The organism is Chryseobacterium lineare (assembly GCF_977014045.1).
In genome coordinates, this window is record NZ_CDRNIQ010000001.1 from 1,960,831 (window position 1) to 2,018,501 (window position 57,671).

51 protein-coding genes and 1 tRNA gene (2 of these 52 only partly in view) are annotated in these 57,671 nt (G+C 36.7%); 22 read left to right on the forward strand and 30 right to left on the reverse strand.

The window, feature by feature from the left end; genetic code table 11:
* On the reverse strand, positions 1-3,169 hold the 5' portion of the coding sequence (gene dnaE / locus ACWNCI_RS08525; RefSeq protein WP_449387985.1) for a DNA polymerase III subunit alpha. Its footprint begins 1,505 nt before the window's first position; only the first 3,169 of its 4,674 coding nucleotides appear in the window; it begins with the start codon at positions 3,167-3,169; its stop codon lies beyond the left edge, outside the window.
* A 247-nt stretch (positions 3,170-3,416) separates the two neighbouring features.
* Between dnaE and ACWNCI_RS08530 the strand changes: the two genes are divergently transcribed.
* The 3 genes from ACWNCI_RS08530 (at position 3,417) to ACWNCI_RS08540 (ending at position 8,808) form a co-directional block, all read left to right on the forward strand.
* Positions 3,417-5,522, forward strand: coding sequence for a S8 family peptidase (locus ACWNCI_RS08530; protein WP_449387986.1), 2,106 nt, complete (start codon positions 3,417-3,419; stop codon positions 5,520-5,522).
* Positions 5,523-5,603: 81 nt separating this feature from the next.
* On the forward strand, positions 5,604-7,676 hold the full coding sequence (locus ACWNCI_RS08535; protein ID WP_449387987.1) for an alpha-ketoacid dehydrogenase subunit alpha/beta: 2,073 nt from the start codon (positions 5,604-5,606) through the stop codon (positions 7,674-7,676).
* Positions 7,677-7,776: 100 nt separating this feature from the next.
* Positions 7,777-8,808, forward strand: a complete 1,032-nt coding sequence (locus ACWNCI_RS08540; RefSeq protein ID WP_449387988.1) for a bestrophin family protein — start codon at positions 7,777-7,779, stop codon at positions 8,806-8,808.
* A gap of 21 nt (positions 8,809-8,829) precedes the next feature.
* On the opposite strand, the gene ACWNCI_RS08545 is transcribed toward ACWNCI_RS08540, so the two are convergent.
* Entirely contained in the window at positions 8,830-9,288 is a 459-nt protein-coding gene (locus ACWNCI_RS08545; RefSeq protein ID WP_449387989.1) for an Lrp/AsnC family transcriptional regulator, read from the reverse strand.
* Positions 9,289-9,441: 153 nt separating this feature from the next.
* Here ACWNCI_RS08545 and ACWNCI_RS08550 point away from each other — a divergent pair, with 153 nt between their 5' ends.
* The gene (locus tag ACWNCI_RS08550; RefSeq protein ID WP_449387990.1) at positions 9,442-10,668 is read left to right on the forward strand and encodes an aminotransferase class I/II-fold pyridoxal phosphate-dependent enzyme; all 1,227 of its coding nucleotides are present in this window, start codon (positions 9,442-9,444) and stop codon (positions 10,666-10,668) included.
* Between the two features lie 58 nt (positions 10,669-10,726).
* Here the strand turns inward: ACWNCI_RS08550 and ACWNCI_RS08555 are convergent, their stop codons facing one another.
* The 4 genes from ACWNCI_RS08555 to rpsO all read right to left on the reverse strand — a co-directional run bounded on the left by ACWNCI_RS08555 (position 10,727) and on the right by rpsO (position 15,591).
* A complete protein-coding gene (locus ACWNCI_RS08555) occupies positions 10,727-11,731 on the reverse strand; it encodes a glycosyltransferase (RefSeq protein ID WP_449387991.1) in 1,005 nt (334 codons plus the stop codon).
* A gap of 203 nt (positions 11,732-11,934) precedes the next feature.
* A complete protein-coding gene (locus ACWNCI_RS08560) occupies positions 11,935-12,369 on the reverse strand; it encodes a cold shock domain-containing protein (RefSeq protein WP_449387992.1) in 435 nt (144 codons plus the stop codon).
* A 501-nt stretch (positions 12,370-12,870) separates the two neighbouring features.
* Positions 12,871-15,087 (reverse strand): polyribonucleotide nucleotidyltransferase, encoded by a 2,217-nt coding sequence (locus ACWNCI_RS08565; RefSeq protein WP_449387993.1) that lies wholly within the window; start codon positions 15,085-15,087, stop codon positions 12,871-12,873.
* A 234-nt stretch (positions 15,088-15,321) separates the two neighbouring features.
* Positions 15,322-15,591 (reverse strand): 30S ribosomal protein S15, encoded by a 270-nt coding sequence (gene rpsO / locus ACWNCI_RS08570; RefSeq protein WP_034704056.1) that lies wholly within the window; start codon positions 15,589-15,591, stop codon positions 15,322-15,324.
* A gap of 169 nt (positions 15,592-15,760) precedes the next feature.
* Here rpsO and ACWNCI_RS08575 point away from each other — a divergent pair, with 169 nt between their 5' ends.
* From ACWNCI_RS08575 to ACWNCI_RS08595, 5 genes are all read left to right on the forward strand, one after another.
* Positions 15,761-16,315 (forward strand): pyruvate decarboxylase, encoded by a 555-nt coding sequence (locus ACWNCI_RS08575; protein WP_346984633.1) that lies wholly within the window; start codon positions 15,761-15,763, stop codon positions 16,313-16,315.
* Positions 16,316-16,643: 328 nt separating this feature from the next.
* Complete coding sequence (locus ACWNCI_RS08580) at positions 16,644-16,787, forward strand: bacteriocin-like protein (RefSeq protein ID WP_346984632.1); 144 nt, start codon at positions 16,644-16,646, stop codon at positions 16,785-16,787.
* 36 nt (positions 16,788-16,823) lie between these two features.
* Positions 16,824-16,967, forward strand: a complete 144-nt coding sequence (locus ACWNCI_RS08585) for a bacteriocin-like protein (RefSeq protein WP_449387994.1) — start codon at positions 16,824-16,826, stop codon at positions 16,965-16,967.
* A 144-nt stretch (positions 16,968-17,111) separates the two neighbouring features.
* Positions 17,112-18,434, forward strand: coding sequence for a magnesium transporter (gene mgtE / locus ACWNCI_RS08590; RefSeq protein WP_346984631.1), 1,323 nt, complete (start codon positions 17,112-17,114; stop codon positions 18,432-18,434).
* A 26-nt stretch (positions 18,435-18,460) separates the two neighbouring features.
* Positions 18,461-19,198: an ABC transporter substrate-binding protein gene (locus ACWNCI_RS08595; protein ID WP_449387995.1), complete on the forward strand. Its 738-nt coding sequence runs from the start codon at positions 18,461-18,463 to the stop codon at positions 19,196-19,198.
* Between the two features lie 115 nt (positions 19,199-19,313).
* Here ACWNCI_RS08595 and ACWNCI_RS08600 read toward each other — a convergent pair whose 3' ends face one another.
* Both ACWNCI_RS08600 and ACWNCI_RS08605 read right to left on the reverse strand, forming a co-directional pair.
* Entirely contained in the window at positions 19,314-19,763 is a 450-nt protein-coding gene (locus ACWNCI_RS08600) for a GAF domain-containing protein (protein ID WP_042719917.1), read from the reverse strand.
* A gap of 12 nt (positions 19,764-19,775) precedes the next feature.
* Complete coding sequence (locus tag ACWNCI_RS08605) at positions 19,776-21,203, reverse strand: TonB-dependent receptor (protein ID WP_346984629.1); 1,428 nt, start codon at positions 21,201-21,203, stop codon at positions 19,776-19,778.
* A gap of 53 nt (positions 21,204-21,256) precedes the next feature.
* Here ACWNCI_RS08605 and ACWNCI_RS08610 point away from each other — a divergent pair, with 53 nt between their 5' ends.
* The gene (locus ACWNCI_RS08610; protein ID WP_346984628.1) at positions 21,257-22,024 is read left to right on the forward strand and encodes an MBL fold metallo-hydrolase; all 768 of its coding nucleotides are present in this window, start codon (positions 21,257-21,259) and stop codon (positions 22,022-22,024) included.
* Between the two features lie 79 nt (positions 22,025-22,103).
* Positions 22,104-22,183: transfer RNA gene (locus ACWNCI_RS08615), tRNA-Leu, on the forward strand.
* On the opposite strand, the gene ACWNCI_RS08620 is transcribed toward ACWNCI_RS08615, so the two are convergent.
* From ACWNCI_RS08620 to ACWNCI_RS08630, 3 genes are all read right to left on the reverse strand, one after another.
* Positions 22,137-23,711 carry a recombinase family protein gene (locus ACWNCI_RS08620; RefSeq protein WP_323673773.1) on the reverse strand — a complete coding sequence of 525 codons (1,575 nt, stop codon included), beginning with the start codon at positions 23,709-23,711 and terminating at the stop codon, positions 22,137-22,139. The genes ACWNCI_RS08615 and ACWNCI_RS08620 overlap by 47 nt on opposite strands.
* 19 nt (positions 23,712-23,730) lie before the next feature.
* The gene (locus ACWNCI_RS08625; protein ID WP_322924938.1) at positions 23,731-23,889 is read right to left on the reverse strand and encodes a hypothetical protein; all 159 of its coding nucleotides are present in this window, start codon (positions 23,887-23,889) and stop codon (positions 23,731-23,733) included.
* A 431-nt stretch (positions 23,890-24,320) separates the two neighbouring features.
* On the reverse strand, positions 24,321-25,364 hold the full coding sequence (locus ACWNCI_RS08630) for a PDDEXK nuclease domain-containing protein (protein WP_322924936.1): 1,044 nt from the start codon (positions 25,362-25,364) through the stop codon (positions 24,321-24,323).
* Positions 25,365-25,890: 526 nt separating this feature from the next.
* On the opposite strand from ACWNCI_RS08630, the gene ACWNCI_RS08635 reads away from it, so the two are divergent.
* Complete coding sequence (locus ACWNCI_RS08635; protein ID WP_449387996.1) at positions 25,891-26,334, forward strand: JAB domain-containing protein; 444 nt, start codon at positions 25,891-25,893, stop codon at positions 26,332-26,334.
* A gap of 256 nt (positions 26,335-26,590) precedes the next feature.
* Here the strand turns inward: ACWNCI_RS08635 and ACWNCI_RS08640 are convergent, their stop codons facing one another.
* From ACWNCI_RS08640 to ACWNCI_RS08705, 14 genes are all read right to left on the reverse strand, one after another.
* Positions 26,591-27,043: a DUF3872 domain-containing protein gene (locus ACWNCI_RS08640; protein WP_449387997.1), complete on the reverse strand. Its 453-nt coding sequence runs from the start codon at positions 27,041-27,043 to the stop codon at positions 26,591-26,593.
* An 11-nt stretch (positions 27,044-27,054) separates the two neighbouring features.
* Positions 27,055-27,615 carry a conjugal transfer protein TraO gene (locus tag ACWNCI_RS08645; protein WP_449387998.1) on the reverse strand — a complete coding sequence of 187 codons (561 nt, stop codon included), beginning with the start codon at positions 27,613-27,615 and terminating at the stop codon, positions 27,055-27,057.
* 1 nt (position 27,616) lies between these two features.
* Positions 27,617-28,519: a conjugative transposon protein TraN gene (gene traN, locus ACWNCI_RS08650; RefSeq protein WP_449387999.1), complete on the reverse strand. Its 903-nt coding sequence runs from the start codon at positions 28,517-28,519 to the stop codon at positions 27,617-27,619.
* Positions 28,520-28,534: 15 nt separating this feature from the next.
* On the reverse strand, positions 28,535-29,833 hold the full coding sequence (gene traM, locus ACWNCI_RS08655; protein ID WP_449388000.1) for a conjugative transposon protein TraM: 1,299 nt from the start codon (positions 29,831-29,833) through the stop codon (positions 28,535-28,537).
* Between the two features lie 18 nt (positions 29,834-29,851).
* A complete protein-coding gene (locus ACWNCI_RS08660; RefSeq protein ID WP_449388001.1) occupies positions 29,852-30,106 on the reverse strand; it encodes a hypothetical protein in 255 nt (84 codons plus the stop codon).
* A gap of 10 nt (positions 30,107-30,116) precedes the next feature.
* The gene (traK, locus tag ACWNCI_RS08665; RefSeq protein ID WP_449388002.1) at positions 30,117-30,740 is read right to left on the reverse strand and encodes a conjugative transposon protein TraK; all 624 of its coding nucleotides are present in this window, start codon (positions 30,738-30,740) and stop codon (positions 30,117-30,119) included.
* A gap of 12 nt (positions 30,741-30,752) precedes the next feature.
* Entirely contained in the window at positions 30,753-31,745 is a 993-nt protein-coding gene (traJ, locus tag ACWNCI_RS08670) for a conjugative transposon protein TraJ (RefSeq protein WP_449388003.1), read from the reverse strand.
* Position 31,746: 1 nt separating this feature from the next.
* On the reverse strand, positions 31,747-32,379 hold the full coding sequence (locus ACWNCI_RS08675) for a DUF4141 domain-containing protein (RefSeq protein ID WP_449388004.1): 633 nt from the start codon (positions 32,377-32,379) through the stop codon (positions 31,747-31,749).
* Between the two features lie 21 nt (positions 32,380-32,400).
* A complete protein-coding gene (locus ACWNCI_RS08680) occupies positions 32,401-34,911 on the reverse strand; it encodes a TraG family conjugative transposon ATPase (protein ID WP_449388005.1) in 2,511 nt (836 codons plus the stop codon).
* Positions 34,908-35,240 (reverse strand): DUF4133 domain-containing protein, encoded by a 333-nt coding sequence (locus ACWNCI_RS08685; RefSeq protein ID WP_449388006.1) that lies wholly within the window; start codon positions 35,238-35,240, stop codon positions 34,908-34,910. Before ACWNCI_RS08685 ends, ACWNCI_RS08680 begins: the two co-directional genes overlap by 4 nt.
* 10 nt (positions 35,241-35,250) lie before the next feature.
* Positions 35,251-35,556, reverse strand: coding sequence for a DUF4134 domain-containing protein (locus tag ACWNCI_RS08690; RefSeq protein ID WP_322924914.1), 306 nt, complete (start codon positions 35,554-35,556; stop codon positions 35,251-35,253).
* A 190-nt stretch (positions 35,557-35,746) separates the two neighbouring features.
* Complete coding sequence (locus ACWNCI_RS08695) at positions 35,747-36,415, reverse strand: hypothetical protein (protein WP_449388007.1); 669 nt, start codon at positions 36,413-36,415, stop codon at positions 35,747-35,749.
* Positions 36,416-36,424: 9 nt separating this feature from the next.
* Positions 36,425-36,820 carry a DUF3408 domain-containing protein gene (locus ACWNCI_RS08700; RefSeq protein WP_449388008.1) on the reverse strand — a complete coding sequence of 132 codons (396 nt, stop codon included), beginning with the start codon at positions 36,818-36,820 and terminating at the stop codon, positions 36,425-36,427.
* Positions 36,821-36,824: 4 nt separating this feature from the next.
* Positions 36,825-37,592: a ParA family protein gene (locus tag ACWNCI_RS08705; protein WP_449388009.1), complete on the reverse strand. Its 768-nt coding sequence runs from the start codon at positions 37,590-37,592 to the stop codon at positions 36,825-36,827.
* 625 nt (positions 37,593-38,217) lie between these two features.
* On the opposite strand from ACWNCI_RS08705, the gene mobA reads away from it, so the two are divergent.
* The 3 genes from mobA to mobC all read left to right on the forward strand — a co-directional run bounded on the left by mobA (position 38,218) and on the right by mobC (position 42,018).
* Complete coding sequence (mobA, locus tag ACWNCI_RS08710) at positions 38,218-38,652, forward strand: conjugal transfer protein MobA (protein ID WP_449389488.1); 435 nt, start codon at positions 38,218-38,220, stop codon at positions 38,650-38,652.
* Between the two features lies 1 nt (position 38,653).
* The gene (gene mobB, locus ACWNCI_RS08715; RefSeq protein ID WP_449388010.1) at positions 38,654-39,925 is read left to right on the forward strand and encodes a conjugal transfer protein MobB; all 1,272 of its coding nucleotides are present in this window, start codon (positions 38,654-38,656) and stop codon (positions 39,923-39,925) included.
* 92 nt (positions 39,926-40,017) lie between these two features.
* Positions 40,018-42,018 carry a conjugal transfer protein MobC gene (gene mobC, locus ACWNCI_RS08720; protein ID WP_449388011.1) on the forward strand — a complete coding sequence of 667 codons (2,001 nt, stop codon included), beginning with the start codon at positions 40,018-40,020 and terminating at the stop codon, positions 42,016-42,018.
* 44 nt (positions 42,019-42,062) lie between these two features.
* On the opposite strand, the gene ACWNCI_RS08725 is transcribed toward mobC, so the two are convergent.
* Both ACWNCI_RS08725 and ACWNCI_RS08730 read right to left on the reverse strand, forming a co-directional pair.
* On the reverse strand, positions 42,063-42,908 hold the full coding sequence (locus tag ACWNCI_RS08725; protein WP_449388012.1) for an RteC domain-containing protein: 846 nt from the start codon (positions 42,906-42,908) through the stop codon (positions 42,063-42,065).
* Between the two features lie 45 nt (positions 42,909-42,953).
* A complete protein-coding gene (locus ACWNCI_RS08730) occupies positions 42,954-44,657 on the reverse strand; it encodes a helix-turn-helix domain-containing protein (RefSeq protein ID WP_449388013.1) in 1,704 nt (567 codons plus the stop codon).
* Between the two features lie 277 nt (positions 44,658-44,934).
* Between ACWNCI_RS08730 and ACWNCI_RS08735 the strand changes: the two genes are divergently transcribed.
* From ACWNCI_RS08735 to ACWNCI_RS08750, 4 genes are read left to right on the forward strand one after another with little or no spacing between them, the layout of a single operon-like run.
* Positions 44,935-45,177 carry a hypothetical protein gene (locus ACWNCI_RS08735; protein ID WP_449388014.1) on the forward strand — a complete coding sequence of 81 codons (243 nt, stop codon included), beginning with the start codon at positions 44,935-44,937 and terminating at the stop codon, positions 45,175-45,177.
* A 10-nt stretch (positions 45,178-45,187) separates the two neighbouring features.
* Positions 45,188-45,355, forward strand: coding sequence for a hypothetical protein (locus ACWNCI_RS08740; protein WP_449388015.1), 168 nt, complete (start codon positions 45,188-45,190; stop codon positions 45,353-45,355).
* Positions 45,356-45,373: 18 nt separating this feature from the next.
* Positions 45,374-46,900 carry a MauE/DoxX family redox-associated membrane protein gene (locus ACWNCI_RS08745; RefSeq protein ID WP_449388016.1) on the forward strand — a complete coding sequence of 509 codons (1,527 nt, stop codon included), beginning with the start codon at positions 45,374-45,376 and terminating at the stop codon, positions 46,898-46,900.
* 26 nt (positions 46,901-46,926) lie between these two features.
* A complete protein-coding gene (locus ACWNCI_RS08750) occupies positions 46,927-47,202 on the forward strand; it encodes a DUF6520 family protein (protein ID WP_449388017.1) in 276 nt (91 codons plus the stop codon).
* 29 nt (positions 47,203-47,231) lie between these two features.
* Here the strand turns inward: ACWNCI_RS08750 and ACWNCI_RS08755 are convergent, their stop codons facing one another.
* The 3 genes from ACWNCI_RS08755 to ACWNCI_RS08765 are packed head-to-tail and all read right to left on the reverse strand — an operon-like array spanning position 47,232 to position 54,082.
* Positions 47,232-49,691 (reverse strand): alpha/beta hydrolase family protein, encoded by a 2,460-nt coding sequence (locus ACWNCI_RS08755; RefSeq protein ID WP_449388018.1) that lies wholly within the window; start codon positions 49,689-49,691, stop codon positions 47,232-47,234.
* Positions 49,681-51,060 (reverse strand): RagB/SusD family nutrient uptake outer membrane protein, encoded by a 1,380-nt coding sequence (locus ACWNCI_RS08760; RefSeq protein ID WP_449388019.1) that lies wholly within the window; start codon positions 51,058-51,060, stop codon positions 49,681-49,683. Before ACWNCI_RS08760 ends, ACWNCI_RS08755 begins: the two co-directional genes overlap by 11 nt.
* A gap of 10 nt (positions 51,061-51,070) precedes the next feature.
* Positions 51,071-54,082 carry a SusC/RagA family TonB-linked outer membrane protein gene (locus ACWNCI_RS08765; protein WP_449388020.1) on the reverse strand — a complete coding sequence of 1,004 codons (3,012 nt, stop codon included), beginning with the start codon at positions 54,080-54,082 and terminating at the stop codon, positions 51,071-51,073.
* A 669-nt stretch (positions 54,083-54,751) separates the two neighbouring features.
* Between ACWNCI_RS08765 and ACWNCI_RS08770 the strand changes: the two genes are divergently transcribed.
* The 3 genes from ACWNCI_RS08770 to ACWNCI_RS08780 form a co-directional block, all read left to right on the forward strand.
* Positions 54,752-55,051: a hypothetical protein gene (locus tag ACWNCI_RS08770; RefSeq protein WP_336688086.1), complete on the forward strand. Its 300-nt coding sequence runs from the start codon at positions 54,752-54,754 to the stop codon at positions 55,049-55,051.
* 318 nt (positions 55,052-55,369) lie between these two features.
* Complete coding sequence (locus ACWNCI_RS08775) at positions 55,370-56,533, forward strand: hypothetical protein (protein WP_336688085.1); 1,164 nt, start codon at positions 55,370-55,372, stop codon at positions 56,531-56,533.
* A 332-nt stretch (positions 56,534-56,865) separates the two neighbouring features.
* Positions 56,866-57,671 carry the 5' portion of a phage exclusion protein Lit family protein gene (locus ACWNCI_RS08780; RefSeq protein ID WP_336688084.1) on the forward strand. It continues 193 nt past the right edge of the window, so 806 of the gene's 999 nt are visible here — the first part of the coding sequence; the start codon lies at positions 56,866-56,868; its stop codon lies beyond the right edge, outside the window.

Here is a 57,671-nt window from a genome sequence, read left to right on the forward strand (position 1 = left end):
AGTGAGATTTATTAAAGGCGTATTCTGCAAAGGCTTTCCAGTCGTTCCAGATTTTTTCCAATCTTTCTTCGTCGAGATTGTTTTTTCTTCCGCCTTCGATAAATTTTGGGTACATTTTATTAAGAACGTCGATCTGCTTTTTACCCATCGCTTTTCTCAGTGTATCAGCTTCACCTTTTGTAAAATTGGCCAGTTTCTGAGATAAAAGCATTACCTGCTCCTGATAAACGGTAATTCCGTAAGTTTCTTTTAAATATTCTTCGGTTTCCGGTAAATCGTAAACAATCTCTTCGATTCCATGTTTTCTGTTGATGAAATTCGGGATATATTTAATCGGCCCCGGACGATACAAAGCATTCATCGCAATAAGGTCAGCAAAAACAGTAGGTTTAAGTTCCCTCATGTACTTTTGCATTCCCGGACTTTCATACTGGAAAATCCCAATCGTTCGTCCTTCTTTAAACAGCTGATACGTTTTAGTATCATCCAACGGGATTTCATCCGGATCAATGTCGACACCGTGCCTTTCTTTAACCAGCTTCAGAGCATCTTTAATAATGGTCAGTGTCCTAAGCCCCAGGAAGTCCATCTTAAGAAGACCTGCACTTTCAGCAACTGAGTTATCAAACTGGGATACCAAAATATCTGCGTCTTTCGCTGCAATCGTTACCGGAACAAGATTACTCACATCTTCCGGCGTAATAATAACCCCACAGGCATGAATCCCGGTATTCCGGATACATCCTTCCATTTTTTTCGCACTCGCCAACACATCATGACGGGGATCTGAAGGACTATCCAGAACAAATCGCATTTCGTCAACGAGCATCTGCTCCTCCGGTTTCAATTTATCATATTTAGCCAAAGCTTTAGCAATATTCATTCCTGGTGTGGAAGGAATTAATTTGGCTATATTATTCGTGTCAGGAATCGGAACATCCAGAACTCTTCCGGCATCTTTAATGGCAGATTTACCTCCCAAAACGGAATATGTAATGATCTGCGCTACCTGGTTCTGTCCATATTTATCAATTACCCATTTGATAATCCGGTCACGACCTTCATCATCAAAATCGATATCAATATCCGGCATGGAAACCCTTTCCGGATTCAGGAACCTCTCAAAAAGGAGGTCATATTTAATAGGATCTACATTGGTAATTCCGATACAGTACGCTACCGCAGAACCTGCCGCAGAACCCCGCCCCGGACCAACCCAAACGCCCATTTTGCGGGCTTCATTACAGAAATCCTGTACAATCAGGAAGTATCCCGGATATCCTGTATTGGCAATTACTTCAAGCTCGAAATCAAGACGTTCTTTAATACTTTCCGTGATTCCATCAACTCCATATCTTTTCTTGGCTCCTTCATAGGTCAAATAGGTCAGATAAGCCATTTCACCTCGTTTTCCACCATCTGTTTCATCTTCTGCATGAACGAATTCCTGAGGAATATCAAATTTAGGGAGAAGAACATCTCTTTTTAAAGTATAAGGCTTAAATTTTGCGGTAAATTCTTCATAAGCATCAAAAGCGTCTGGATATGCTAAAAAAGTTTCTTTAATTTCATCAGAATTTTTGATATAATATTCCCCCGTAGCAAGGCCTCTTCTTTTACCAAAACCTTTACCGACAGGCGTTGAAAGCTTTTCACCGTCTTTGATACAGCTTACAATATCCTGAATATTAGAATCATCTTTATTGGTATAAAAAGTCTCGTTCTGTGCTAAAATTTTAACATTATATTTATCTGCAAAATGAAGGAGGACATCATTCAAATGCTCTTCTTCAGGCAAATTATGATTTTGAATCTGAACATAGAAATCGTCTCCAAAAGTATCTTTCCACCATCTAAAAAGCTCCTCCCCTTTATGTTCACCCGTATTTAAAACAGCATCCGGAATATCACCGTGAATGCCGGAAGTCAAGGCTATGATACCTTCTTTATACTGAGCAATTAATTCGCGGCTTACCCTTGGAACTCCAAAATAAAACCCTTTAAGAAAACCGATACTTGAAAGCTTTGCCAGATTTTTATATCCGTTAAAATCTTTCGCCAGTAAAACAACCTGCGTTCTCCTGTCGGGATCATCTTTGGTAAACTGCTTTTGCTCATAGCGGTCGGAAATATAAAATTCGCAACCGACCACGGGAATCAATGGTTCTGAAACCGGTTCGGCATCACTGAACATTTCACCCTTTTCCTCCGCTTCCTGCTTTTTAGCTAAATATTCCTTATGCTTTTTAGCTCTGTCACCATTAACACCCTCCACGGCAGAAACGAATTTAAAAGCCCCCATCATATTTCCCAAATCCACCATTCCGACCGCCGGAAAGTTATCATCGGTAGCTTTTTTAATCAGATCATTAATGCTGGAAGTCGCCGAAAGAGTGGAGAAGACACTGTGGTTATTAAAATTGAAATATTTCCCGAGATCAATCTCATCAATACTTCCGAAATCCTGCTGTTTCTTTTTATTATGAAAATCTGCGACCTGTCTCCTGATAACAATATTGAAAGGCTTGATCGGATCGGGATAAAGCGTTTTAAAATACGTGAGCTGATCCTCAGAAATTTTTAAAACCTCAGCCGGTACCACTCCTATTCTTATCATCTCGAAAAACACCTGAGCCGTAGCATTTACGTCGGCCGCAGCATTGTGGGCTTCTTCAAACTTATGTCCGTACAGCTTTTCATATAGTTCTTCCAGTTTCGGAGGTTTAAATCTGCCACCACGGCCTCCTCCAAGCTGGCAGAAATCTGTTCCCAGAACCATAGTATCGGCTCTTGGCTTCTCCTGAAGATTGTCTTTGATATTTTTGCGGTAAAATTCAGCTCCAACGATATTGTAGTCGAACTCTACATTATGTCCGGAAACGACTCTTACTTTTTCTAAAACTTTGGAAAATTCATTTAAAATCTCAGTAAGATCACGACCTTCTTCATTGGCAATTTTGGTAGTGATCCCGTGAATTCTTGCAGCGTTGAAAGGAATGTCATATCCTTCCGGTTTTATAATATAATCCTGATTTTCAATTAATGTTCCGTCATCATTATGCAACTGCCACGCAATCTGTACCATTCTTGGCCAGTTGTCTGAGTCTGAAAGCGGAGCGTTGAAATTCTTTGGTAAACCTGTGGTTTCTGTGTCAAAAACTAAATACATGTAACTTTTTTCTAGCTTTTAATTAAAAGAGAATGTAAAGTTACTTCATTTTTTTGATGTAAGTGTCTTAATAGAATTGTTTTTAAAAGGAATACGTACATCTATTTTCTAATTATAGATCAATTTAATGAATTTTTTAAGATTAATTAAAATTATATTAAGATTAGTTAAAATATTCTCAATTATTATTTAACAAATATGAACTTTATATATATTTGCTAGGCAAAATTTATAATTACTAACCGATATGAAGAAAAGTCTAGTCTTTATTGGCACATTGCTATGTATATCAGCGTATGCACAAAAGAATAATGAAATTCTAAAAAGAGAATTTGAGCAGCAAAAGATTCAGAATGAAAAAAAATTTGATGCTTATGCTGAAAAGGTTTACGGAAAAAATCCTGATTCATCAACGAAGAAAAAAATAGATTCATTAAAATCACGTTTAGGAGGATTCAATTTTGACATCCCTTATTTTTTAGAGGAGCATGATACCAGACAATTGTCGAATTCCAATTCTGACCAACTGAATACCGCAGGTAATATTTCAGGGCTTACAGGTGCTTTCAACGGAGAAAACATTAAATATACAATTTTCGACGGCGGAAGAATATATGCAGCTCATACCGCTTTTGATAATGCACCCAACAGAATCACTAATAAAGAAGAAAGCACACAAGACTATTCTGACCATTCTACAGGTGTAGGAAGTTTTATCGGTGGAAAAAGTGCTAATTTATCCAGCGGCGGTGTGTCTGTAGGAAATGCTAAAGGAGTTGCTGTCAATTCCACGATGGACAGTTATATGTTCGCAACAACTACTTTGCCTGGTGACACTTCCACAAGTACTGTTTTTGATAAAATTCTTACTGCTTCACCCAATATTTCCAATCATTCTTATGGTGTTAATTCCGGATGGACAATAAATTACGACACCAGTGGAAATATTACTTCCTTTTTATATAATGGATCTAAAAGCGGAAGCACATTCTATGATTTACAAGGCACTTACAATACGAGCGATTATAACTATGACATGTTAGTGTATAATAATCCTTCTTTCATTATTGTAAAATCTTCAGGAAACTATTTTGACATGGGACCTAACGGTTCTACCTCAACCGCTCCGAAATATTACCGAAATTCCAGCGGTCAGGTAGCCTTTAGCTCTACTGATACAATTCCCCAAAACAATTGCTCACAAGGGTACGATTGTATTGGAACAGGATCACTGGCAAAGAATATAATTGTTGTAGGAGCGACAGACATCATCACAACCAATAATTTCCGCTACACCACATCAAGTGACGTTGTGCATTCAGAATATAGCAGTGCAGGTCCAAGAGACGACGGCGGAATAAAGCCGGACATCTCCACAGTAGGAACAGATGTGCTGTATGCTGCGACATCAGCCACAGGCAGCAGCGTATGGGCAGGTGGAAGCGGAACTTCTTTTTCAGCACCGGTTGTGACAGGGATCATCGGGCTTTGGACTCAGATTTACAAGCAGCTATTCAATAATGCATTGCTTAATGCTGCTTCAGCAAAAGTACTTACCGTTCATTCTGCTGCTGAAGCAGGAAATATTGGTCCGGATCCATGGTTTGGATGGGGATTTATTGATGCTAAAAAAGGAGCGGAATTACTCGTTGGTAAATCAAACAATACCGTAATCTTCAATGATGAAACACTCAACAGCGGAGTAAAAAACACTAAAACCGTTATAGCATCTGGAAGCGAGCCACTAAAAGCAACCATCAGCTGGATAGATCCGGAATATGAACCGAATTACCAGTTTGTATCAGATGTTTACAACAACAGATCATCAAAATTAATTAATGATCTCGATCTTAGAATTATAGATCTTACCACCAACACGGTATATTATCCTTGGAAACTTGATGCCAACAGTCCTTTAACGCCTGCAACAAAAGCTGATAATACGGTTGATAATGTTGAACAGGTGGTTATTGATGCTCCTGTGGCCGGAAGAAGCTACAGAATCGAAATAACAAACAAAGGAACATTGGTTGATGAAGCCGGATCTTCTGCCCCACAAAGCTATTCGATTATGGTGACCGGACAAACCCAGTCTTCATTAGGAACAAGCGATGTAGCAACAGACAACGGAATAATCGTAGCACCTACGCTTACCAAAGATTTTGTTAAAGTATTAAAAGCACCGAAAAAGTCCGTCTTTAATGTGTATGATTTGTCCGGCAAAAAATTACAAAGCGGAACCATTAACAACAATGAGGAAAGCATCGATCTTACTCCATATATTAAAGGAATCTACATCATCGAAGTAAAAACTGCCCGTGAAACAATCTCTAAAAAAGTGATTAAAGAATAATAAAATATTGTTTTAGCTTTATGAATACACAAAACACTAACGATTGTTAGTGTTTTGTTTTTTTGTTTATCTTTGCTTCCTATGGAAAATACACTTCACGAAAAAGTTTCTCGGGAAATTCTGCTTAAAGCTTATAACCATATGATGCTTGCCAAGGCAATGGCAGACATTTACGAAGAAAACCGAAATGTTACCAAATACGTTCATAGTACATCAAGAGGCCACGAAGCCATTCAGCTGGCCACTGCTTACCAGCTTAAAAAAGAAGACTGGATATCTCCTTATTACAGAGACGAAAGTATTCTTTTAGGAATAGGTTTTGAACCTTATCAGCTGATGCTTCAGCTATTGGCAAAAGCAGACGATCCTTTTTCAGGAGGAAGATCTTACTACTCTCACCCGTCAAGCAGAGATGAAGATAAACCTAAAATAATTCACCAGAGCTCTGCCACAGGAATGCAGACCATTCCTACAGCGGGTATTGCACAGGGGATAAAATATATTGAGGATTTTAATCTTCAGCAGTTTGAAAATAATCCGGTTGTAGTCTGCAGCCTCGGAGATAATTCAGTAACGGAAGGTGAAGTGAGTGAAGCTCTTCAGTTTTCAGCATTACATCAGCTGCCGATTATTTTCCTGATTCAGGATAATGAATGGGGAATTTCCGTAACTAAAGAGGAAGCCAGAACCTGCGACGCTTACGATTTTGTAGCCGGATTTACAGGCTTAAGCAGAATGAGAGTCGACGGAACAGATTTCATTGAAAGCTTTGAGGTCATGAAAAAAGCAGTAGACTTTGTACGTACTGAAAGAAAACCTTTAGTCGTTTGTGCGAAAACCGTTCTTATCGGTCACCACACTTCCGGGGTACGAAGAGAATTCTACAGAGATGAAGAAGATTTATCAAAACATAGAGCCAAAGATCCGGGAGAGATTCTTAGAAATCAATTGCTGGAATCCGGAGTTGATGAAGAATTATTAAAACAGATCACTAAAAAAGCCCGTCTTGAAGCTGAAGAAGCTTTTGAAAGAGCTCAAAAAGCAGAAGATCCGAAACCTGAAACCGTAATGCAACATATTTTTGCACCGACTCCTATTACTGAAGAAGTTGGAACGCGTGAGCCTCAGGGTGGTGAAAAAATCGTTATGGTTGACGCTGCCATTCATGCCATTCAGGAGCTGATGTGGAAGCATCCTGAAGCCTTACTGTATGGACAGGATGTGGGCGAAAGAATCGGTGGTGTATTCCGCGAAACGGTAACGTTAGGAAAGAAATTCGGGAGCAAAAGAGTTTTCAACACCGCCATTCAGGAAGCCTATATTATCGGTTCTACAACAGGGATGAGCGCAGTCGGATTAAAACCAATTGTTGAAGTACAATTCGCCGATTACATTTATCCCGGAATCAACCAGCTGATTACGGAAATTTCAAAATCGAATTATTTAAGCCAGGGTAAATTTCCCGTAAGCAATATCATCCGTGTTCCAATTGGAGCTTATGGCGGCGGCGGACCTTACCACAGTGGCAGCGTTGAAAGTATTTTAGCAAATATTAAAGGAATAAAAATTGCTTATCCGAGCAATGCTGCTGATTTTAAAGGATTGTTAAAAGCAGCATATTACGACCCGAATCCGGTGATCATGCTCGAACATAAAGGATTGTACTGGAGTAAAGTTCCCGGAACGGAAGATGCCAAAACTATCGAACCTGCAGAAGACTATATCTTACCTTTCGGAAAAGGAAAAGTAATCATCGAAGCTGATAAAGATGAAACCGAAAAAGGCAGAACCTTGTTAGTTGTAACCTACGGGATGGGCGTTTACTGGGCTAAAGACGCCGTGAAAAACTTTAACGGAAGAGTGGAAGTCATTGATTTAAGAACATTGATTCCGCTTGATGAAGAACTTGTTTTTGAAAGGGTAAAAGCTCACGGAAAATGCATCGTTCTTACAGAAGAACAATTGAACAACTCATTTGCTGAAGCTTTTGCACACAGAATTTCTAAAAATTGCTTCAAATATCTTGATGCCCCTGTTGAAACAATAGGATCTCTGGATACTCCTGCGGTTCCTATCAACTTAGTTTTAGAAAAAGCCATGTTGCCTAATGCTGAAAAATTAAGTCTAAAGATTGAAGAAATGCTGAAAAATTAATTCAGATAAAAATAAAATTTAACCTCTAAAATTTCTTTTAGAGGTTTTTTTGTATGCTTTTTGTTACTTTGAATAAATTTTAAAAAAGCATTACCTCCTTATGATCACAACAAAATACGTCAACTACAAACAAGTTCTTAACTTATCAGGATTTCATCTCATCCTGATTTCTATTTGGTGTACATTGATTGCCGTACTTTTTCATTTCTTCAATTGGCACTGGATGGTCATTCCGTGGGTTCCCGTAGCGTTGATCGGTACCGCAGAAGCTTTTTTGGTTGGTTTTAAAAACAATCAGGCCTACGACAGGTTATGGGAGGCCAGAAAAATATGGGGCGGAATCGTTAATTCCAGCCGAATGCTCGGTTCAATGGTCTATGCTTTTGATGCTGAAAATGAAAAAATTGGAAAATTTGAACTTGAAGACCGCAGAAGAAAAATCGTCTGCAGACATATCGCATGGCTGTATGCATTCCGTGATCAGCTTCTTATTCCTGCAGAATGGGAACATATCAAGGTGGAGGAAGAGCTTTCAAAGAATACCGACCTCAAACGTAACCGTTTGATTAAAGCGGGATTTCCGGATTATACAAGAGCACCGCTATTTCTGAATAAATATTTATCAGAGGAAGAAGCGGAACAACAATCTCATTATAAAAATTTCGCCACTTATCTCATTGCCCAGCAGTCGAAGGATGTCAATGAGCTAAAAAATATGGGAGCCATTTCAGAATTCAACCAGATGCAGTTACAGGACTGTCTCAATGAATTTTATACCCTTCAGGGCCAAGCTGAAAGGATCAAAAAATTTCCTTTGCCGAGACAATTTGCGAGTACGGCTTTTGTATTTAATGTCATTTTTATTATGCTCCTTCCCTTAGGATTGGTAAGTGAATTTGCCCAGCTGGGAGATTGGGGAATCTGGGCTTCCATTCCCTTCTGTATTACAATTGGCTGGATTTATATCATTATGGAGCTTGTTGGAGATTATTCTGAAAACCCTTTTGAAGGATTAATGTTCGATATCCCAATGCTTTCCATATGCAGGACCATAGAAATTGATCTTCTCCAAATGACCGGAGAAACAAATCTGCCTGATCCCATTGCATCTAAGAATGGGGTTTTAGTCTAAAAACTAATTTTCAAAAATATATCAGAGAACAATTACGGTTGTATTTTTCACCTCAGAGATCATAAATGAACTGTGAGTGCTGGCAATGTGCTGTAAAGTAGTAAGCTTGGAAAGCATAAAATTACGGTAGTCTTCCATATCCTTAACCGAAATTTTTAAGATATAATCATAATCGCCACTTACATGAAAACATTCAGTCACTTCGTGCAAATTGATGATTTCTCTCTCAAACTGCAATACATATTCTTTTTTATGCTGGGTTAATTTAACATGACACAGTACAATAAAATCCCTGTCGATTTTATGCCTGTCGAGAATGGCAACATATTTTGAAATCACTCCTGTATTTTCGAGTTTTTTGATTCGTTCATAAACAGCCGTAACAGACAAACCGAGCTTATAAGAAAGTTCTTTGGTAGTTTGTTTGGAGTCATCCTGCAAAAAAAAGAGCAGTTTTTTATCCGTTTCATCGAATGCCATAGATTATTTTTTGTTAAAAGTTTACATAATTCAAATATAATAAACTTTAAATCTACTAAATTATAAAATGATAGATTTATATTCTGACAATCTAAATTTATGTTGTAAAAAACATTGAATAGTTTCATTTTAGCACAGAAAATTAATGCTTATATGAAAGATTTTAACGCAGCCAACGAAATTCAGGACTTACAGTACTTCGGTGAGTTCGGAGGAGTAAATCCATCCATTTCAGACAGTTCTACTTACACTTTCCTTTCTGCCAAAACCATGTTTGACACCTTTGAAGGAAACGCAGACGGATGTTATTTATATTCAAGGCATTCTTCTCCCATGAATCTGTATCTTTCACAGGCTCTTGCCAAAATGGAAAATACCGAAACTGCCAATGTAACAGCGTCAGGAATGGGAGCCATTACTTCCGTGCTGCTTCAGCTGTGCAAAAGTGGCGATCATATCATTTCCAGCAGAACAATTTACGGTGGAACCTATGCTTTCATGAAAAATTTTCTGCCACCATTTAATATCGAAACAACCTTCGTGGACATCAATAATTTTGAGTCCATCGAAAATTCCATACAACCCAACACAAAGATTATATACTGCGAAAGTGTAAGCAATCCCCTTCTGGAGGTTGCCGACTTGAGAAAGTTATCAGAAATCTGTAAAAAGCACAACTTAAAACTGATTGTTGATAACACTTTCTCACCACTTTCCATCTCACCTGTTGTATTGGGAGCGGATATCGTTATTCACTCCCTTACAAAATTCATCAACGGAAGCAGTGATACCGTGGGCGGAGTTTACTGCGGAACCCAGGAATTCATCAATGATACTAAAAACGTGAACACCGGAGCCTGTATGCTTTTAGGACCGACAATGGACAGCCTTCGCTCTGCAAGTATTCTGAAAAACCTCAGAACTCTTCACATCAGAATAAAGCAACACAGCCACAATGCGATGTTTCTTGCCGAAAGATTTGAAGAGGACGGATTGAAAGTCTCCTATCCCGGACTGAAGTCTCACAAAAATCATGAATTAATGAAAAGCATGATGCATGAGGAATATGGTTTCGGAGGACTATTGACTGTAGATGCCGGAACAACTGAAAAAGCCAACGAGCTGATGGAATTGATGCAGAAGGAAAATTTAGGGTATCTCGCCGTAAGCCTTGGATTCTATAAAACTTTATTCTCATGCTCAGGAAGCTCGACTTCTTCGGAAATACCTGAAGAAGAACGTGCCGAAATGGGAATTTCTGATGGATTGATAAGATTTTCCATCGGTCTGGATCACGATATTCACAGAACCTATGAAAAGATGAGAGAATGCATGCTCAAAACAGGCGTTCTCAACCATGAAACCCTATCTATATCTTAATTATTGTTTAAAAGCTGTTGTTCATCCGACAGCTTTTATTTTTTTTACGTAATAAAAACTACATTTTATGAAAATGTTTCGGGAAAGCATCTTCCGGTTTCATTTTAAAGACATTTAGCAACACCCACGACTTTAAGAAGCCGTATCCGTAAGAAAACATCTGAATATAAGTGGAAATCACTGCCATTCCGGCAATGCTGATATTTTTAGTTACCCACAAAGCATGAAAGAGTACCATAAAAGTGTACAGTCCGTAAAAGGCGAGGATAATCCCTTTTCCCATGATAAAATATTCAAGAAAACCCATGATATAACCCAATAAAAATAAGGTAGGAAATGCAAATGATATCTTTACGTAAGTTGGATGTCTTTGATTAAGAATAGGCCTTGCACAGCCAAACTGATACACCTGTTTCGAAAACTTTCCAAAATCTACCCTCCTTTTATGATAAACGGCAATATCATCAAAAAATGCCGTTGTATAGCCATTTTCCCAAAGTGTCATTGACAGATCCGGATCTTCCCCGATTCTCATTTCCGAAAACCCTCCTACCTTTTCAAAGACTTCTTTCTTTACGCCCATATTAAAACTTCTCGGCTGAAATTTCGACACCGCTTTTTTACTTCCCCGGATTCCGCCGGTCGTGAAAACTGATGTCATAGAATAGGAAATTGCTTTCTGCATCAGATTGAAACCTTTATGTGCTTTATCTGCGCCCCCAAATGCATCACATGGAATTGCTATGATATCTTTTTTGATATTTTCGATATAGTTCTCTTCAACAATCACATCACTGTCTACAAAAACCAGCCATTCATTTTCCGCTCTTCTCGCACCATAGTTCCTCGACAAGCCGGGTCCGGAATTATCTTTTCTGAAATACTTGACAGGTAAAAAAGTTTCAAAATTTGAGATCGTGGGCTTAAGATCAACAAGAGAACCATCATCCACGATAATAATTTCAAAATCTTTATCTGTCTGTATGGTAAGAGAATTCAGGAGCTCAAAAAGCTCATCTTTACGGTTAAAAATAGCAACGATAATGGAAATGGTAGGCTTCAAATCTGAAAATTTTTCAAAAATACTTATTCACAAAGGAATGCGCAAAGCATTTATGATAAATTATGAAATGAATATTATTTTCAGACGAAAAAGCAGCATTTGCATTTCCGCTGATTCCATATTCGTTACAGAATAAAAAAAGCCGAAACTCAATATTGAATTTCGACTTTTATTCTGTGAATCGGGAAATTATATTCCGATATTTATTTTACCAGCTGAATATCTGCTGCAGAAAATCCTTTCGGTGACTTTTCTTTCTCGTAAGACACTTTGTTTCCTTTCTTTACAGGCTCTGCGCAGTTGTTACTGTGGAAAAATATATTTTCCTTGGTTTTATCTTCAGTAATGAATCCGTACCCTTTTTCACTGAAAAAAGTAATGATTCCTGTTTTTCTGATTTCTTCCGCTTCGATGGGAGCCGCTCCCAAACGGATATCATCCACATTGATCTCAGCTTTTTCCGCGTGATCTGGTGGAGTTGAAGTCAATTGACCGTTTGCATCTACATACATCAACATGTCGTCAAGACCTTTACCTTTGTTGTTGCTCGTTTTACGCTCTTCACGTTTCAGAGCTTTTTCCTTTTGTTTTTGAATTTTCTTTTTGAAATTTTCTTTTTTAGAAAAAGAATCCGCCATATATTATTATAAAATTAGTTGTTACTGAATAAAAACTTTCCGTTTGTGCGAAAAGAATAAAAAGCTTTGAATAAGATCTCTGATTATGCTTAAGCACGTCAGTGAAACAGTATTAAATCTGTCAGCTGTAAAAGCAAAAAACTGATTGGAAAATGAGAAATTCTAACTTGTACAGAGAAGGCCATGACCTTTTATCATCTACAAAGATACGAAAAAACAATGAAACTACCTATTAATTAATTGTATCTCAACTATATTTATCCTTAACATCTAGTTTCCAGAATAGATATAAACAAATTAAACCTATCTGTAATCACCTCAAAAACCAAATGAATTTTATGCGCTCTTCCGCCTGCAAACAATATTCTTATGGCTGTATTTACTATTGTAACAGTAAAAAGTATTGAAAGCCTATATCCTTATCTGAATGCGCTGTCTCAAAACTCCACAAAAAAACCACCGGAAATCCGGTGGTTTCAAATATTATTGATAATACTAATCTTACGCTTCAGTTGAAGGATTGTTATTTTCAGCAGGCTTTTCACCTTCAGGTCTTGGAGGTCTTCCCTCTCCTTCCGGTCTTGGTTTCCCTTCAGGTCTTGGAGGTCTTGGCAACAAAACTTTTCTTGAAAGCTTCATTTTTTTACGGTCATCATATCCCATAAATTTCACCTCCACTTCATCTCCTTCCTGATATGGAACTTTATCAAGACGCTTCCACTCTATTTCCGAGATATGAAGAAGTCCTTCCGTTCCTTTTGCAATCGCTACGAATGCTCCGAAGTCCATGATCTTCACCACTTTTCCGTTATACACCTGCCCTACAACAGGAACAAATGTGATTTCGTTGATTTTTGCCACTGCCGCATTGATCTTCTCTCTGTCGGTTCCTGCAATTTCGATACGGCCGATTTCACCGATTTCTTCAATCGCGATCACCGTACCGGTATCCTTCTGCATCTGCTGAATGATTTTTCCACCAGGCCCGATTACCGCACCAATGAAATCTTTCGGAATTTCCATTACCACCATTTTCGGAGCGTGAGGTTTTACGTCTGCTCTCGGTTCAGTAATTGTTTCCGTGATTTTATTTAAAATATGTAATCTTCCGTCTTTTGCCTGCATCAAAGCTTTTTCCATGATATCCATAGAAAGCCCCTGAATCTTGATATCCATCTGACAAGCGGTGATACCGTCTGCCGTTCCCGTTACTTTAAAGTCCATATCCCCAAGGTGATCTTCATCTCCTAAGATGTCAGAAAGTACCGTGAATTTTCCGGATTTCGTATCTGTGATCAATCCCATTGCAATACCGGAAACAGGTTTTGTAATCTGTACACCTGCATCCATTAACGCTAAAGTACCTGCACAAACTGTTGCCATTGAAGACGAACCGTTTGATTCCAGAATATCAGAAACAATTCTGATCGTATATGGATTTTCTTCAGGAATTACAGCCTGTAAAGCTCTCTGAGCCAAGTTTCCGTGTCCTACTTCTCTTCTTGAAGTTCCTCTTAAAGGTCTTGCTTCACCTGTTGAGAACGGCGGGAAATTATAATGTAAGAAGAATTTTTCGTCGTGCTGAGAAATAACACTGTCTACCATATTGGCATCTTTTACAGAACCTAATGTTACAGCTGTTAAAGACTGCGTTTCCCCTCTCGTAAAGATCGCAGAACCGTGCGCTCCCGGAAGATAGTCGATTTCAGACCAGATCGGACGTATCGTTTGAGGATCACGGCCATCCAGACGGATATTGTCTTCTAAAATCATCTGGCGCATTGCCTCTTTCTCTACATCATGATAATATATTTTTGCGAAAGGAGATACTCTTTCCAGTTCTTCAGGATTATCCACATACTGAGCAAGGAATTCTTCCAGAACCGCTTTGAATTTTTCTCCTCTTTCTTCTTTAGCAGATGGAGTTCTTGCAACTTCGTACACTTTATCGTAAGTCTCTTTCCACACTTTTTCACGGATGGCTTCATCGTGAACTTCGTGAGAATATTCTCTTTTAGGGAAAGCCTTGCCTACTTTTTCAGCTAATCTTTCCTGAGCTTCAATTTGTTTTTTGATTTCAGCATGGGCGAAGATGATCGCTTCCAGCATTTCCTGCTCGGAAATTTCCTTCATCTCTCCTTCTACCATTACGATTGAATCTTTAGTCGCTCCAACCATAATATCAAGTTCAGATTCTTTTAACGCTTCATAACTTGGGTTAATAGCCAATTCGCCGTCGAATCTTACCACTCTTACTTCAGACATCGGCCCGTTGAAAGGAATATCCGTAATAGCAATCGCTGCAGAAGCTGCTAAACCAGCTAAATCGTCAGGGATGGTTTGTCCGTCGTAAGAAATTAATGAAATCATTACCTGCACTTCCGCATGGAAATCTTCAGGGAAAAGCGGACGTAGCACTCTGTCTACCAAACGCATTGTTAAAATCTCCTGATCAGAAGGTCTTGCTTCTCTACGGAAAAAGTTTCCCGGAATTCGGCCTCCTGCATAAAATTTTTCTCTGTAATCTACCGTTAATGGTAAAAAGTCCACTCCCGGATTTGCTTCTTTGTTGGCTACAACAGTTGCTAAAAGCATTGTTCCACCCATTTTTACTACCACAGATCCATCAGCCTGCTTTGCTAATTTGCCTGTTTCAATTGTAATTTCTCTGCCGTCTGCAAGAGTAATCGTTTCTGTAAACGCTTGAGGTACACTCATAAAATTTTTCGTGTCTTGTACTCCGTATTGAGTACGAATTAATATTTAAACTCTTTAAATTTTCGATGCAAATTTAATGTAATTATTTGGATAAAGCACTTATTCAGGCTAAAATCCACATCAAAATACAGGGTTTACCTATATTTTCAGCATCTGAATTTTTTGTTTCTCTATACTATAAATAAAGAAAAAAGCAACCTCTTTCGAAGTTGCTTCTTATTAAATCTCTGTAGATTATTTTCTTAAACCTAGTTCAGCGATGATCGCTCTGTATCTTGTAATATCTTTTTTCTTAAGATAATCCAATAAGCTTTTTCTTTTACCTACTAATTTCACCAAAGATCTTTCAGTGTTGAAATCATGACGATTAGCTTTCAAGTGCTGAGATAGGTGGTTAATTCTGAAAGTGAAAAGAGCTACCTGTCCTTCAGCGCTTCCTGTGTCTTGTGCAGATTTTCCATGTTTTGCGAAAATTTCTGCTTTTTTTTCTGTTGTTAAGTACATTCCAATATTGTTTAATGATTATTATGTAACGGCTGCAAAAGTACGACATTTTTTTGATCCCGCAAAGATTATTGATTTCATAAATTGAATTTGATAGATAAAAATGTTAAAAAATTCTTAAAAAAATTATGCTATCCGACTAAAAGGCAGTAATTTTGCATATGAATTAATGATGAGAAAAACTACTACTTTCATAATTTTCGCCATCTTCATCTTATCCGGCATTTCTTTGCTTAAAGCGCAGAGAAGCGATGATCTTAAGATAAAAAAAGTTTTATACTTCAATCCTGAAGTAGATCCTGATATTGAGGAGATCAAGGAACCTACCAATACGGCATTTTTCAGTGCTGTTTCCGACAATTTAAGCGAAAGAAAAAATAAAATGATAAAGACTGAAACGCAAGTTTCTTTCGACAGCATTGATAAAAAGACGATTTCAGATTATTGTCTCAACAATGATGCAGATTTTGCCATTGTACCCAAAGTAAAATATTTCAAAGTAGGAATCGGAAAATATGTTTTCTCCAATCAGGTTATCGTTAGTATGAAGCTTTTTGATGCTGAAGGAAATCTCCTTACACAAACCGATTACGACACCTACCGAAAAAATATGCGGCTTTTGGGATCCACCGTAAATTCAATAAAAATTGGAACGAACGGCGCCATCAAAGGAATTCTTAAGCAATTAAGGAAAATAAAACCTTCTGATGAAAACGGTTTTTAATTTCTGATTTTCATATTCATAACTCCTTACAGTATTATTACACAGACTTTTAAATAAGATATTATGCTCGTCATTGAAGTTCATAAAATTATATTCATCATTTGGTGAAAAATTAAATTATTTTTATTATTTTAGTTTAAACAATTCATTCAAACTATCTCAATTCAAATTCTTCTACACTCGCAGTTTTTTGTGAGTGTTTTTTTGTTTGTAAAAGTATTAAGACATATAACAATCACTATCATAAATATTTAATGTTTATTTTTTATCATTTAAAAGTGAATAATATAATATTTTTTATTATATTTATTAATTAAAACTTAGCATTATGAAAAATTTAAAGAAACTTACCCGAAACGCTCAGAAAGCGATCAACGGCGGCGTACTGCAGAGATGTAAATACCATTTTGAATGCCCGGGAGGGTCCTGCTGTCAGGATGTTTGTGTGTACTATAACTGCCCGGAAGTTTAATTATTAAAACAATATAATCACCAAAAATCTATTATTATGAAAAATTTAAAAAAATTAACCAGAAAACAACAGGAAAAGATCAATGGTGCAGCTCTTAAAAAATGTACCAGCCATTCACAATGCGTTATAGGATGGTGCTGCAATATGATGTGCGTGGAATATGCCTGTATAGAAGAATAAAAACCCGGCCAAACAAAATTTGAATTCTAGCATCTGTTTACAGGTGCTTTTTTGTTTATAACTTTAATTAATTCTTAAATTTAAAGCAGTTTTGGCTTGTTTTAAAAATTTGAACTATTTTTGCGTATCCAAAAAAATGACGTTTTGAATTCTAGAGACGAACTTATCTTCAATCCTGCCGATATTGCCGAAACTCTGAGCGAATTGCACGCTGATGAGAGGCTTTTAGCATTTCTGAAAGTTCCGAAAGAATACAAAGCTGAAGTTTTTTCACACCTTGATCCTGATTTTCAGGAAGAAACCATCCGAAGTATCGGAAGTGACGAAGTTTCTGAAATCCTTAATGCCATGACTCCTGATGACCGGACGGCTCTGTTTGAAGACTTTCCGGATGAACTCATAAAATATTCCATTAATCATCTTAATCCGCAGGAAAGAAGAATTGCATTAAAACTATTAGGATATGATTCCGATTCTATTGCACGTCTGATGACACCTTATTATATCCAGATCCGTAAAGAATGGACGATAAAAAGATGTCTTCAGCAAATCAAAAAAGTCGGAAGCAAGGTAGAAACGATGAATTACCTCTACGTTGTTGATGAAAGAAATCGCCTGATTGATGATATTGCTCTCGGAAGTCTTTTGCTAGCAGAGGAGGATACTTTAATTTCAGAGATTACTGATAATCATTTTGTTGCCATTACAACGACTACTTCAAAGGAAGATGCCGTACAGTATTTTGAGAAATATGACCGTGCTGCGCTTCCGATTATTACAGAAGCCGGCGTTTTGGTAGGAATTGTAACTATTGATGACATTCTCGACCAAATCGAGCAACAAAATACCGAAGATATACAGAAATTCGGGGGTCTTGAAGCTTTGGATCTTCCCTATACGCAGACTTCCCTGATCGAAATGGTAAAAAAGCGAGGTATGTGGCTGATTATTCTATTCTTCTCAGAAATGCTCACTGCTTCGGCGATGGGATATTTTGAAGATGAAATTCAGAAAGCAGTTGTTCTTGCATTATTCGTTCCTTTAATTATATCCAGCGGTGGGAATTCCGGTTCCCAGGCAGCCACTCTGATTATTAGAGCAATGGCGCTTCAGGAGATCGGACTGAAAGACTGGTGGTACGTGATGAGGAAAGAAATATTCACAGGGCTTCTTTTGGGTGGAATTTTAGGAGTTATCGGCTTTATGAGAATCATGGTCTGGCATCAGGCCGGCTTTTTCAACTATGGAATACATTGGGCATTTGTAGGCTTAAGTGTGGGAGTTTCTCTTGTTTTAATTGTACTTTGGGGTACACTGTCCGGTTCTATGGTTCCGTTTATTCTTAAAAAATTAAAGCTTGACCCGGCTACTTCTTCTGCTCCATTTGTAGCCACATTGGTGGATGTTACGGGACTTATTATCTATTTTTCCGTTGCCGGACTTTTCTTAACGGGCAAACTTTTGTAATTTTAGGCAACCACTAAAATATCATCATGAAAGTTGTTTCTCTTGTTCCCTCAATTACTGAGGCTCTTTTTGATTTGGGCTTAACTGAAAATGAAGTGATCGGCAGGACAAAATTCTGTATTCACCCCAAAAATATGGTAAAAAATGTACCTGTTATCGGCGGTACAAAAAATATTAATATTGATAAAATCAGAGAGTTAAAACCCGATCTTATCCTCGCTAATAAAGAGGAAAATGTAAAAGAACAGGTTGAAGCTTTAATGGATAATTTTAAAGTAATTGTCAGCAATGTAGAGAATATTGAAGACAACTATTATCTACTTAAAAATTTAGGCAAAATCTTCAATAAAGAAGGTAAAGCACAGCTTTTTAATCTTAAAATTTATGATGTTCTCAATCAGGCTAAAATTAATCAAAAAGTAAAAGTTGCCTATCTCATTTGGAATAATCCTTATATGACGATAGGATCTGACACGTTTATTCATAAGATACTGGAAGAAATCGGTTTTGAAAATGTATTTAAAGGTAAAAAACGTTATCCGCAGATTGAAACAGAAGATTTAGCCGATGCAGATATCATCATGCTTTCATCCGAACCTTTTCCATTCAAAGAAAAACATATTCATGAGCTGAAAGCGTTTTATCCTGATAAAAAAATAATGATTGTAGACGGAGAAGCTTTCTCGTGGTACGGAACGCACATCGCAAAATGTGAGAATTATTTTAAAGAATTGGTAGATGAAATTAGTCTAAGTTTCGGTTAAAGCCATTCTCATCTATCAGATTTTAAACGTGTAAAGTCTGAATTTGTTGATTATTTAAAATCATAGAAAGACTCCGGCCCTTCGGGCCGGAGTCAAATATTTCAAAAACAATTTATTACAAAATTTTAGAAACTTCATTGCAAAGCCATTCCAATAATTCCCTGTCTTCATCAGTAAAAGGATCAACGGTATGGGAGTCGATATCGATCTGTCCGACATTTTTTCCGTCTTTGAAAATAGGAACAACGATTTCCGCTTTTGTATCGATGGAACAGCTCAGATAGTTGCTTTCTTCCTTTACATCAGGTACTACAAAAGTTTCGTTTGAAACCGCAACCTGTCCGCAAATTCCTTTACCATAAGGAATGATGGTATGATCTGTGGGTGCACCTACGTAAGGTCCTAATTTCAATTCGTCTTTATCTCCGTTCTTGAAGTAAAAACCAGTCCAGTTGAAATAAGATATTTCCTGATCCAAAAGATGACAAACTTTTTCAAGTTTCTCTTCCGTATTATGTTTAGGGCTTTCTAAAATCGATAAAAGCCTTTTTTTTAGTTCTGACATTTTATATTATTTTTAAGAGAATTGTTTTAGCGAAAGTTCTTCTTTATAGCCAAACATTCCGCGTTCTTTAATCATTTCTGCAACACCTTCCGGAACCTGAGTTTCCCAGCCTTTGATATTACAGGCGATTTTTTTCAAAATATCCCTTGAATAAATTTCCAAAAACTCCGGATTGTAGTTGGTAATATCTACTATACGTTCGTTATGTTTGAAATATTTATACAATTCTTTAAGATTTTCTTCCACTTTTAATGTTGAAGAATCTAACAGTTCATGTGTTTCAGGATCTTTATAAGGATAAAGATATACCCGCATTCCGTTTCGGAAAAATTTACCGAAAGCTTCCAGAATTCCTCCCGAAAGATTTTTGTAATATTTTTCGTCAAAAACCATCAGCAGATTATTCACCCCCATAGCAACACCGATATTTCCACTCGTATATGAGGCAAAATAATCGATAAGTCGGTAATATTCAGAATAATTGGAAACAATCACCGTATATCCCAACTGCGCCAAAACATCAACCCTGTCGAGGAAATCCCGCTCATCAATATCGCCGTCCGCACGAAGATTTGAAATGGTGATCTCAATTAAAACTTCAATTTCGTCCGGTGTACAAATTGCATCTTTCTGAAACATCTCAAGGCCATTTTTCAGCATATCGATATTCACTTTTGTCACCGGTCGAAAACTTCCTCTCACTGCAAAAATATTTTTCTTGTATAAAATATCTGCAGGAAGCATATTGTTTCCTTCGGAGTTAAAGATCACAGCATCTGTCATTCCGTTTTTAACCAACTGTAAAGACATCAATCTGTTATCGACATACGAAAAAGCTGGTCCATTAAAATCGATCATATCAATTTCGAGGTTGTCTTTGGCCACGTCATCGTATAAAGATTCAATTAAATTTCTAGGATTATCATAGTAATGAAATGCTCCGAAAATAAGGTTTACACCAAGATTCCCTAAAGTTTCCTGTTGTAACGTAGCATCATTTTCTTTAAATTTTACATGAATAACAATTTCATTATAATCTTCATTTTCCTTCACCTGAAAACGAATTCCTACCCAACCGTGTCCCCTGACGGTTTTATCAAAATTAATGGTGGTAACGGTATTTGCGTAAGAAAAAAACTTTCTGTTCGGGTTGTTTTCTCTGGAAATCCTTTCTTCGATCAGGGCAACTTCATAACGAAGCATTTTTCGAAGTCTGTTTTGGGTAACATATCTGTTTTTCACCTCTTTTCCATAGATCGCATCACTGAAATCTTTGTCGTAAGCCGACATTGCTTTAGCAATTGTACCGGAAGCGCCTCCTGCTCTAAAAAAGTGTCGAACAGTCTCCTGCCCTGCTCCAATTTCCGCGAAAGTACCATAAATAGTAGGATCTAGATTAATTGTTAATGCTTTTTGTTTAGGAGTTAGTTTCTGATACATTAGGACATTAAATTTTTCGTAAATTTACCAAAATTAAAACAACCTCAAAAGAAATGAAGTTGAAATTTTTAGGAACGGGAACTTCACAGGGTGTACCGGTGATTGGCTGCACCTGCGAAGTATGTACATCAGAAAATCCCAAAGACAATCGTCTCAGGTCTTCTGTAATGGTAACCACAGATGAAGACAGAAAAATACTGATTGACTGTGGCCCAGACTTTAGACAACAAATGCTTGTAAATAAGGAAAATACAGTTGATATTGCATTATTGACCCATGAACATAACGACCATGTGATCGGTCTTGATGATATGCGTCCTCTTATTTTTAAAAGTGAAAAAGACATGCCTCTCTATTGCAATTCGAGAGTAGGAAATGAGGTTAAAAAAAGATTTCCATATGCTTTTGCAGATGAAAAATATCCGGGAGCACCCGCCTTTGAGCTTCACGAAATTGAGAACAAACCATTTACCATTTTAAATACTGAAATTACACCTGTCGAAGTAATTCATTTTAAAATAACCGTTTTCGGATATAAATTTAAAAATCTCGCTTATATTACCGATGCCGGATTTATTTCTGATATCGAAAAGGAAAAGCTTAAAAATTTGGATATATTAATTTTAAACTGCATCAGGAAATTTGATCCGCATCCTGCTCATTTTATCCTTGCTGATACCATTAAACTGTTTGAAGAACTGAAACCTAAAAAATTATTTTTAACACATATTAGTCATCACTTCGGCCTGCATGATGTTGAAGACAAACAACTTCCATCCGGCATGCATTTAGCTTACGATGGTCTGGAAATAAATTTTTAATTTTTTCCTGAAAATATTTTTCAGTATTAATAAAAAGTTTCTATATTTGCACACCGATTCAAAGAAAGGTAACACACCGGCCCAGGTGGCGGAATTGGTAGACGCGCTGGTCTCAAACACCAGTTCTTAGGAGTACCGGTTCGATCCCGGTCCTGGGTACAAGACCGGAAAGAGGTGATAATTCACTTTCTTTCCGGTTTTTTTTAGTCCCTAAGTCATTGTTTATCTGGTATATATAAGAGAGTAAAACATTAGGTCGGGTGGTTCGATAATGATTTTTTGAAAATTGCAATTTTTGAGGAAATATCGAACCAATTATTTTGCGTTTCACGTCAATATCCCCGTCAGTATAGACTTTCGCAAGATCTACCAGGTTCGATAATGCTTGGTCTAGTAGTTTTAAAAAATCAATTTTTTTATTATCTTTTCCTTTAGTTAATTTAGCTTCGAGCTTTTCAATTTGCCCTTTACATTCGGTTTTAATTTCAAAATAATCATCGTCATCAATTACCCCTTCCATCAGTTTATTTCTTGCCTGTTTTAATCTGCTGTTTAAACGATCTATCTCTAATAGAATTGCTTTCCTTTCCTTTTGGGGATTATTAATTAATTTTTCAAAATTTTGTTTCAATACCTTTTTTAAATAGTTTTTTATAGATGCGCGCATTTCCAATGACTGCAATAGCTCTAAAAATTTTGAATTAATAATCTCAGATTTGTACCGGTATGAACAGGGAGACTGGCAATGGTAGTAATAATACTTATTTCCGGAACGTCCCGTAGATGCACTACCTGTGATCAAATGACCGCAATCCGGACAAACTAGGAAACCTCTTAATGGTAAATTATCGTCAGATAATACTTTTACATTGGGTCTGGCTGGATTCACATTTCCGTCCATTATACATTGAACTTTTTCGAATAGTTCTTCACTGATCAGAGGTTCATGAATACTTTTAACAAAATGAGCCTCCTCTTCATTGAATTGCTCCACATAAATTTTCCCACAATATGCCGTATTGCGTAAACTTGCTAGAAAAGCACTTATCTTAACTGATTTTCCTTCCTTTCTGTTCATCATATCCATTATCTGACTCGCTGAATATACGCCTTTTGACATTTCGTTAAATGCCCATCTCATGTTAGAAGCTTCTGGTTCCTTCAGAGTTATATACTTCTTTCCGTTCTCCGTTATTTTGTTAGCATAGCCGTAAGGCGCCCTTCCCATTAATCTGCCTTCTTTTTTAGCACGGCGCATTCCATAATAAGTATTCAAAGCGCGCCTGTCGTTTTCGACTTCTGGCGCAGCAAGATATATAGCCAACATCATTTTATTTTCTGGAATTGAAAGATCTAAAGGTTGCTCAATGGCCTGCGGCTCTACGTTAATTTTCCTAAGTATATTAATCATTTGATAGGCATCACCAGCGTTCCTGCTGAAGCGATCCCATTTTGTAAAAAGCAGCAGATTTGTTTTCGAGCTTTTTTTCTTTAGCGTATCCAATAATTTAATCCACTCCGGCCTGTTAAAAGTCTTGGCTGAGTAATCTTCATAAATGATTTGACCTACCTGAATGTTATTGTTTTCACAGTACCGTTTTAATCGCTCTTCCTGATCTCTTTGTGAGTATCCCTTATCTGCTTGCTCATCAGTTGACACACGGATATATAAATCGGCTTTTTTCATATTTAAATCTTAGAAAATATTATTGTTCTAAAAAACGCTTTATAGTAATTGTTGATAGCATTTTTAAAAATTCTACAATCAGTTCCGCTTCCGCTATAGTTAGCTCAATTTTTTCCTCTTCTTTAAAAATTTTGATAATCTCATCAATGCTAATATTAATTTCAAGTTTCCTTTCCACGACCGATATCTTTTAAATAAAAATATCCGGCATAATTAATCGCAATTAATTGAGGTACTTACCTGCAACACTTGGCTTAGAAGTGCAAATTAATCTTAACATAAAAACTATAGTTTATCAGACTTTTAACGTTTACTCAAAAGATACTGCTTTCGGAAGCAGTATTCTACACAAATGCATTAGCACAGACTACCTCCCGTAAATCTGCATTAGCAACAGAATTTATAATTTTGTTTATTATTTTTAAAGCGGCAACAAGATTTGTTGTGAAGAAATTCATCATTCTTAGATCCAACTAAAATACAAATAATCAGTTGAATGTTAAAATTATACAGTATAAATCTAATTATACTTTGTAAAATTTTGTAGGGACGGAGCATGAAATTGACACTTTTTTGCCTTAATTTGAATTCAAGGGCTTATGAACTCAATTATCCAATTTGCTTTTTAAGTTCGTCCTTACTTGGAAGGATCGCCTTATACTCTTTTGCAAAAATAGTATTGTTGTTTTCTGGAAGTGTAAACTCGATCACTGTTTTGTTCTCTTCTTTGCAAAGAATAATTCCAATGGTAGGGTTCTCTTCTTCCAACTTCACTTTTCTGTCATAATAATTGACATACATCTGCATTTGCCCAATATCCTGATGGGTCAGCTTTCCAATTTTTAGATCAAAAAGCACGAAGCACTTCAATAAACGATTGTAAAACACTAAGTCCACAAAGAAACTATCGCCTTCGAATGTAAATCTTCGTTGCCGCCCTTCAAAGAGAAAGCCCTTTCCTAATTCTAGCATAAAATGCTCTAATTTATTGATGATCCCAGTTTCCAAATCACTTTCGGAATAGCGATTATCTTCTTTTAGATCTAAGAATTCCAAAACATAGTGACTTTTTAAAACATCGGTCGGCTTTTCTATGATCTGTCCTTTCTGGGCTAACTTCTTCAAATCTTTCTCGTTCCTGCTTAATGCCAACCTTTCATATATAGCTGAATTAAATTGTCTTGTAAGCTCTCTAACACTCCAGTTATTCTGGCTCGCCTCTATTTCATAGAAATTTCTCTCATCTGAGTTTTCGATCTTCATTAATTGAATGTAGTGAGACCACGATAATGAGAAAAAAGAATTACGAGACACTGATTCATAAATTACAGCCTCAGCAGAATTACGAGACGCTGTTTCGTATTTTTCAGAAATTCTATTTTGATACATTAAATAAAACTTTCTCATCCACTGCAAATTATCCACTGAATAGCCTCTGCCGAATTCTTTTGTCAATTGTTTACTTAGATTTTTCAAGGTTTCTTTTGCATACTCTGCTCTGTCCTTTCCATCCTGCTCATTCTCAATGATTACCTTACCTATTTCAAAATAAGTCAATAACATAGCCGTATTGATATTTCGAACAATACTGCTTTTAGCATTTTCGATTAACTGCTTTATTGAAATGAAAAGATGTGATGACAATTGACTCATACTTACAAATTTAAAATTATTTCTTTACTAAATATCGATATTATATGGTGGTAAATATGCCATTTTAAGGATATCAAAATAAAATTGCTGCATTTGGCAGTATGTGGCAGTACTTGGCTTTGTAAGATAAAAAAACACAAAGTAAAAAAACTACCTACAACTTCATTAATAATTAAGATTTTCACTATCTGAAACTAAATTTATATTTATTAAATCTGTAAACTATTTTCCATAATAAACCGGTAAAAAGGCAGCTAAGGTATTGTTGTCAGCCAACGCTTTTCCCGCCAAAAGACTACGGCATAAACGGTTTCCTCCCTAAAGGTACCCTCCAATTATTCCGTTTCCTTTTGGTTATTATTCATTGTCAACACTTCATATCTGCTTTCTTTTTTCCGGTTTTTCTTTTGAAAAATATTCTGTGACGCCTGAAAGGCTTTAGGATAAGCTGGAGAAGGGATGGGAAACAAATCTAAAATATAATAGGTACGGGAAACCCAAGTCTCTGCCGTACAAGAGCAATCACATGGATTTTAATATTGTCAATGAAATAAAATTAATCTACTCACGAAAAGGAAATTCTGAGAAATTAATAAGCTGTTCACGTGATGCCGTTGATGTATTTCGTCACTACTTTGACCCTGATGAAATAGATTATAGAGAATCGTTCTTTGCATTATATCTAAATCAGGCAAACAAAGTTTTAGGGATAAAGAAAATATCCGAATCAGGAATTACCTCAACGATAGTTGATGTAAGAATTATTATGCAAGCAGCCCTATTGTGCAATGCAACTGCCATTATAGTAGCACATAATCACCCATCAGGAAATTTAAAACCCTCACCGGAAGACTTAAAAATTACTCTCAGCATAAAAAATGCATCAGAATTTTTAAATATTAAATTATTAGATCATTGTATTCTAACTTCAACAGATTATATGTCGTTTGCCGATGAAGGACATCTTTGAATAAGTTTTACAATTATTAGAGTAAGCGACAATCCTTCATTGTCACTTATTTAAAATTCGGCGAAAAGACAATCCCTTCCTTTGGTCGGAAAAGTCTTTTCGCATATTGTAAGGAGTAACCCTATTGAAAAAATTAGCTTACATCAATTTTCTCAAAAAGGTTACACAGACATAGTAAGGTTATATCAGATAACCATAGATGTAAAACAAAAGGCTATTTCTCATGAAATAGCCTGAAATTTTAAATGATGATTTCTTATAAATTTCCTACACTTTGAGAATTAAACTGAAAATTCACTTCCTGCTTATTACCCATGTTATCCGAAATCCAAATATCAAAACTTTGAGAGACTGACGATTCGGAAGTATAGTATAATCTAAATTCCTTTTTACTTAGCGGATAGAAATCATTAGGAACAAAGGATGGATTGTCAAATAACCGCAAACTTCCGACTCCTTCAGACTGAAAATACCGGAGCGAGTAAGAAGTACCCGCATAACTTCCACTTGCTATAATACGACATCTGATCTCTACAGTTTCACCTTTAGAAATGTATTTCTGAACAGGCATCACCTCTACCTCAAAAGGAAAATCCTGCTGAATTTCCAAAGTATCTTTCTCACATGATTGTATAAGTAATAAGATCATCACTGGAATGATGAAATACTTGAACAATAATTTAAATTTATGATTAAGTATATTTTGCATTTTATATTATTTTAAAAATTACATCTTATTCCAACACCAAATAGAGCCTGTAACTGCGCCATCTGACTATTTCTCAAATAGCGAAGTTGTCCGTTGACCAGAAAAACCAAATGTGGTGTCAGATAGCTTTCGATGGACAACTTTCCATTTACCCCATAAATAAAGTGATCTGCTCCGGTAAGCATTGAACCGTCATATAGCAATTCATTACCTTTGTTAACCTGCTCATAACCTGCCAGAGCGCCAATTCCCAAATTAAGATTGACATATCTCATAATATCTCCCCATACATAAAAACTGTATCCTCCATTGAACAGAAATATTTCTATAGGAATATCGTAGTTGGTGTACTTATAATACTTTCTGCTATATTCTGCCAGCCCAAACAGATAATTTCCGTTCTTTCCATAAGAAATAAGCCCTGCTGCTAAAACATAATTTTGTTTTTCGGGAGAACTAGGAAAGACAGAATAGGATATTTCAAATCCTTTTTGCTTCGGAATCATCTGTTGTGCAAACGACTTTGAACTCATTGTTAAAATGAAAACCACTGCTATCAATAATCTGTTCATCTTATTTGGTTTTAAAATTTAAACTATTGATCAGTCTCGCGTTGATCAGTTCTCTATTCTCAAGCTGAATTTTTTGATGCCGTCCTCCGTTTCTTTCAAGAACTTCAATCTCCAAAACCTGATCTTCTAACAACGTAAATTGATCCAGTAAATAAACTCCTATAACATTGGAATGGTGAGTTGCAGTCACAGAAGGCGAGTAAACTCTGATTGGTACCAAGAACTTATCCTGAATAACAGTTTTTTTTAAATTCTTCTTATCAACGATCTTAAAGTTCACTATTTCAATTTCGTAAGCGACGTTGCTGCTGTTATCAACCTGTAAGGTAAAGTAGAATTTATTGTCATTCACGTGTAACGCCCCGACAGAGAACTGAATACCGAAGCTCTTTGACGCAATATGTTTAATGGTCTTCCGGCTCTTTCGATACAGATTTTCCATAATCAATTCTGTAAGTGATGACGAGCTTCCTTTGAGATCTTCAAAAAGTACATCAGTTGAATACTCCCTTTCAATACTTCTCTGCATCTTTACAAGATCGTAACTGAGGACACCAGGATATGCACTGTAAAAAACATCGAAACTGTAAAATTTTCCATCTTCTGTAATGACCGAAAAATTGGTTTCCTCGTCAAAATCCCTGACAGCCGACTTAACCCGAAGAACATTTCCGACAGGTTCTGCTTTATTAGCAACCAAAAGATCACTTCCCAGATCGACGTATTTTATTGATGAAGGAAAAATCACATGAGTGGTTTTACTGTAAGTCACCTGCATCCTGAAAGGTTCCAGCTTTGCCCCTTCCAATGAAACATGGGTCATCACGGAATCCTGACCAAATGCTCTGCTTATAAACAGCAGAAACAGAATAATGATAATATAATGGCTCTTTTGTGTATTCATTTTTTAATTTTTTGATTAATTATTTTTGGATACCAGCAAGACCTGATGGCCTGATTTTACAGTTACTTTTAGCTGCCGCACCCTTTTTTGAAAATAGCCGGACAACCCTTGTAAAACATCCCTGCTTAAATCGGCCGTAACCTGCTGGCCAGCTGATTGGGTCATCATAATGTTGGTACCGGAAGTCTGGCTCATATTGGCAACAACATCGCTGACCGCATTTTGCTCCGGTGAATACGGAACATTTAACCCCAATTGCCCATCATTATCATAGATATTGATTTCTACAGGATAGACGCTGCCCTTATATTGAATGGAGGATATTGTTAACTGAAGTCGCCTACCCTGAAATTTACCTGAAGCGATAAGCAAACTGCCCGGAGGAAGTTCTGTACGCCCTACCTGCAACGCCTCGATCAGTCTTATGGATAGTGTACTTTCATTGACTACAGTCTTAGTCTCATCGATAATACCTTTTATTGCATTTTTAGACTGACATGAAATTACCATTTCGTTCTGAGCATCATAAAACCTATTTTGATTCAGACCTGCAACAAAAGCACTGTCTGATGGCTCTCTGTATAATGAGGAAACGATATTGGAATATGCAGGTCTTACTGAAGTCAGTTTAACTTTCATTTCAGTAGATTTGTTAGGCTCTTCTTTTGGTGCAGACCGTTCCTGTCTTGGAGTTGTCTGAAGGTATTTGGCTGCCATTTGATACGATTTTTCCATTAGTTCTAACTGATCGTTTATTCCAAGACCTGCTGGAACAGCAGTGTTCTGCATCGCTTCATTTTTTAATCTTGAGATTTCTTTCCTCAGATTATTAACTTCCTGATCATCCCGGCCATAGAACGAACTCAAAGTCTGCTGTGCATTGCGATAACTGTTTATAGCATTCTGATCGGATTGCTGAAGAGTACTCGTATTAGATGTTAAAGCAGAAGTATTACCATTGGAATTTGAAGTACTCTGATCATTCCAAAAGTCCGATAAAGTGGTTATCGTATTTTTTTTCTCTTCATTTTTTTGCTCCAGCAGCTGTTGCTCGTAAGCCTTTTGCTTATCCGACTGCAACTGTCCATCCTTCGCCTGTGGAATAGAAGCATTAAAACCTGCTTCTTCAACTAGGGTATTATTGGATTTTGGTTTAAAAATAAGGTAAAAGCAAGTTGCACAAACGGCAGCCATCAAGAAATAAATAACCGGTTTCCTCAGTCTCTCCCATTGGGCTTTCGGATGATCACTCAATTCATTGAAATTTTGAGGAAGATCATTTTCTGTAATTTTAATTTTCTCTGGATCTTTCATATTCTATTCTTTTGCTGGTTAGTTTACTATCTCATGACGTTCTGATTCTTTTCCGATAGCTTTCTTAGAAATTCCGTCAATATGATTGATAGATATGGTATTTCTTCTTTGACCTGTCGAAATAAAGACGTTGATAATAACAATGATGGTTAGCAGAACATAACCGCCAAAGAAAACTTTGGTTAGCAATCTTTGCTTCGCTATAGGAAGAACCTTCCAATGATTCTCCATCTTTAAAACATAATGTTCGATTTTATCTCTTATTTTTTTCATTGCGATCATGTTAGCGTTCAACAGTTTCTACATCTTTGTTTTCAATCACGTTGAATTTTTCTATCGTAAATCCCTGTGGATTGCTGTCAGACCGTACGGAGTTCACCAGTGAGCAATTCGTAATTAAATTTCTGATGGTAAGATTACTGGATCTGATAATGAACTGTCTGGCATAAGTTTTTACGGCGTAGGGATAACTGTCGAAGTTGGCAACAACACTGTCCACTTCAATCCTCTGCTGGATATTACCGGAAATAATCCTGTTATAGTATCCTTTCTCCTGGAGGTCTTTGTAGTAGTTAAATGCGGATTGGTCAGCCAGATTGAAGGCCCTTTTGACATTACTTTCAATCGCATCCTTATCAGGCGCTATCGTGAAGAACAATTCATGAAATCGTCTCACATGTTCCCTAGCTTCAACAGGCCTATTGATAGACATATCCTGTGATAACGCCACCATTAAGGATTTACCGTTATCTAATACATAAATCTTCTGACGCTGTTCTTCAGCAAATTGGTAGGATTTGAATACCACAACACCTACAACTCCAAAACATAACACGGCAAAAACGAATGTGAACAGACGGATTTGCCTGAAGCTGCTCTCAATATTTCTTAACGTTTTAAATTCCATAGAACTGTATTTTTATTTTAATAATCTTCCTGAAATATTACCCGTTGCTGAACCTAACGCTGCTCCCGCAACATTGCCTGACTTCGTTGCAGTCTGATTCACATTGCGCATGAAATTGCCTGCGCCTCCTGCCTGAATTACCCAACCTGTAACCGTTGGCACCGTAAAATAACCGATGATGCCGATTACCATATAAATAATGTACACGGTATTGGAAGTGTCAGGAATGAAAGTCGGATCAGCCAGCATTTCGATATCCCGTTCTAAAATCAAAGTCTGTATCTTGGCTAGAATAGCACTGAATATATCAGCAACCGGAAGCCATAAATAAACACTAACATACCTTGTGAGCCACTGGGTTAATGTGGTCTGAAATCCATCCCAGACAGAAATCGCAAAAGCTATCGGTCCCAGGATGGAAAGAACGATCAGAAAGAAGGTTCTGATGGTATCAATAACCAACGCTGCTGATTGAAACAGAATCTCCAAAAATTCACGAAATCCGTCACGGATATCTTTCTTGATCGCAAACATTTCCCTTTCAATATACATACCCGACATCGTGACCAGATCCGAAGGTGACCATCCCAATTCTTCCAGCTTTTTGTCAAATTCTTCGTTTGAAATAAGGTAAGCCATCTCCGGATTTCTAAGCATTGCTTCACGCTCCAAAAGATCCTTTTTCTGCTGCAGATCGTTCATATCTAAGACCTGATTTTCCAGTATAGAATGACTTCCTTGGACGATAGGGCTCATCACGCCATTCAGACTTCCTAAGACTAATGTCGAGAAAAACATAATGCAGATCCCTATGGCAAAGGGTCTCAGCATGGGAAACAGATCGATAGGTTCTGCACGGCTTAATGACTGCCAGACTTTTAATGCCACATAGAAGAGTGCTCCTAAACCGGCAACTCCTTTTGCTACCGCAGCCATATCGGCGCACATCGGCATCATTTCCTGGTAAACGGAACGCAGGACTTCGTGTAAGTTGTTTGGTTCCATCTTACCAGTATTTTTGATTGGAAGTTCCGTAAAGATCTAATACCCTTTGGGTATTGTTTTGCTTTTTTGCTCTCAGATAGCTGACTGAAATATTTTTATTGGTGTAGTATCGTACCAGATTATGATAGGCTTTCACTTCCTTGTACACTCGATCAATAACATCCATTCTTTCTTTGTCGTTGAGGGAAAGACCGTTGGATGTAATGATCTCTTTGAGTTCTTTCAACAGCTCCGTACTCTCTGTAAGCAAAGCGGAATAGCCATTGGCGATTGAAGCTAATTCCTGAGCATTGAAGTTGGGGTCATTCAGCATTTTACCGAAATTGTTAACATACATCTCCGAAACATCGCCCACTAAAAGTACGGTCTGTTGTACTTTTCTGGCATCTTTGACTAAATTATTGATGGCTTTAAGCTTATCGTAATACTCCTTACCCTGTTCATACACCTTTTTAACTTCATTGAAGTTCTTAACAACATTAGATACCGTCGATGAAGTCTGTACAATTTCGTTGGCGGAATTTAATATTCCTGATGCCAGATTAGCTGGATCAGTTACGACGAATTGTGCTTTTGCAAAAGTTACGGTAGCTAAGAATGCTACCATTACTGTTTTAATAATTAAATTTTTCATTGTTATAAAATTTTAAATGATTTAATGGTCTTTTGTATTCGATTTGATTCTCTTTAGAGAAATCCGCTTGATGGCATGTTCAACATTGCCGTCTAGTTCCGATGCAAGATTCATCACTTCCATTTTTTCCGTCTCTTCAGTGGTATAAGCCAGGTATTCTTCAGTAGAAACTTCAGTAGCATACACCGCAGAGTGCGTTCCACCCAGTCCAATCCAAACTTCTTTGTACAATCTTCGTGGATCGTTATTCATATTGATAGACAGCACCTGAGATTTTTCCTTGTCCGTTAATCCCAGCATTGCCTGGATATCATCGAACTTGTTCATGTACTTCCTTTGATCAAGAAGGATCTTACAATCGGAATTATTGATAATACTTTCTTTGACAATCGGTGACTGGATAATGTCGTCAACTTCCTGGGTCACCACAATCGCTTCCCCGAAGAATTTTCTGACTGTTTTGAATAAATATTTGATGTATTCCGCCATCCCCTCTTTGGCAATGGCTTTCCAGGCTTCTTCGATAAGGATCAGTTTTCTGATTCCTTTCAGTCTTCGCATCTTATTGATAAAAACTTCCATAATAATAATGGTCACGATTGGGAATAGAATTTTATGATCCTTAATGGCATCGATTTCAAAGACGATGAAACGCTTGGATAACAAATCCAACTGCTTTTCCGAATTCAGCAGATAGTCATATTCACCGCCTCTGTAATACGGTTCCAGCACATTAAGAAAGTTGGCAATATCAAAGTCTTTTTCCCTGACTTTCTTCTGCTCCAGTATTTTCTGATAATCGTCTTTGACATAATCATAGAATCCATTGAAAGACGGATGTTGGTCATTGGATTTTATTTTTTCAATATATCCACTTACTGCATTGGACAATGCTACCTCTTCTGAGCGTGTCGGTGGTTCGTCATCTCTTTTCCATAGAGTCAAAATCAGTGTTTTAATACTCTCCTTTTTTTCAATGTCAAAGACACCGTCATCGGTATAGAATGGGTTGAAAGCAATCGGATTATCCTCGGTATAAGTAAAATAAACCCCATCCTCACCTTTCGTCTTTCCTCTGATCAGTTCACACAGTCCCTGGTAGGAATTTCCCGTATCAACCAACAGAACATGAGCGCCCTGCTCATAATACTGCCGTACCATATGGTTGGTGAAGAAAGATTTACCACTTCCCGAAGGTCCGAGAATAAACTTATTTCTATTCGTAATAATCCCCTGCTTCATCGGCAGATCTGAAATATCCAGGTGAATAGGCTTGCCGGTCAAACGGTCAGCCATCTTGATCCCAAAAGGGGATGGAGAATCCTGGTAATTGGTTTCTTCTGTAAAAAAACACAATGCAGGTTCAATAAACGTGTAGAAACTTTCTTCACTTGGAAAATCTGCTGCATTACCTGGAATTCCGGCCCAATACAAGGTGGCTGTATCCGTCGTATTATGGCGGGGCTTACATTCCATGAGGGCCAAAGCACTACCCGTATCATTCTTTAACTGCTTTAGCTCAGCAGGATTATCAGACCATGACATAACATTGAAGTGAGCACGCACAGACTGCAAACCGTAAGAATGGGCTTCATTCAAATACTTTTCAATCCATTCCTTATTAATTTGATTAGCTCTGCTATACCTTGCCAGAGAATGCATGTTTCTTGCAGATTTTTCAAACTGGCGAAGATTATCATCGCTGTTGTCGATGAATAGATACTGGTTATAAATATGATTGCAACTGAGCAGAAGTCCCACAGGGGAAGCAAATGATAGAAGACAGTCACTGCGGTCGGTGCTTAACTTCTCATAACGGCTGTGCGATGAAACAGTACCGGGCAGATCCTCAGTATCTGATAAGGTGTGCATAGTGATTCGGTTATTACCGATCCGCATTTCTTCAGATCCTAACTTGATATCCTGCAATGATGGATGGGTTTCACGGGATAGAGTCAGATACTGTTCCAGTAGTCCTGACTTCTCAGAAGTTCCCGATATCTCATCTTCTGTCATCCTTTCCAGATGGATATAACCACTGTCATTCATTATCCGCTCCAGCTGGTCAACAGCTTCAAGAAAGCGATTGATGATTTCTTTGTCCTTGATGTCTTTTGGAATCAGCTTGCCCTTGCACAGAGATGAAAAGTTGCTCTGCATACGCATTCTCTCCTTACTGGTTTTCGTGATGAACAGGTAGCAGTAATGATTTAAAAACGGTCTCTCATTGAAATGCCTTTCAAATGATTTTGAGAGAAAACTCTGGTCTTCTTTCGAAAGATCAGGAGTATAATTTTCTTTAATAAACCAGTCCTGCTTGTGAACGACAGTGAAATCAGGTAATGTTTTAATCGCTTTGAACCAGGCGGAGTGCATTGCTTCGTACTCAGCAGAAGCAACGGTAAACAAATCAGGGAGTCTTACTTTAAAGCAAACCGTAACATCAGCGTCTTTTGAAAGGATACAATCATTTTCAATCGCCAACAGTGGAAATTTACTTTCCAGAGTTGCGGCCTTGGAAGAATTTCTCATAGGTCTGTTCTTTTACGGTTAGTTTTCAAATACCTGTAAATACTCTTTCGACTGATGACGTATTTTGGATGCTTTCTGTGTGCACCCAATTTCATCAAGCCATGTTCCCCGTATTTTGCATTCAGTGAGAAGGTCTGCCAGATGAGAATTCCACTGCTGGCTCCTCCAAGAATCAGGCAGAGATAGGTATTGAGCCCAGCCATATACATAATCATTACACAGATCAATACCCCCAGCAAGCCTCCTGCGAAAATAAAAAGGTACTGTGCCTTTAGCCCTTTAAATTCTACCGTCTTCCCTATTCCTTTATTGATATGATAGGTATTCATAATCATCATTTTAAAGGAAGAATGAGCGAAGAATTGTCGCTGCAACAATTAAGAAGATACATGCTCCAAACCAGCTTGCAGCGGTCTTACTGGTGTCTGGATCACCACTGCTGAACTTGTTGTAAACCTTGACACCGCCGATTAGCCCTACAACCGCACCAATAGCATAAATTAATTGGGTGGCGGGTTCAAAATAAGAGGTGACCATCTGTGTTGCCTCATTGATTCCCGCTGAACCATTACCTTGGGCAAAAACTGAATTAAATGTTACCAATGTTAAAATTGCATACAGCAATTTTCTTCTTTGTTTTTCCATTTCTTGAATTTTAATTTGTTGGAACACTGCGCTCTGCAGCTTTCGGAAACAAATTTGTTCTGGAAAAACGAGGTATTTTTTTCTTGTCTTTGAGCATACCTACTTGGCTTCAGAAGACACCGTTTCTTGTAATAAATGATAGAAAATACCAGATTGACTTCTGCCATTCATCAAAAAAAAGGGAATCTGCCTAGACAAATTCCCCAATATCGAAACCTTTTACATCATCATTATGTCTGGAAGTATCAACGCTCTGATTTTCCGAATTACTTCGTTGTAATAGTCTGGCAACCTTCAATGTAGCACCTTCCAATGAGTTCTCTAAAAGATTGAAAAGCTCCGTTCCATCTATTTTCCGAATAATGTTGACTGCTTCTTTATCCAAAGCGGGCTCCGGAACTTCGTCCTGAAGCAACCGCCCCACAGTACTTAATTCCTGAAAGGTAACCCCTGAAGCAAAACCGTTCTCAATTTTTATATCACGCTCATAGCGCCACTCTTCTTCTTCTTCTTCTTCTTCTTCTTCTTCTTCTTCTTCTTCTTCTTCTTCTTCATCTCCCAAGTCCCAACTGCTTGCAAAAAGCTCCTCCAAGTTTTTGCTTACAGCAGAGATTGCTACTTCGTCATCTTTGGTTTCTGACTCAAAAATAACTGTGCTCTCATTAAAATACTGATTCTGGCTTTTAAGGCTATCAATTGGCAATGAAAGTCTTTGATCATCTTTTATCTCCCCCATTAAAATGTCAGACTTCTTATTTTTTTTGACGATCTGCTCAAAGTCATTTCGCTTCTTTGACCTTTTTTCAATCAGCAGCAGAATGATCGCAATTAATAATCCTATTATGATAATCTGTTCCATACTTGATAATTAAAAAATTGGTCGGTATTTGCTATTGAAATCATCAGTGATTTCCTTTTCAAACATTTCAAAATGATACGCCAGGATATTATCCAGATAAGCATACAAAGGAATCTGATCATCGGCGATAATCTGGATAATTCGGGAGAGACGTTCGTGATATTCAGGACGGATATAAATACTTTTATCACCCCGTTTAGTCATCGTATGATGGGTTAGAAACTGCTCGACATAGCTAACATCTGAGGGCTTCTTATTCTTCAGCCTATTTTTTGTTGTACTTTTTTCCGTTGGAGGATCATCAGTCTGCGCAAGAACTTTTTTGTTTGTACTTCCTGCCATAATGGACATCAGGTATTGCTCATCAATGCCATTATCTTCCCTATTATTTTTTTCATATTCCATACACTTATAATTTTACAATTCTTAAAAATTCCTCTATAAACTTGTCCAGCCTGCATTGAGCTAGCAGCTTAGAATCTGCAGGCAGCAATGTCGAACGGAAGACAGTCTTTGCCAATGACTCTCCTTCTTTCCGAAATCTTTTACTGTCTGCAATTGTTGTTTCCATAAGGTGTAACCCTAAATCTGTAATTACCTTACTGTAATTTTTGTAAAGAATTGATTTTTCTCTTCCATCTACCTGGTTCCAAAACAAATGAATACTCTTAATTCCCGTTTGATTTTCTTTCATCAAAACATTGGTAAGAACATCAGTAAAACTTAACGTACTCTCCAATACTACACGATCCGCAGTAATAGGAGAAAAAATATAATTGACATTCACAAGGGTCCTTAAAATACCTGCCGTATTAACAGTCCCTGGTAAATCTAAAAAGATGACATCGGGTATAATCTCTGAGCCGTTAACATAAGCACCCATTTCTTCTAAAACCTTATCGGTTTTACTCTGAAAAATGGGATACGCTTTTTTATTGATACTCGTAAACTGTTTGTGAGCCATCTTTTTTAAAGTCTCATTCTGCATCACCATTTTTAGGTCCCGTTCTCGCATTTGTAGTAAACTGTATTGCGGAAAGTCGCAGTCAAAAACAGCAACTTGATATCCCTTTTGATAATGAAGAAGACTTGCAATGAGTGTTGTAAAGGTGCTTTTTCCTACTCCTCCTTTTTGAGTTGAAAATGCAATAACTGTGGGTTGTTTTTTTGATTTCATTTTATTGATTTTTGGTTAAACATATTTGATGGGATGAACGGGTGCAATCTTCTAAGCAGTAATGACTTCAAGCAGGCTATTTGGCTATCGCTAATACCGGATGAGATTCCTGACCGATGTACTGGCTTACATCAGTACTGAATGAATACTGTGTTTCTATCATGACAGATTGACTGTATTATCGCTATCTCTCACAAATGATATCCGAATGGCTTGCATGCCGGACTGCAAGAATGCAGGATTTCAAAAGTTCAAGATTTCTGTCAGATCTGCAATTAGGCGCTACTGCCATCCATCTGGTGCAAATAAATACTGTTTACATTTCAATGTTTTTCAATTGGTATATTTTGTCTTTAGTTGTCCGCCTTTGGCAATATTCTCTGTACAGTAAATGTGAGCTGTAGTGGCTTACTTTGTTTGCAAGAGACTGCGGAGCCTTAGGAAATTGTAGTGTTTCATTGAGAGATTGCATTGATCTATTTCACTGACGAGATTTCCTTTCACCCGAAAGGGGCAAGTTGTGTTTTAAGCATCTCGAAATAAATTCAGCTGCTTCAAACAACTTGCCCTTGCAGGGGCAGAAACATCCTCCGAAGTCGGTGTTTTAAAATTAAAATGGAATATGATGGAAGACAGTAACAAAAAACAGAAAAAAACAGGACGCCGTCCTAAGATTGACCCGGCAAAGATTCGGTATTCAATCTCTTTTAATGAAGAAGAACATGTCCGCTTTTTAAGTCTCTTTGAGCAATCCGGCATGAAAATTAAAGCCCACTTCATCACTTCATGCATTTTTGAAAATAAGATTAAAACGATAAAAGTTGACAAAGGAACCATAGACTTTTATATGCGCTTAACATCTTTTCACAGCCAGTTTCGGGCTGTAGGGATCAATTATAACCAGATTGTTAAGATGTTATACACTACCTTTTCTGAAAAAAAAGCAGCCGGACTTTTATATAAGCTTGAAAAAAACGCAGTTGAAATGGTGGACATATTCAAAAAAGTGATCGAGATTACTGAGGAATTCAATCGGCATTATATAAAAAATACAGACTAATATGATCGCTAAAATTGGACATAGCAACAATCTTTTTGGCGTTTTATCCTATAATAATTTAAAAATACAACAGGAAAAAGGAGAAATCATACTGACCCGCAATATGATAGAAACACCCGACGGAAAATATTCAGTTAGCCAATTGGCGAAGTCTTTTGAACCTAATTTATTAGTAAATCAAAACACTGAAAAACATACACTACATATTTCTCTTAATCCTGATCCGAAAGACCAGGTCTCAGATGAACAGTTTAGGCAAATCGCACAGCAATACATGGATGAGATGGGATATGGAAATCAGCCCTTTGTAGTTTTTAAGCATACGGACATAGACCGTACTCATATTCATATCGTTTCAGTTTGTGTAGATGAAAACGGAAAAAAAATTTCTGACAAGTTTGAGAAAATTCGATCCATGAAAGTTTGCAGGAAACTGGAGAAAAAATTTGGCTTGGCAGACGCATCAAAAAAGGAAAGTATAAAAAATGATAAAATGTATAAGTCCGTCAATTATATGGCCGGAAATATAAAAAGCCAGATCGCATCAGTGATACGATATTTACCGGAACATTACCAATTTCAGTCATTAGGCGAATACAATGCACTCCTATCGTTATTTAATATAACGGTGGAAAAAGTCGAAGGAAACTTACATGGGAATCCGTGTAAAGGGCTTCTCTATTTTCCCTTAGACAGTCAAGGGAAAAAAGCCGGAAACCCCTTCAAATCTTCCCTGTTTGGAAAAAACACAGGAATATTAGCTTTGGAAAGACGATTTGATACCTGTAAAACTGAAATGACAAACAGTATTAAAAGTACATTGAAATCTGAAATTATAGATGTTTTGAAAGCCTCAAAAAATATAGAAAGTTTTAAAAACAGTCTTGTGGAAAAAGGAATTGACACGGTGATTCGCAGAAATGACCAAGGAAGAATTTATGGCATGACTTTCATCGACCACCGTTCCAAAACAGTGTGGAACGGCTCAAAATTAGGAAAAGAATGTTCAGCCAACGCCTTTAATGAATACTGGAACAGGCCGCGACATGAAACAGCTATTATCAGTAAACAAATGCCGGTTAATGGTCCCTTCATAGAATACCACAATCAAAATGTCGATGTTCATCCGATGTTTGATTTCTCAGACAAGAATACTTCTGAAATTACAGAAGCATTTGGCGGGCTTTTACCCGAGGTACAAAATGTAGAATACAATGAAACCGAATTTGAATTCCGAATGAGAAAAAAGAGGAAACGAAAAAGAAACAAATAAGTACTTACATGGCCATATCATTATTTTAACAGCCAATTTTTTACACTATATCTAAACAAATCTACTTTTCCTCTGCACTAAAAAATATAAAAATGCAGGGAGAAGACGATTTAAGGGGGCTTGCCAAAATTATGGCATTTATGAGGGCAACGAGTATCATTATCACGCTGATGAATATGTACTGGTTTTGTTATAGCTTTTTTGAAGAACTGGGTTGGACATTGGCGATTATTAATAAAATACTGTATAATTTCAATCGGACAGCCGGTCTTTTTTCACATCCAATCAATTCAAAGCTCTTTTCTTTTGTACTGCTCGCTCTAAGCTGTCTAGGAACCAAAGGGGTTAAAAATGAGAAAATAACATGGTCTAAAATATCTGTAGTTTTAACCATTGGAATTCTTTTATATTTCTTTTCAGCACCGCTGTTAAAACTATCATTATCAGTCGCCGTATTTCTCTATATTTTCCTGACAGCCTGCGGATATATTCTTTTGATGGTGGCTGGTGTCTGGATGAGCCGTCTCTTAAAAAGCAGTTTGATGCATGATGTGTTCAACAACGAAAATGAAAGTTTCCGGCAGGAGACCAAACTTCTTCAAAATGAATATTCAATCAATCTGCCAACCAAATTTTATTATAGAGGAAAGTGGAACAGTGGCTGGATCAATGTTGTTAACCCATTCCGTGCAACGATCGTATTAGGTACCCCGGGTTCGGGAAAATCATTTGCGGTGATCAATAATTACATCAGGCAGCATATCGAAAAAGGCTTCGCCATGTACATTTACGATTTTAAATTCGATGACCTTTCTTCCATTGCTTATAATCATCTGTTATTGCATTCAGATGCTTATCAAATAAAACCAAAGTTCTATATCATCAATTTTGATGATCCGGGAAAAAGCCACCGATGTAATCCGCTAAACCCCAATTTTATGACCGATATATCTGATGCCTATGAAGCTGCATACACGATCATGTTGAATCTCAATAGAAGCTGGATACAGAAACAGGGAGATTTTTTTGTTGAAAGTCCCATTATTCTGTTGGCAGCGATTATCTGGTTTTTAAAGATTTATGAGAACGGTAAGTATTGTACTTTCCCACATGCCATTGAACTGCTGAATAAAAAGTATGAGGACGTTTTTACAATTTTAACCTCTTACCCGGAATTGGAAAACTATCTCTCCCCTTTTATGGACGCATGGCAAGGAGGAGCACAGGATCAGCTACAGGGACAGATTGCGTCGGCAAAAATACCATTATCACGAATGATCTCGCCTCAATTGTACTGGGTAATGACTGGTGATGATTTTTCCTTAGATATCAACAACCCCGAAGAACCAAAAATATTATGCGTAGGTAATAATCCGGATCGTCAGAATATCTACTCTGCGGCTTTGGGTTTGTACAATTCAAGAATTGTTAAGCTGATCAATAAAAAAGGACAGTTAAAAAGTTCAGTAATCATTGATGAGCTGCCAACTATTTATTTTAGGGGGCTTGATAATTTAATCGCCACAGCAAGAAGCAATAAGGTTTCGGTTTGTCTGGGATTTCAGGATTTTTCCCAGTTGACCAGAGACTATGGAGATAAAGAAAGTAAGGTCATACAGAATACAGTTGGTAATATTTTTAGCGGTCAGGTAGTTGGAGAAACGGCAAAAAGTTTATCAGAACGTTTTGGAAAAGTACTCCAGAAAAGACAAAGTATATCTATCAATCGCAATGACACTTCAACCTCCATCTCTACCCAGTTGGACAGTTTGATTCCTGCTTCTAAAATCTCAACCTTGACGCAGGGATTTTTTGTCGGCGCCGTATCAGATAACTTTGATGAGAGAATAGAACAGAAGATCTTTCATTCAGAGATTGTTGTAGATACAGTTAAGCTTTCTCGGGAAACGAAAAATTATGAGAAAATACCAAACATCCGATCTTTCACTGATAAAGACGGAAATGATCAGATGCGCAAACAAATCGAAGAAAATTACAAAGGAGTTAAGGCAGATATTCTTAGCATTGTCACCAATGAGATGGACAGAATAAAAAATGATCCCGGCTTACAGCACTTAATTAAAAATGATTAAATAGTGAAACCTCAAATCGTAAGGTATTTGAGGTTTTGATTTAATTACTCTGCATCACTGTTCATAAAATACTGATTAAGATTATCACTGACCAGCTGAAGAAATTTTGTAGGGCCTTGCTTTCGGTTACGGATTTCAAATACGGTTTTATGGAAATTACCAAGATCGCAATCCAATGATTTTTCTACAACTTTTATCACTTCGCTTAATTCTATATTACCGCCGTTAAAACAACGCATCTGGTAAAGCGCATAGGTAAGCTCTATAAGGCCAACCTTTGATCCCGACCAAGTCAGGGGAGAGAATATTTTTGCTGTTATCTGGTCATTCGAACCGTCAATCTGTTTTTTCAAATATTGGTCAAATTGCTCATTGGAAATAAATCTGGCGATCAAATGGTCATGAGATGTGGTAAAATTGGGATCGTAGTTGTAAAAACCAGATGATAGCTTCATTTTCAGATCATACGAGTTACGTACAAATATTTTATGGTCCAGATAAGTCGCTTCGCGTTTATAATAGCTGTAAAACTCAGAATGTTCCACATAAAAGTTTTTTAGTTTCTCCTGCTCTGCTTCGTAGTATTTTTTTAGTGTCTTATTCCCTGCGGCCGGTTTATGAGACTCAATGTCCAGTACAGCAGAGTAATAAATAAATTTAGAGATAAACTGTGGTTTGAGCTTCTTAAAAAAAAGTACTTCCTCGGCAATATGATCAAATTGATGGTTGGAAACCAGAAGTTTCAATTTCCGTATTGCCTCATCGATAATGAGTAAAGCCTTTTCTGAAATTTTGATCAGATCATTTCCGTCGTCATAGACTTCGTTAATCTTTACATCGAGAGCTTCCAATAATTGTGAAGTTCTTTTAAAAATTGTTTTTGTTACCATGTCTTTTTTCAGGAATTTACAAAAAATCCATAATGCATGATGTAATCAACTAATACCCAGTTCCTTTCTTCGATTCTTTATATAATCTGTAGGTCGGATACCATTGATATCGAAAAATAAATTTGAAAAGTTCTGGCGGGCAGCAATGCCGCATTCCTCAGCTAAAGCTTCAATAGTATAGTTTAAATATTTGCTGTTCGTGTTGAGTAAATTCGTTATATAATTAATACGCAGTTCAGCCATGTATTTATTAAAATTCATTCCCTTTTGCTCATTAATATATACAGAAAGATAATGGGAATTGGTTCCTAACTTTAAGGCAATACTTTTCTGTGTAATCCCTTTCTTCCTGAATTGTTCTTCCTGCTCAAACCGCTTAAGCTTTTCTCTGATCTCCGCGGTCATTTCGGGGGTAAGAGAAGTCTTTCTTATTGGAAACTCTGTCAATTCGTCTTTTAAAATATCATTGATATTATAAGTTCCATCAGCTATCCTCTTCTGGAGAAGGTCGTATTGTTTTTTGATCTTTTGATCCTTTCTGTGCCGCAGCACCAAAAAGCCCAGGACTACACTGCCCGACGCAATTAATATCTGAGCTATTACAATTTTTTTACTGCTGGACTTCTCTATTTCTTCTTTTGCGTCAATTAAGGTCTTTCGGTCGAAGTCCTTATGAAGCTTTGAAGATAAATAAGGGAAATCTTTGCTGATTAAACTGTCCGCTTTTAAAAGCTGATTGGTATAATACAGTTGTTTGTTGACATCCTTATTTTTATAATTATCGATGAGATAATGATAACTCTTATATACCTCCGGAAGTATAAAATCATGCTGATTAAAAATAGAGTCTATCTTTTTATAGCATTCTACCGCACGATCAATGTCATTTTGAACTTCATAGGTTTTTCCCAGGTAATAATATACGACAGAAGCCCAGGCAAAATCGTTTCTTTTGAGAATAGCGGGTAAGGATTGTTGCAATTGGTTCCGTGCACCGTTGTAATCTTTTTTGTGATATCTGGAAATTCCGATGCATTTTAGAAAATAGCTTTTTTCCAATGCAAAATCGCTGTTATTGGCAGTTAACCGATAACCCAACATACTTAAACTGTCGCTTTTGTTAAAGTTATTCAGATATCTGTTAAGTACAGTCAATTGATGTAAGCAGTTGAGATAAGCCTTTTCGTAATTAAACTTTTCATTCTCATGATAGTTTTCATCCAGCTTCGACCTGTAATACGAAGTACATTTAAGAAAGTGATTCATTGCTTCGTCATAATAGCCCAAATGACCTTTGACAATTCCTAAATGGTAAAGGACTTTATAGTAATGGTATTCATCTTTTGAGCCCTTCAAGTAGGAATAGGCTTTCAGATATTCATTTAAAGCCAGCTTATATTTTTTCTGATAAAAATAGTAGATAATCCCCTTGCTTAAGTATTCTTTACTTATATCATCATGGGTTCCATGATTCAAGCTGACGGTCAGTGCACTGTCAGCATACTTCATTTTGTTTTTGTAGTCGAACTGTCTTCCGTCTCTATACCCTTGAATAAGCTTTGAAAAGTTATTTTCTTTTTTTGCTTTCTGGATATACAGTTTTACATAGGGCATTGCGTTAATGTCATCTATGGTCATTTTTTCATACGGTTTTCTGATTTCACTGTAAGTTCTTTCCTCTTTCTTTTGTGAAAATAAAAAATGTGAAAAAGCAGAAAATAAGACGAGAAAGTAATAAAACTTTTTCATAGACTGATATTTAGAACCTCACCATCTCAAAAATAATCATTTATGTTTTAAATAAATCAAAATTTAAGGACTTGACCACCATCAATCACAAAACAAAATTAAAACACTGTAAATCAAATATTTATACCACTTCTTCAGATGTGTTAATTTTAAAATTGATACGTATCAATTTTAAAATAGAGTCATCGAACAGTTTTTTTTGCCTCATAAGCCGGATAATTTTGACATCAGAATTCTAATATAAACCGGCCGGGATAACCAAATTAAAATTATTACAATGAAAAAGTTTATCCCATTTTTTAGTATAGTGATCGGAGTAGTTTCTCTACAAAACTGCACCCATCGAGATGATGATATAATATCAAATAATGAAAAGATTGAACAACCAGAACCTACAATAAACGGTTTGATCATGAAACAGGATTCCGCTAAATCCATAGAGGCGATTGAAGACCCCGAAACAAAAGATCCTCCTGTAAGAGACGGCGATAATTGGCGGCTTACTAAGCAGAAAAACTAAAGATAGAACTATGATTCCTCATACCTCTATATCAGTTGTTACAGGCTTACCATGTCCAAAGAGTGGCATCTGGGAAAGTATGGGGAATTTCAAGACTACCATAACCCTTTCCAAAGGGGAGCCAATGCCTGAATATTGCGGATGGAAAATCAAATGGAGACTGGTACAGGTCTGTTAAAACCAAAAATAACAAGCCATGAAAAATTTTTCTCTGATAATCCCTACTATTGTAAGCTACTTCTTTATCTTGTTGTTTGTATATGCAAGCATAAGTAAACTGCTTGATTTTGAAAACTTTCAAGTACAGATTGCTCAATCACCATTATTAAGCGCTTATGCCGACAGTATCTCGTATGGCGTAATAATCATTGAATTAGTGATTGCTGGATTGCTAAGCTTAAACACAAGTCGAATATTCGGTCTTTTTGCATCTTTCAGTATGATGATCGCCTTTAGTGTATATATCTACCTTATACTTTATTACAGTGAGTTTATTCCGTGTTCATGCGGTGGCATATTGGAAAATATGGGATGGAAAACACATCTGATTTTTAACATTGCAACCTGCATATTGGCAGGATTAGCAATTTTCATGATAAAAGATTCGGATATTAAATCCAATGCATTTAAGAAAGTTGCTTTCCGGCTTTCATTTATGGCAGGTACTGGTATTTTAAGTGCCGCAGTTGTTATTTATCTTTTCTATTCATCAGAATATATTATTAAAAAAGAGAATAATTTCACCAGAAGATTTCTAAATCATCCTATTATTCAGGAAAATGTTCTTGATCTTGGAGTTGATTCCTATTATTTTGCGGGAATTAATGGGGATTCTATTTACTTAGGTAATACTACATCACCATTCCAAATCTTAAAGTTGGATAAAAGCTTAACAGCTACAAAACAAATCATGATTATTCCGGAAGGTCATTTCAGGTTTAAATCTTTAACTTATCAAATATTTGGCAAAAAGCTGTACGGCTTTGACGGAAGTATTCCTATAATTTATAAAGGATCTATATCAGATTCTGCGATAAGACTAAAGACAATTAGTTTTGAGGATGCCTTTTTCAGCCAAATTCACATATTAGATTCTTTACATTTTGCCATAAGGACACAAGAAAATCAAAGTACCAATAATGTGTTGGGATTGTTAAATCTTAACGATGAGCCTAAGGTAAAATTAAATAAGAATATTTTATCATCTAAAAACAATTTCGACGCAGATGGAAAAATTCTAGCTGATCAGGATGTAAATGAGCTCTACTACATTTATTTCTACCGAAATCAAATTTTGAAAATTAACAATAAACTTAATCTCGTAGGCATTATCAATACAATCGATACGACCTCGATTTCCAAAGTGGAAACGGTAAAATTAAAGGATGGTGCAATTAAAATCAGCAAGCCCACCCAGGTAATTAATCAGTCTACAACTTTACACCATGGACTTATTTTTAACAGATCAGGGTTAAAGGGAAAATATGAGCGTAATGAAAGCTGGAAGTCATCCTCAATCATCGATGTGTATAAAATTAATCCTTCTCAATATTGGGGCAGTTTTTATGTACAGCACCGCGGCGGTAAATCACTGTCTCATATGCTTGTAACCGATCGGTATCTTTTTGCTCTGGTCGGAAATGATCTTATCCGTTACAAACTACGCAAACCACTTACGGATGGGATGAATGGGGTTAAGCCGAAAAACCATAAAACAGAGTAGGCAATAATTTTTAACATCAAAATATCATGAAAAAATTAAGATCAGCAATTTTACCATTAGTAATTGCTACAGTAGGAGTAGGAAGTGCATTTGCTTCCACCACAAAAAAGAATTCCAATTCAGTTGATATCCAGGGTTATTTGTTTCGCCCCAATGAAGTGGAACAATGTCAGCCCATGTCCAAGTTCTGTGACAACAACGGAGCCTTTGATTGTACCGTTTCAGGACCGGGAACAGAAGCTCTGCGTATATTTAACGGCACCAGCTGCCCTAATATACTTAAACATAGCGTTGCTAACTAAAAAAAGAGGATGCCAAAAGGCATCCTTTTTTAATTCATTTGGGAGATCCATTTAGAACCCTTATTCTTCAAATGATAATCAAACCACTGATAAATCCTTGAATAAAGATCTACCCTGTTTTCAATTTTCTGCAAACTGTGGTCGTCATCGGGATAAAAAAGAGCAATCACCGGCCTTTTATTCCTTCGCAGGGCTAAATAAAACTCCATCGTCTGTTGCCAGTCTATGTTTTCATCTTTTTTACCTGTCCAAAGAAGAATTGGTGATTTGGCTTTCTCCGCATAATATACTGGGCTGTTATCAATGTACAGACTTTTATGGTTTGCAAAATCCCCCGGCATTCTGTATTGCCCGCCTTCAAACTGCCAGTAAAAAGGTCCATTCCACAAATAGTTGTATGAATGATATGATCGTACCAAATCACTATTGGCTGCGCCCGCCACATAAGCCGCAAATGTATCGGATTGTGTAGCAATAAAATTGGTTTCATAACCTCCATGGGAATGTCCGATTAAGCCCACTTTCTTAAAATCAATAAAGCCATATCTTTTTAAAGCATTTATAGAACTTTCAACACAGTCCAAAGCAGACCGACCTGGTCCCCGTTCATCAAAGACAATTTCGGGAAGAAAAACAAAATAATCATTTTCAACCAGATACCTACTGTTAATTCCTTCCGTACTTCCAAACATACCATCAACAAGGTACTGATTGCTTTCAGATCTCTGACTTTCATAGATTGAAACCACCATAGGATACTTTTTGTTTTTATCAAAATTAACAGGATAAATCAATACTCCTTTTAAATCGATTCCCTTTTCATTTTTTGACGATATCCATTCAGATTTGATTTTCAAAGCTTTATGATCTTGCCTTACACTGTTGTATAAGATTTTTTCATCCTTTTGCTTCAGACATATCTGAGGAGGCTTGTTGATATTGCTTCTTACAAATAAAAATTGTGATCGCGACGAATAATCAAACATCTCTGAAATATAATCCCCAGTAGGAGGCACAATAAGGTTGATGGTTTTCCCATTAAAAGAAGCTATAGCATTCGTATTATCTTCTTTTTTCCAAAGATGAAGCAAAACCTCTTTATCATCAGGAAAAGAAGTTTTATAAATAGGCGAACCAAAGCTAATAGGAACTTGCTCCCCATTAATAAGTTTACTTCGAAAACCTTCCGGAAGCTTTATAACCTGATGCCTTCCTAAGGAAATAGTATAGACCTCAAGGCTGCCTTCATTTTCAAAGAGTATCACTTTAGAGTCCTGAGAAAAGTAGGCTCTTCTTTCAGATTTAACGGGGATAACTTTTTTATCTCCATCATCAATACTGACAAGAAGCCATTGTCCGTCTTTTGGAGTTAATACATATTTTCCCAAGGGATCTGTATAGATAACAGCTCCTGTTTCCACCAGAAAATCATGTTTCTGCAGGTTAATGTCATACCTGGATATGGAATATCCAAAGGCTTCTTTAATGAAATCTTTATGTTGATAAAGATCGTAAGAAAGTAAAAACTTCGAGCTCCCTACATAAAAAGCATGACTATGTTTCTTATCCTGGACTGCTGTTATCTTTCCTGTCTGATGATTCCAGATCATAATTTTATGCTCCGCATCATCAAAAAACCTTTTATCGATTTTTTTATCATTTCCGTACCATATTTCTACTGCATTTTTATCTTTTGGACCGGCCTGAAAGGTCAGGTTAAGCAAAATATTTTCGCTGTCGATCCTAACAGGAGCCATAACCACTGACTTTATATCTTTTTCACCATCACCTATGAATTCCTTAGTTATATGCCCCGCGGTATCATGGTAAAAAATTTTATAGCCTGACTGATGTTTTTCATAGATAATAAAAGAGTTTTCTGAGATCCACTTGACACTTAACCAAGGTTGTGCTGAACTATGCAGCAACAAAGAAGAATCTTTTCCAAGAGACCATAGCCTATACTGATCCTTCTCTTTGGTCACATAATAAAAGTCCCCGTCTCTGAAGGTACTATTAATTACCCCTGCTATTCTACGTACTACTCCACCTTGTTCATCATTGATCACTAATGAATCATTTTTTCTGATGATCAATTGATTAAACTTTGCCAGATAATAAGCAGAACTAACCTCTTTCCATAGTACATTTTTTTTTGAAGGCAGTTTCATGAGCACTGCGTCGGCACCACTTGCGAAAAATAAATAACCTGATTTAGTAAAACGAGCCGAATGGCTATTGGGAAACTGTAGGATAGTCGCCTTTTTGTCTTTTGTATCAACTACGACCAGCGTATCTTTATTCTGTTCATATGATTTATTGAAAATAACAAATCTGCTGTCTGCCGACAATTGTGGTGCAGCAATACCAAACTGATGGTTTCTAAGTTTATCTGGAATTTGAAATGTCGTTGAATTTCCCTGAGCCAATACTATTAATGGCAAAAGGAAAAGAAATAAAAATAGCTGTCTCATTATATTAATAGCCATTGTTCTGCGGGTTTAAAGATGGGTTAAGGGCCAGTTCAGATACCGGGATCGGCCATATCGAGTGAAAGTTTTTCCAGTTGGGTTTGGATTGACTGAGTATATTGAGTTTTCCATTACGCTTTAAGCTCAGAAACCGAATCCCTCTTTCTGAAAAGAATTCTCTTCTGTTTTCTGCAAGGATCTCCTCTAATACTACATCTTTTGAAATTGTGTTTGAAATATTACCCAATCCTGATAAGCTACGAATGACATTGAGATAATGGACAGCCTCAGGAATTCTGTTTTGCTGTGCAAGGGATTCTGCCAGAAGCAGATAAGCTTCCTGTAATCTGAATACGATAGAATACTCATCACTATTGGATGTTATTGTTTTGTATTTATTGACTTTATAATAGGTTTTAGAACCGTTTACCACATGAGACATCCAGAATGTTTTTCTTTGATCTGTAGGGGAAAAGATGGCAAGTAGATTTTCTGAGGCCGCATAATATCTGGGTACACCTGAAGAGAAATTGTATAAGGATGCTTCTGGTGTAGCGGTATTGGCGTAAATAGGCTTGAGCTGCCATAAGATATGCTTCCCGTCTTTCTTAAATGTCTTTGTAAGATCCTGAGGAAAACTGTACAATGGAGAGGTCGTAATACCCGTAAGTAAATTCTCTGCCGTGTTCCATTGTTTTAACCTCACATAGACAATCGCCCTCAATAAATCAACAGTTTTTCGATTGATATAAATCCTTTCAGCATTTCGGTATTCGATATCAAGAAATGGACTAATTATCGAAAGATCCTGGGATATACGTTGCAGGATCTCGGTACTGCTTAGTTTTGAAAGTGACTGGTTGATGGAATAATCAGTTGATGTTGTATAAGGAAGGTTACCAAAAATTTCAGTGAGGTAGTAATAGATTAATGACCGGATAAAAATAGCCTCGCTTTTAATTCTGCTTTTATCTTTCTCAGGTATACCTGAAGACTTTTCCAACCCTTCAATAATAGCATTAGCCATATAAATTTGCCTGTAACCATTTCCCCAAACCAGCTTTACAGTGGTATTGGAAGCGTTTTGAATATTATTGAACAAATCCATAGATGCATTATTAGAATAAACATCATATCCGTCCAGATCATCGGTATAGCTTCCTAATAAACCTCCTGCACCGGTAGAGCCACCTGCAATAATAGAGAAAGACTGCATTTCAGCGTATAATGCCGAAAGTGCTCCCTCGGCAGTACTGGTTGACTCAAATACCTGGCTGGTTGTAAGCTGGTTGATAGGAAGATCAACTTCAACAAGCTTTTCGCAAGAACTGTAACAAAGCAATACAGCGAGTGTAAGCACTATCTTTTTTATAATTGTATTCTTCATGATAATTGTTTTAAAAAGTGAGTTGAACACCCATAGAATAAGTTTTTAAAGGTGGTATATAGCCGGTTACCAGGAATTCAGGATCAATCCCAAAATAATGAGTCCAAGTCATAAGATTTTGCCCTTGCAGGAATATTTTGGCTTCAGACAAAAGTTTTCCCTTTAAGGGTATCGTATAGTTTAGTTGAACATTTTTTAACCTGATAAAGGATGCATCACTGACCGCAGCCGTACTGTATTTAAGGTAAGTAGTCATTGTTGAAGCTGCAGGATTACTTCCCGACGAATATGGCATAATAATACCGTTTGGATTATCTGCTGACCATACATTGGCAAAAGCAGCAGGCTGATTAGAAAGTGTCCCCGGAACTGTCATATCCCTGAAATAGTTGGTTTGTCTTTGTTTCACAAATTGAAGGAGAAAGGAGAAGGAGAGATTGCGGTATTTTATTTCGTGCTGCCAGCCCCCAAAAAATCTAACCCCAATATTTTCTACGGTCTGCGCATCATCAAGTATTGAAATCTTACCATCATTGTTGGCATCTTTGAAGCGGTACTGCCCCGTTACAGGATCAATTCCTTGGTACTCCAAAAGTTTGAGAATACTTGTAGGCTGACCTACAGCATACATCGTAGCGTAAGGTGAACCTTCTAAACCTGGAAATGAAATAAGTTTGTTCTTTGGAACTGAAATATTGAACCCGGAGCTCCATCGCCAGTCAGAACTTTTGATAATTTGCGAACTAAGCTCAAACTCCCATCCGCTGTTCTCTACGGTAGCATCCAGGTTCGCCTGCACAGAACTGAAACCTGTAATAAGTGGCAATTGAACTCCTACCAATTGATTGGATGAACGGTTTCTATACCAGGATGCCGTAAGGTTGATCCGGTTCTTAAACAAAGAAATTTCTAATGCAGTTTCCAGCTTTTTTGTTTTCTCCCACGAAAAGTCCGGATTGAAAAGCTTTGACGGAGTAAAGGCAGAAACAGAATTATAAGGTGACGCAGTAATGGTATAGGTATTCAGATATTGGTAATCTCCTATCCTGTCACTTCCTGTAATACCGTAACTTGCACGCAGCTTGGCAAAGGTTAACCAACTGCTATTTTTCAGGAAAGACTCTTCTGAAATGATCCATGCACCGCCTAGGGCTCCGAAATTGGCAAAACGTTTATTGGGTCCAAACCTGCTGGAACCGTCACGACGGCCTGTTATATTAAGAATATACTTTTTATTGTAATTCCAGTTAACCCTTGCGAAAACGGCTGCATACCGATAGTCGCTTTCACTCAGGCTTTCCATATTGATCACCGATGCAGCGGCAATATTATGAAGCAGAGCATTGCTGGAATATCCTGTTCCTCTCACAGCTGATGATCTGGAAAGGGTCTGCTGATAAGAAGCTCCCAACAAGACTTCTACCTTAGACTTATTCATGCTTTTACTCCACGTAAGTTGAGGTTCCAGCAGGTAAGAAATAAAGTTGGAATTATTGACCGCTGAGGTAGAATTAGCTGAACTTGCCCCCGCCGGAAAAGCAGGATTGTACATCGTATTGGGTGAAAGGGTTGTTTCCTGTAAGCTCCAGTAGTTAAAACCTCCATTGAGCTTGAGCTTAAAATTATCCGATATGGCATAACCTGCGCTAATATCCTGATTCAATCTAAAGGTTTTAGCTTCATAGGTTCCGTTAAGAGCTGCCATAGGATTGCTGAAAGTATTCTCTTGCCAGTTGATGTTTCCATTAGTATCATATAATGCCGGTGCATTAGGGGCAAGTGATAGAGATAACCGTGTAAAATCGCTATTTATCACATTGTTGGATTGAAAAGTCAGGTAATTAGACGCTGTTAATGAAAAGCGGCGGTCTGTACTGTTATAATTGTAATTGCTGTTAAGGGCATTGGTTTTGTATCCTGAATTTCCCGGGTAAACGGTTCCTTGTTCCTGATGAGAGGCACTGAGCAGGAAAGAAGATCGATCACCTCCCCCACTGACTGACAATAATGTCTGTGTATTTTCTGCAGTACGGCCAATAAGGGTCTTCTGCCAATTAGTATATCTTGATTGATCCCATTTCCCATTAAGATCATAGGCAGTAGCAGGCAATGTTGTGATCCCATCATTTGCGAAAGCTTGTTTCCTCATTTGAATATACTGTTCTGTGGACATCATTTCCAGCTTGTTTGCAACACTGCTCAAGCTGTAGCTGGTATTGAAGGTGAATTGTATATTTTTATTACTTCCCTTTTTGGTGGTAATCAGGATAACACCATTACCACCCCGTGAGCCGTAGATTGCTGTAGCATCCGCATCTTTAAGAACCTCTATACTTTCAATATCATTGGGATTCATTGCGTTGAGAGGGTTAATGTCTCGCATTGGTTCAATGCCGGTCGTATAACTGGTAGAAAGTTGTCCCCCAACAGGAATACCGTCGATCACATATAGCGGTTCATTTCCATTGATAAGGCTGTTGGTAACAGTTCTTAAACTGTTTCTACCCCTGATTTGAACATCAAAGCCTCCTGAATTACTACCACTAGAGCTTGTAATGTTCACTCCTGCCATTCGTCCCTGTAGTGCAGAGAGTACATTGTTGACGGGTTGGTTTTCTATATCTTTTGCTGAAACTTTGGCAATACTACCGGTTCTTTCTTTGTCTTTTACCTTGTAGTAGCCGGCGTTGAGAATAACTTCTTCGATTCCCTTTACTTTTTGTTCTAAGCTGATATTAACGACTTTCTGATTAGTGAGTGTGAATTTTTCCTCTGAATAATCAGGGTGTCTGAACAATAGGATGGAATTTTCTGCTGAAACCTGTAAGGTATAGGTTCCGTTGTTGCCGGTCATGGTTACCTGATCATTGTCTTCTTGAGAGATTATGACTCCTGAAAGAGGTTTACCTGATGAGGTTACGGTACCGGAAATGGTGCGTGTTTGGGCGTTTGTCTTGATGCTTACAGTGGTAAACATGAGCCCAAAGAAAATGCCACCTATATTGTAATAGGAATTTTTCATAGATTTGTAAAGGTTTTTAATTTTTAAAGATTAATTACTGAACTACGCTCTTTCCCGTTGGTCTCCAAACTGTATGGGAAGGGGCTTTTTTCTTTCTTCTGATTTTAAGTTGAGTAGTTTTTGATTCATTTTTTAGGTAAAGACTTTCCTGATGCCCTTTAGTATGAAAAAGGACTGGTGAGGTTCTAAAAGCAGTGACCGCAAGGCATCGGAAAGAATTTAATATGAATGAAATCTGTGTTCCCGTGTAAGCTTTTTAAAGCCGCAATAGGTTGTACCCTCCTATTGTATCGTGTAGTCTGATACTATGTTTAGAAAGCGGGCTTAGATTTTTTACGTAGAAATAAGCGAACTGCATTGAAAAAAGACGGCATGGAACTCTACATTATCCGTAATAGGGGTACTGGTATACCTTGGAAACAGATAAGAGAGCCCACGCCTAGGTCGTGAGCTTAATACTTATCCTCTTGTTTCCTTAAAATTACCAGTTTTCTATTACAAGATTCTAAGCAATAGCTTCTATTATTCTTTGAAGTATCGCAAAGTTACATTTTCTGTAACCTATTTTACAAATATAATAAAAATATAATTGGTAAACAAAAGCGTACCGAATAAAAATTTGAATAGTTCTTAATTGCATTCATGTTTAATGATGTTGAAAAAATCATAATGATAAAGACTGCAATTGCGTTACGGCTATTACTTAGCCGTAATAAAAGTCATTCTCAAAGTGATGACTCTGACATCATTGATAGCTATGAAAAAATTGCTATCAATTCTAATGCTGATATTAGAAAAGCCACTGTAACAAATGCTTTTAGTGGTAAAAAAAGATCATCAATGGTAACAATAACTCTTATTGTTGAATCAATGGGATTTACAATGATTGATTTTGGTGAACAATACTGTAAAATAAAAGATGAACATATTTCAGAATTTCAAGATAGTATTTTAAGAAAAAAGTCCTGACTCAGCTTTACTATAATTTTTATTCTGATTCCTATTTCTCTTTGGTATCGATTTAAACCTATTGAAGTCCTTCTGGAACTTTGCTCCTCTCTGGTCTCTTAAATTATTTGCTTGTACTGCAAAATAATAATACAAATATTGTATTAATTGAAATAACAATGTAGACTTTTAACGCTTCCATTATTTGTGCTTTTTGTAATATAATAAAACTTTTAAATTCTCCATATTTCTTTTTTTACGGAAAGCCATAAATTAAAGAGAAAAATCTTCATTACATTTACATTCATAGAGATATTTATTAAATTAAAATAAATTGAGATGAATCTTTTTTCAGAAATAGAACGAGATTTTACTGGCCCAGCCGAAGCGAACGAAGATTCATTCAGCTATTATGAACGAAGTGCCAGAAAAGATATTGGCAAAGTACGTGATTTATTAGAAAAATGGTTTCAAAATCTTCCTGAAACAGAAAAGTACGAAATCAAGAAAAGATTCAAGAAGAGTTTTGACTCAGTTTTTTATGAACTTTTTTTATTCAATTTCTTTAAAGAACTGGGTTACGAAATTATAATACACCCAAAAATTAATAATACAGACAAAAAGCCAGATTTTTTAGTGATTAAAGATGGTATTGAAATGTATATAGAGGCTAAAATTTGCAAGGATAAGTCGAATTTTGAAGAAGCGAATGAAAAATTAATAGAGAGGTTTTATGAAACAATAAACAAAATTGAATCACCACATTTCATGTTTCATATTGAAACATTACAATTAAAAACAAAAAATCAGCCTTCAACAAAAGAGCTAATCAGAAATATTAAAAATAAAATTGCTGAGCTCGATCATAAAAGAGAGCTTATAAAGACAAAAGGCGATTTTTCGTCTTCTTTACCGCAATTTGAAAATTTGTTTTTTGAAAATGATGAGATTTCAATTAACATAGAATTTCTACCAGTTAATGAAGATGCAATTGGAAAGCCACGAAGAAGTATAGGTATTAGACCCTTTGAGACATTTATTGGGGGTGCAGAAGAGTCTATTAGAGAATCTATTTTAACGAAAGCAAAGAGGTATGGAAAGCTAGACAAACCTTACTTAATTTGTATAAATACTCTAAGCATTAAATCATCATCCTATTATGATATTGATGCTGCTATATGGGGCTCTATAGCTCTATCTTTTTCAACTGATCCCAACAATAGAGATGAGAAATGGGTACGAAGTGCAGATGGTATTTTTTATAACAATGGATCTAAAAGAATCACAAACGTAAGTGGTATTATGATTAACCGAATATTTCCACATACTGTGCCTTCCAGCAAATATTGGATATTTGAGCATCCATTTACAGATAATAAATTGAATTTTAAAAGTTTAAAGCTTCCTTATTGTTATATTCAAAATGGGAATGTTCACAACTATGAAGGTAATAATTTAGGAGAGATATTTAAGTTAAACAAAGACTGGTTAGAGGATCAGTAATTTTTATAATTATTTCGATTCAGGATATAATGACTTTGTCTTGTAAATTTTGTAAAATCCTGACGAGACTTGTAATCTCATTCTATTGATAAATGCTTTATAATAGCAATCGGAATTTGCTGGAGTAGCTTTCCTGTTTCTTTATGTTCTTTATTGATTTTTTAACTTCTCTATTATTCTAAAGGATAACAGCTTATAAAATTATTAAATTGCTAAAAATGATGCTTTAGATTTTAATACATTTATACTTGTGGTCTCTGCAAGATATAAAAATTCATAAATATTTTTTACGCATGATAATTTTGTATTTTTAAAAAAACAAAACTAATATTATGAATTGGCTTACTCAAAAAACTGGAATTATTGATCATCATAGGGAAACCGATTTTGGAACACAGCCTATAAGAGTCTTACATTGGATGATTGTTTATATGTTTAATAATACTCATCCTGATTTCTTTCAAAATTTACAGAATTTGATAAAGGAGGGGAAATTTAATTCTCAACTTGATTTTCAATTTGGAGAAATACCTATAATGATCGATAGAACAAAATATCGAACACCTTATGCAAATGGAAAGAGTAAACAAATTGCAATTCACGAAACATTTCTTTCATATTTATGGTGTGTTACTTATGCATTATATGTTACTTACTTAGAAGAAATTGATTATCCTAAAATTAATAAATTAAATAACAGAACAATATACCCTATCAGTAAGGAAAATATTGAGAAAGCAAAAGAGATGTTTGATTATGCCAAATTACTGATTGTGGATTTTGTTCCTTGGAATAAAGAAGAGCAACCTAATCCTGAGAGGTTCCTAGCAGAAGAAAGAACATATATTGAGCAGGTAAACTGTTTTTATACTGAAGCTGTAAAATTTATATTTTGTCACGAACTAGTTCATCTTGATCTTCATCTTGAGAAGATTAGCGAAGACACCCCTGATAGCCATTATCTTGAATTTGAAATTGAGGCAGATAATAAAGCTATTGAAAATATTAAAAAGGGAATATCAAATTCTTCCAGTCCATTTGAAATAGCAAAAAAGAGTGTCGTTACTGTAGGTACTTTAATCGGGGTATTATCTATGTTCTTTTTTAAAGCGACCACAGAAGGCAAACAACATCCAAA

Bases quoted from the DNA above. Each gene is read 5' to 3' on its own strand.
- ACWNCI_RS08530 (WP_449387986.1), top strand. From the start codon at position 3,417: ATGAAGAAAAGTCTAGTCTTTATTGGCACATTGCTATGTATATCAGCG.
- ACWNCI_RS08535 (WP_449387987.1), top strand. From the start codon at position 5,604: ATGGAAAATACACTTCACGAAAAAGTTTCTCGGGAAATTCTGCTTAAA.
- ACWNCI_RS08540 (WP_449387988.1), top strand. From the start codon at position 7,777: ATGATCACAACAAAATACGTCAACTACAAACAAGTTCTTAACTTATCA.
- ACWNCI_RS08545 (WP_449387989.1), bottom strand. From the start codon at position 9,288: ATGGCATTCGATGAAACGGATAAAAAACTGCTCTTTTTTTTGCAGGAT.
- ACWNCI_RS08550 (WP_449387990.1), top strand. From the start codon at position 9,442: ATGAAAGATTTTAACGCAGCCAACGAAATTCAGGACTTACAGTACTTC.
- ACWNCI_RS08560 (WP_449387992.1), bottom strand. From the start codon at position 12,369: ATGGCGGATTCTTTTTCTAAAAAAGAAAATTTCAAAAAGAAAATTCAA.
- ACWNCI_RS08565 (WP_449387993.1), bottom strand. From the start codon at position 15,087: ATGAGTGTACCTCAAGCGTTTACAGAAACGATTACTCTTGCAGACGGC.
- rpsO (WP_034704056.1), bottom strand. From the start codon at position 15,591: ATGTACTTAACAACAGAAAAAAAAGCAGAAATTTTCGCAAAACATGGA.
- ACWNCI_RS08575 (WP_346984633.1), top strand. From the start codon at position 15,761: ATGATGAGAAAAACTACTACTTTCATAATTTTCGCCATCTTCATCTTA.
- ACWNCI_RS08580 (WP_346984632.1), top strand. From the start codon at position 16,644: ATGAAAAATTTAAAGAAACTTACCCGAAACGCTCAGAAAGCGATCAAC.
- ACWNCI_RS08585 (WP_449387994.1), top strand. From the start codon at position 16,824: ATGAAAAATTTAAAAAAATTAACCAGAAAACAACAGGAAAAGATCAAT.
- ACWNCI_RS08595 (WP_449387995.1), top strand. From the start codon at position 18,461: ATGAAAGTTGTTTCTCTTGTTCCCTCAATTACTGAGGCTCTTTTTGAT.
- ACWNCI_RS08600 (WP_042719917.1), bottom strand. From the start codon at position 19,763: ATGTCAGAACTAAAAAAAAGGCTTTTATCGATTTTAGAAAGCCCTAAA.
- ACWNCI_RS08605 (WP_346984629.1), bottom strand. From the start codon at position 21,203: ATGTATCAGAAACTAACTCCTAAACAAAAAGCATTAACAATTAATCTA.
- ACWNCI_RS08610 (WP_346984628.1), top strand. From the start codon at position 21,257: ATGAAGTTGAAATTTTTAGGAACGGGAACTTCACAGGGTGTACCGGTG.
- ACWNCI_RS08620 (WP_323673773.1), bottom strand. From the start codon at position 23,711: ATGAAAAAAGCCGATTTATATATCCGTGTGTCAACTGATGAGCAAGCA.
- ACWNCI_RS08630 (WP_322924936.1), bottom strand. From the start codon at position 25,364: ATGAGTCAATTGTCATCACATCTTTTCATTTCAATAAAGCAGTTAATC.
- ACWNCI_RS08635 (WP_449387996.1), top strand. From the start codon at position 25,891: ATGGATTTTAATATTGTCAATGAAATAAAATTAATCTACTCACGAAAA.
- ACWNCI_RS08640 (WP_449387997.1), bottom strand. From the start codon at position 27,043: ATGCAAAATATACTTAATCATAAATTTAAATTATTGTTCAAGTATTTC.
- ACWNCI_RS08645 (WP_449387998.1), bottom strand. From the start codon at position 27,615: ATGAACAGATTATTGATAGCAGTGGTTTTCATTTTAACAATGAGTTCA.
- traN (WP_449387999.1), bottom strand. From the start codon at position 28,519: ATGAATACACAAAAGAGCCATTATATTATCATTATTCTGTTTCTGCTG.
- traM (WP_449388000.1), bottom strand. From the start codon at position 29,833: ATGAAAGATCCAGAGAAAATTAAAATTACAGAAAATGATCTTCCTCAA.
- ACWNCI_RS08660 (WP_449388001.1), bottom strand. From the start codon at position 30,106: ATGAAAAAAATAAGAGATAAAATCGAACATTATGTTTTAAAGATGGAG.
- traK (WP_449388002.1), bottom strand. From the start codon at position 30,740: ATGGAATTTAAAACGTTAAGAAATATTGAGAGCAGCTTCAGGCAAATC.
- traJ (WP_449388003.1), bottom strand. From the start codon at position 31,745: ATGGAACCAAACAACTTACACGAAGTCCTGCGTTCCGTTTACCAGGAA.
- ACWNCI_RS08675 (WP_449388004.1), bottom strand. From the start codon at position 32,379: ATGAAAAATTTAATTATTAAAACAGTAATGGTAGCATTCTTAGCTACC.
- ACWNCI_RS08680 (WP_449388005.1), bottom strand. From the start codon at position 34,911: ATGAGAAATTCTTCCAAGGCCGCAACTCTGGAAAGTAAATTTCCACTG.
- ACWNCI_RS08685 (WP_449388006.1), bottom strand. From the start codon at position 35,240: ATGAATACCTATCATATCAATAAAGGAATAGGGAAGACGGTAGAATTT.
- ACWNCI_RS08690 (WP_322924914.1), bottom strand. From the start codon at position 35,556: ATGGAAAAACAAAGAAGAAAATTGCTGTATGCAATTTTAACATTGGTA.
- ACWNCI_RS08695 (WP_449388007.1), bottom strand. From the start codon at position 36,415: ATGGAACAGATTATCATAATAGGATTATTAATTGCGATCATTCTGCTG.
- ACWNCI_RS08700 (WP_449388008.1), bottom strand. From the start codon at position 36,820: ATGGAATATGAAAAAAATAATAGGGAAGATAATGGCATTGATGAGCAA.
- ACWNCI_RS08705 (WP_449388009.1), bottom strand. From the start codon at position 37,592: ATGAAATCAAAAAAACAACCCACAGTTATTGCATTTTCAACTCAAAAA.
- mobA (WP_449389488.1), top strand. From the start codon at position 38,218: ATGGAAGACAGTAACAAAAAACAGAAAAAAACAGGACGCCGTCCTAAG.
- mobB (WP_449388010.1), top strand. From the start codon at position 38,654: ATGATCGCTAAAATTGGACATAGCAACAATCTTTTTGGCGTTTTATCC.
- mobC (WP_449388011.1), top strand. From the start codon at position 40,018: ATGCAGGGAGAAGACGATTTAAGGGGGCTTGCCAAAATTATGGCATTT.
- ACWNCI_RS08725 (WP_449388012.1), bottom strand. From the start codon at position 42,908: ATGGTAACAAAAACAATTTTTAAAAGAACTTCACAATTATTGGAAGCT.
- ACWNCI_RS08730 (WP_449388013.1), bottom strand. From the start codon at position 44,657: ATGAAAAAGTTTTATTACTTTCTCGTCTTATTTTCTGCTTTTTCACAT.
- ACWNCI_RS08735 (WP_449388014.1), top strand. From the start codon at position 44,935: ATGAAAAAGTTTATCCCATTTTTTAGTATAGTGATCGGAGTAGTTTCT.
- ACWNCI_RS08740 (WP_449388015.1), top strand. From the start codon at position 45,188: ATGATTCCTCATACCTCTATATCAGTTGTTACAGGCTTACCATGTCCA.
- ACWNCI_RS08745 (WP_449388016.1), top strand. From the start codon at position 45,374: ATGAAAAATTTTTCTCTGATAATCCCTACTATTGTAAGCTACTTCTTT.
- ACWNCI_RS08750 (WP_449388017.1), top strand. From the start codon at position 46,927: ATGAAAAAATTAAGATCAGCAATTTTACCATTAGTAATTGCTACAGTA.
- ACWNCI_RS08755 (WP_449388018.1), bottom strand. From the start codon at position 49,691: ATGGCTATTAATATAATGAGACAGCTATTTTTATTTCTTTTCCTTTTG.
- ACWNCI_RS08760 (WP_449388019.1), bottom strand. From the start codon at position 51,060: ATGAAGAATACAATTATAAAAAAGATAGTGCTTACACTCGCTGTATTG.
- ACWNCI_RS08765 (WP_449388020.1), bottom strand. From the start codon at position 54,082: ATGAAAAATTCCTATTACAATATAGGTGGCATTTTCTTTGGGCTCATG.
- ACWNCI_RS08770 (WP_336688086.1), top strand. From the start codon at position 54,752: ATGATAAAGACTGCAATTGCGTTACGGCTATTACTTAGCCGTAATAAA.
- ACWNCI_RS08775 (WP_336688085.1), top strand. From the start codon at position 55,370: ATGAATCTTTTTTCAGAAATAGAACGAGATTTTACTGGCCCAGCCGAA.